Consider the following 55,713-nt stretch of genomic DNA (forward strand, 5'->3'; position numbering starts at 1 on the left):
CAACCGCGCACTAACCCGCGACCCGGACAACGCAGAAGCCTTGCTGGAACGGGGCATTCTGTATCGATTGGCCGGAAATCTGGATGCGGCGCGGCAGGATTGGGTTCATCTGATTGAAAAGCATGACGGTCGCCCGGCGGCTGAAGATGCAAGGCGTAATCTGGAGCTTCTGGATGTCAAAGAACCGCCGGCCCCTGCCCAATAGGCTCCCATCAGATCGTTAAAGCTGGTTTACAATAGGCGTCTTAATTTACCACGCGGGGCTTTGCGGGTCCGGCAACACTGACACCGGTTGATTTCGTCAGATGGGCCCCCAGCGCCCATTGCGCCTTTTCCGCTGTCTGACTGAGCATATGAACCACCGCATGGAGTTCCTTTTCCCCCAAATTCAACCGCACCCCATCCGGGCCGTTTCCTGTCAGGGTCAGTTGAACACCGCCGGTTTTCAAGGCAGCAACGTTTAGTTTCTTAACCAGCATGGGGCCATCCGCTGGAAACGGAACCAGGCCCTCTTCCTCATAGGGTTGATTGAAATTGGCCGTGCTCATCGCGGATTCACGGCGGAATTCGTTGACCGCCTGTCGCTGTTCCGTTGGCTGCGCTTCCGTCCCGGTCAGATGATCGAATATCTTGCCGATGGAGGCGAGGAATTGCAGCGTCATCCGCCGCGTCATCCACATGCGCGCATCCTTATCCTGCAGGCGCGCCCGCATCAGGATGCGGTCTTCCTCTACTTGATAGCTGCACGATATCTGTACGTTTTTTGCCATGAGGAGAACTTAGCGCAGTCGGGATTTCCTGTCACCTGTGACGAAAGCAGGTCTATTTCCCCAATTCTGTAAATACCTCTTCTTCATCATCGGTCTCCAGCGCATAAACAGATTGCGATGATTTCGGAACCGGCGCGAAGGGAGTGCGCGTTTCCGCCGCAGCAACGCGATGTTTGGTGATGCGATACAGCGAAAACAGGGCCAGGCTGGCAAATATGATCGCCACCATGACAAACAGGCTGCCCGCCCCAAAACCATCCATCAGCGGCCCCAGCGCAACAGGACCCAAGGCGGCGCCAACGCCATAGATCAATAACAGCCCACTGGACACTTCCACCATTTCCTCATTGGGCGCGAAATCGTTGGAATGGGCGATGCACAGGGCATAGATTGGCGTCATTACCCCGCCATGGACAAGCGCCAGAGCAAATCCCATCCAAGGAACCGGCGGATACCAGAATGCCAGGGCCAACCCGGTTCCAATGGTCGCGGTCGCGCAAAGCCCAATCACGATACGCCGGTCGATGCGGTCTGACAGCCACCCCAAGGGCCATTGCAAAATGGTCCCCCCCACCATGAACGCCCCCATGAAAAGGGCAATTTCCGACACCGGCAATCCACGGGTTTGCGCAAAGACGGGACCGAATGTCCAGAATGCCCCATCCGCGACCCCAACCAGCACACATCCCACAAAGCCGGTGGGAGACAGGTTATACAGGCGCGCAAAGCGCAGTTTGGCTGTTGGAATCTGATCAGGTTCCCGAACAGGGGCCAAAGAAACCGGCACCAGTGAAATCGCCACCAGGATCGCAACCAGGGAGAACAGCACATAGGACCGGGTATCGGACAGCGCCACCATCTGCTGACCACCGATTGTCGCCAGATTTCCGATAATAATGTACAGCGACAAGACGGTGCCGCGAATACGGTTAGTGGCCTGTTCGTTCAGCCAGCTCTCAATCACCATGTAGACGACAGCCAGACAAATGCCACTAATGCCGCGCAGGATCGTCCAGGTCCACGGATCAACGACCATAGGAAAAATCAGTGTCAAGGCGGCCACAAGGGCGGCAAATCCGGCAAATGCGCGGGTATGCCCGACCGCCTGAACGACTTTTGGGCCGACGATACAGCCAATTACAAAGCCAACGAAATACGCCGATCCCATCAACCCGATGGCAGAACTGCCGAACCCTTCCATCTGGGCACGGATCGGCACCAGGGTGACCATAAGGCCATAACCCAGAAACACGATTGCGGATCCCAGCAGGATTGTCCCAATGGATCGATATTGCGAATTCATAGCGCCCCGCACCAAAGGTAAGAGCATCATGCGCTCACATGAGCACAGACATCGCTCCATGAGGCGCAGACTAGACCGAGCGAAGCAGAAAGACGATCACAAAGACGGCATAAATCACAACAACGGAGTCAAGAGCGATTACCCCGCCAGATCCAGCCGCAACCCCTGACCCGAACGTTCAAAACCCATCATTGCCACCTTGCGCGGCAGCCCCCATCGATAGCCCCCCAGCATGCCCGAACTGCGCACCACACGATGACAAGGGATCAGCCAACTTATCGGATTGGCACCCACTGCCGTGCCAATGGCGCGCGATGCGCCTTTCGGCAATCCTATAAACTCTGCCAGACTGCCATAGGTCGTGTAATCGCCAGGCTGGATGCGCATCAAAGCTTCCCAGACCTTCACCTGGAATTCCGTTCCTTTCAACAATAACCGGATACCTTCATCGTGAGGGCGCTGTCCCGGCTCCGCAAAAATACGATCCATATAGGTCTTGGTGAAAACAGGGTCTTCAACCAACCGGGCCTGTGGCCAACGGGACGCCATATCGTCAAAACAACCCTGATGCCCGCGGGAATCAAGAAAGGCGAGACCACATAATCCCCGTTCCGTCGCCAAAACCAAAGTGGGACCAAAGATACCCTCATGCCAGGCCCAGCGAATGGTCAACCCTTCGGCCGCGCGCTTATACTCACCGGGCGTCATCGCCTCAAAAGTCACAAACAGATCGTGCAATCGGCCAGGACCAGACAGGCCCGCATCAAAGCTGGCATTCAACAGATCGGCCTGACCATCCAGCGCCTGTTTGGCCTGTTCCAAACTGACCACACTGAGAAATTTCTTGGGGCTGAGACCGACCCAACGCTGAAACACGCGCTGAAAATGAAACTCGCTCATCTCACATTCCTGTGCCAGGTCGGCAAGACTTGGACGATGCTGACCCCACGTATCGGCGATATGGGCCAGGGCCTTTCCGATGCGGATGTAGTCCCGCTGTTGTTCCAGATCATCGCTCATCTTCATTCCTCACCGGATTCTTCATTTGTTGGGGTGTTGATGCCTGTGTTCTAACGTTTTGAGTTTCATCGCCCCACCCGCTTCTTGCGATTATGTGAAGAAAATCCGCTCCACTGTCCACCAACTCGCAACCGCCCCGATCGCCAAAGAGGCGGGAATGGTGACCACCTGACGATACCAAGGATACCGCATGACGCCATAGACCGCGACAAAACAAGCCGCAACGATACTCAACTGGCCTGCCTCGACACCCAGATTAAAGGCGATCAGACCGGTGATAAAATCACCCTCCCCCAGGCCAATTTCCTTCAATACCCCCGCAAAGCCCAATCCATGCAACAGCCCGAAACAGAATACGATGACGGGACGCCAAGGATGCAGGCGGCTGGTCATCAGATTTTCGATGCAGACAAAGACAATACTGGCGGCGATCAGGGGTTCGACAATCTTGGGCGACAGGGTCAATATGCCCAGCATGCCCAATGCCAGTGTGACCGAATGGGCGACCGTAAAGGCCGTAATCTGCCACAACAGCGGTCGCACTGTGGGGCTGAGCAGGAACAGGCCTACGACAAAAAGGATATGGTCCAGTCCCTTAGGCAGGATATGGGTATACCCAACCGCGAAAAAATCCCAGGCGGCCCGCCAGAATGTGCGCACCGGCGGGCCTTCTACCGGAATGACTGCGCTTTCCTGACCATTCTGCAGCCAGGCCGCATAGATATCTTTGGAGTCGGATGGCGCGCGAATAACACTGGACCCGAAATCAGCACTCCACTGCCAGGTCATGCCTGTGGCCCCGGCCGGAATTTTACCAGACAGGACGATGATGCTTTCGCGAGGAAGGTCCATATCCCCAACAGGGGGAATATTCAGGAACACTGTTTCGGGCCGGGTCACAACACCGTCAAACCGTAACACCGCGTTGCCAAGGAAGCGTTCCTTGAAGGGTTGAAAGGCCGCTTCCAAGGCTTCAGGCGCCAGGGTTCTTAAATGATCGTACTGATCTGCCTGGGGCGCATCATTTGTATTGCTGTGGGCGCTACTGACGCCGGCGATCAATACTTCCAGATTGGTGATGACAACGACGCGATATGTACCATCCTGATCCAGCGTCACCGTCGCCAGGCTGGGCTTTATCTCATGGGCATGCGCGGACAGAGGGCAGAGCAGACATAACAGAACGAACAGCACCGCATTGCCTTTCCCCCAGGCACCTATCAAGTTGCCTGTTAAGCGAAACAATGTGCGTTGTGAGGACATAATAGTGCCTATCCGTTGGAACCCCAGAATTCTGCTGTCGATCCTAAGCGCAGTGTTGCTTCTGGCAAGCCCCGCCCATAGCCATGAATTCTGGATCGAAGCCGACGCCTATCGCGTCGACCCAGATCAGGCAATCATCGGGCACACCAAAACCGGCACGAATTTCAAGGGCATTCGGGATTACTACCTGCCCCATCTGTTCGACAGGTTTGAAATGATTGATGCGGATGGCATGCGCCCTGTACAGGGCCTGCCGGGTGACATTCCACCGCTGAACATGACGCCCCGTCGGGTCGGTCTGCATCGCGTGATCTATCAATCCAAAACCAAGACGGTTCATTTCGAAGAATGGCAGAAATTTGCCGACTATCTGATCGATATGGGTCTGAATCCCCCCTTGTCCCGTCATCAGGAAATGGGATTCGCGCCGAATGATGTGACCGAATCCTATATTCGGTGCGCAAAGGCCCTGATCGCTGTGGGGGACGGGGTGGGCCAGGATGCACCCAGCGGCATGCCCTTCGAACTGGTCGCCCTGACAAACCCCTATACGACCCCCGAAGAACAAGGCATCAGGGTGCGATTGCTGTGGAACGGGGACCCTGCGCCCAACACGCAGATCACAATGTTCTATGGTCAGAATGAGACACTGCAAATCGTTAAGGTTCACACGGATTCAACGGGACAGGTCCAACTGCCCTATCTGGGGACGGGTCGCTATCTGGCGAATGCCGTACATTTCATGGAAGCGCCTGCGTCTTATGAAACACCCTGGCTGAGCCATTGGGCATCCCTGACCTATGCCCATCCTTGACCAGACCAGCCTCAACAGACATACGTCTTAAGAGATTTGCGGCCCTCCGATTACCACCTTGGCCTTGCCGGATTTCGGCAGGGGCGTGGTTGCCTTCAAATCATTCATCACCCGGAAATATGCCTGACTGTAGGTTCCCTCTGGATAGCCACTGGCAAGCGATGCGATCGTATCCTGGGGGGTGATGGGTACAACAATCATGCGATAGGGATCAATCCGCGCGGCCTCCTGCGCTGACAGGAAGCGGAAGGAATAGGTCGTCTCTCGAAAGACTGTATTCAGAGACGCCGTGACAGATGGGTCCGATATAAACCGGAATCGGTAAATCTGGTTGCCGTCGCCCTGAATGGCGATGATGCGATAATCCTGTCCCTGCAGGCGCAGGGCCCCCGTGGCGGCTGGATTTCCGTTAATGTCGATGCGGGCCAAGTCCCCGATATTGGCCCCCTTGCCCCATTCCTGGGTCAGGTAGCTGTAGACATCCCCAGTCTTACGTTTGGCCCCATCGAATACAATTGCGGCCTTCACATTCGGTTTTTCTGCGATAACGGCGTCGGGTGTGTTGGTAATGTTAAACCCATCGGGCACCCGGAACCGAACTCTGAGCGTCGGGTGCAGGAATTCAGTCCCACGCACCAATCCCTGTTCCGGGTCGTCGCCATACAATATGCCATTGACCTGATCCAAATAAGCATCGCGGTTGGCGACCTGTCCGGGTTGGGCATATTGGCCGGCCAGTGCTTCCGCTTTCTGCACGCGCTCAATCGTTCGGGGATGGGTCGCATTGATATTTGATTCATCGACCGTGCTGGCTGGAAGGCCCTTCTGTTCCGCCTGAACAATTGAATGGTCGCGCAAGGTATCCAGGAACCCGACCATTGCCTCAGGATCATAGCCGCTTGCTGACATATAGCGGATGCCCAAGGAATCCGCTTCCAGCTCTTGTTCTCGCGAGAAGCTCTTCAGGACTGAATTTGCGACCTGCCCACCGACATCGCCGATGGCGCTTTGGCCCGTCAGCAAGACAGCGCCCAGCAACAGACCCTGTGCAAGTTGCGATTGCGCGATGCGTTGGGCGGTATGGCGCGCATTCACATGGCCGATTTCATGCGCCATGACGCCTGCCAGTTCCGCCTCGCTAGACGCCAGGGCCACCAGACCTCTTGAGACATAGCAATACCCGCCGGGAAGAGCGAAGGCATTGATAATCCATGAATTTACGATGGTAAACCGATAGGTGAATTCCTGATATTCAGCATGCTGAGCCAGGCGTTCCCCGAGATTCTGAACATAGGCATTCAAGGGCGGGTCGATATATTCACCGCCAAAGGATTTCACCAGCTCTGGATGCTGTTGCGCGCCAATCTTCTCATCATCTTCCAGCGAACTGAACCCGGTCAATGTGCTCTGCCCGGTCGCGCGATTGGTCGAACACCCCGCCAATCCAGCCGCTGCCGCGCCTGACAATCCCAGCCGTAAAACCCCACGGCGCGTGGCCGCCAACCCGGACTCCGCCTTGGCTGAAGAATGATGTGCGCATCCAAAGCCACACATCCCCCCTGCGACGGCACCATGCGATCTGAATCGATGCCCATCAATCCGACTTGTTTGATTGAATGTTTTCACCAGCGCGCTCCCTAATCAGCCATCCATCACCCAGGTCACCCTAGAGCATCATATAGGGATTGAGATGAAAATCCCCCAATGAAGAAAATGCGCCGGGTAAGATTTTGCAATTTCAAAAATAATTCGCAATTTGCAACGCATTTCGAGAACAACAAAAGCGACCGCTTCTCATTACCAGTCAGAACACATTTTCGTGATCACAACACATCTTTTTTATAGTTATTTATCAATTGTTTAGGCCGTTCTTCAAAAACCCTGATCACGGTAGCGAGAGTGGCACGCATCTTGGAATAACTTTGGTAACTTAACGTGGGTCAGTCACCTGATCGCAAATCAAGCCCCGTTAGGTTCTTTGCTTGGTTTCGACCAATCAAATGGAATTACCAGGTCCCCTGCCGACCCTCCCCACCCTCAGGCAGGGGACTTGGTTTTTCATCGCCAGTCACCGCAAATCCCGAACACGCAGACCCCGAACACGCAGACCCCGAACACGCAAACCCCGGGGCAGTCGCATTAGCGTTTTGCGGCAAAGAATGTCCGCAATAAAGTGGCCGCACGGGATTCCTGCACGCCCCCGACAATCTCACACTGATGATGACAGGTTTCCCGCTGAAATATGCGCGCGCCATGTTCGATTCCACCGCCCTTGGGATCATAGGCCCCAAAGATAATGCGCCGCAGCCGCGCATGGGCAGCCGCCGTCGCACACATCGCACAAGGTTCCAGCGTCACATACAAATCACAATCCGGCAGCCGGGCGTCCCCCCGGACCTGACAGGCCGCCCGTATCGCCAGAATTTCCGCATGACCTGACGGGTCCTTATCCATCTCAACCCGATTGCCCGCGCGGGCCAGAATGCGGCCTGACTGCGCCTCGACCACAACGGCCCCGACTGGCACCTCGCCCCGGGCGGCGGCGGCCTCTGCCTCTTCAAAGGCAAGAGACATTGGATCGTCTTGGACTTCCGGGGTCATTTTGTGCATCCTATCTGAAGGCCAGCAAACGGCGCGGCTTGCCGCAACCCGCTGTGGGGGGTATGGCTGGGCCACAATCCTGATTAGTCTGTAACACGGGCAGCAAGCGCAACGCTATGAGCGATCCACACAATCCCCTTGAAAATGAAATGCCCGATCTCACCGCAGATCAGGTGGGTGGCGAAACCCAGCGTCTGGCCAAACGAATTGCCCGGGCCGGCTTGTGTTCCAGGCGAGACGCAGAGCGCTGGATCGAAGACGGGCGCGTCTCCGTCAATGGCACGCAAATAGACAGCCCTGCGCTGAATGTCGGGCCTGACGACATCGTGGTCGTCGATGGAAAACCCCTGCCCGAAGCTCAGGCTGCGCGCCTGTGGCGCTATAACAAGCCGCCCGGCCTGGTCGTCACCGCCAAGGATGAGAAAGGCCGCGCCAATATCTTTGAACGGCTGCCCCCGGAAATGCCACGCGTCGTCAGCATCGGACGGCTGGATTTGAATTCAGAAGGCCTGCTGCTGTTGACCAATGATGGCGACCTCGCACGTCGGCTGGAATTGCCCGCGACAGGGTGGATCCGGCGCTATCGTGTGCGGGTCCACGGTTATGTCAGTCAGGAAAAGCTGGACACTGTGGCCAATGGCGTCACAGTCGAAGGCATCCGCTATGGCGAAATCCGGGCGGAATTGGAAAGCCAGAAAGGTGCTAATGCCTGGGTTTCCGTATCCTTGACCGAAGGCAAGAACCGCGAAATCCGCAAGGTCATGGAATATCTGGATTACCCGGTCAATCGTCTGATCCGCGTCGCTTATGGTCCCTTCCAGTTAAGCACCCTGGCGCGCGGCGGCGTGGAAGAAGTCTCTGCCAAGATGCTGCGCGATACCGTCGGTGGCGAAAGCCGCAAGGGCCAGGCCAAATGGGCAAAGGCCAAAGCCAAACCAAAGCCGCATAAGAAACCGCTGCACAAATCCCGAAATCGTCGCGCGGAGATTCCAGCGGATACTGATGCGAAAGCCGTGGCTGATACGCCAAAGCCATCAAACAAGGCCGTCAGACCGGCCAAACCGACAGGCACCCGCATTACCCGATACGCCAAACCAGAAGGGAATGCGAAACAAGGCCCAAATCGCGGCGCCAGCCCAAAACCGTCTGGCATCAAACCAGCAGCCACAAAATCAATAGATCAAAGACATTCTGCAGATACTGTCGGTGAGGGAAAGAAACCTGGTGCCCGCATAGGCCCGAAACGAGGGAAGCCGAATGCGGATCGTCGCCGGTAGCCGCCGTGGATTGAACCTGAATGCACCAGAAGGCACAACAACCCGTCCCACATCGGAACGGGCGCGGGAATCCTTGTTCAACATCCTTGCCACACCCAAACACGCCAAAAAGTGGCACGATCGTCCCGTGGCTGATTTCTTTGCGGGGACCGGGGCTTTGGGCCTGGAAGCGTTAAGCCGCGGGGCGCGCCACTGCAGTTTCCTGGAAAACGATCCGGCAGCGTCAAAAGTTCTAAGCGCCAACATCAATAAGGCCCGCTTCCGCGACATCACCACCATCCTGAACAAGGACGCCACCAAGCCCCCCACGGCCAAGGTGCCTTGTGGCCTGATCTTCTTCGACCCGCCCTATCGAGATCTGGTGGCAGAAAACAGTCTGGTCGCCGCCCAACGGCACGGTTGGCTGGCCAAGGACGGATTGGCCGTGTTGCAACTGCATCCCAAGGCCCCATTTGAGTGTCCGCCCGGGTTTGATGTCATTGATGACCGTCGCTATGGCGCGACACGGTTTCTCTTTCTGGAACCTGCACAGGGATGACCATGCCGAGTTTCGACGCCGAGTTTCGCACAAAACTGCAGGAACTTTTCACCTGGCGGCGGGATGTGCGGCATTTCAAAACCGACCCGCTGCCTCCCGATGCGCTGGATAGATTACTGGCGATTGCCGACCAAGCCCCCTCTGTCGGACTCAGCCAGCCCTGGCGGTTCGTGTTGGTTGAAAAAGACGCGCCCCGTGCGGCGATCCGGTCTTCATTTGAGGTCCATAACAAGGCGGCGCTGGACGGGCTGGATGGGGACCGCGCGGAACTTTATGCGACATTAAAGCTGGCCGGACTGGATCAGGCGCCAGTCCATCTGGCAGTTTTCTGCGATCCCGATCCAGATCAGGGCGGCGGCCTGGGCCGACAGACCATGCCGGAAACACTGGATTTCTCAGCCGTCGGTGCGATCCAAACTTTATGGCTGGCAGCACGGGCGGAAGGGATCGGATTGGGGTGGCTGTCGATCCTGAATCCCGATGACGTATCAAACGCCCTGGATGTCCCAATAGACTGGCGCTTTATCGCCTATCTGTGCATCGGTTATCCGCAGCAGGAAACCGACACGCCGGAATTGGAACGGGCGGGCTGGGAGCACCGCTCGCCCCTGTCACAGCGCATTTTTCGTCGCTGACCGCGCATGTCGGACCTTGTCGCCTATTCCGGTCTGTTCCTGTCGGCGCTGATCGCCGCAACCATCCTTCCCATGCAATCCGAAGCCGTGCTGACCGCCTTGCTGGTGGCAGGCAATCAATCGGCATTCCTGCTGTTGGCCGTCGCCAGTGTCGGAAATGTGCTGGGGGCCGTGATCAATTGGGCGATCGGGCGCAGCCTGGACAAATTGCGCGGGCGATTCTGGACCAAACAGGACCCCAAAGCCCTGATCCGCGCCACGGAATGGTACCATCGCTGGGGCAAGTGGTCGCTGCTGCTCAGCTGGGCCCCCTTTATCGGCGACCCGTTGACGGCGGTCGCAGGCGTCCTGCGAGAACCCATCCTGCCCTTTCTGATCATCGTAACGATCGCAAAGACGGGACGCTATATCGCGCTGTATCTGTTGCTTCTGGGCCTGATCTGACACTCTGTACAGTTATGTCTAGACTCTGAAAAAGAAGCTGCTAAGGTTTTTTGAAACAATCTTTGGCACAAAGGGAGTCGTCAGATGAAATCGCAGTATCGGGTCGTGGTCATTGGCGGGGGCGTCGTTGGGGCGTCGGTTCTGTATCATCTGGCGAAATTCGGCTGGACCGATGTGGCGCTGGTCGAACGCTCAATCCTGACGGCAGGATCCTCCTGGCACGCAGCGGGGGGCATTCACGCGCTGAACGCCGATCCGAACATGGCGGCCTTGCAGGCCTATACCATCGACCTGCTGGCAGAGATTGAAAAGGAAAGCGGTCAGGATATCGGGCTGCATATGACAGGCGGTATCACCGTCGCCTCCGCCCCCGCGCGCTGGGAATGGCTGCAATCGGCCTATCGCATTTTCCAGACCATTGGCATCGAAGATTGCCACCTGATGACCCCTGAAGAGATCAAGGCCCGTTGCCCCATCATGGATGTGACAGGGGTCATCGGGGGCCTATGGGCGGACCGGGAAGGTTACATCGACACGACCGGCACAGTGCATGCCTATGCCAAGGCGGCAAAGATGCGCGGGGCGGAAGTGATCGAAAACAATAAGGTCGAGGAATTGATCCAGCGCCCCGATGGCAGTTGGGATGTTGTGACCCAGAAGGGCACAATCCATGCCGAGCATGTTGTGAATGCCGGTGGCCTGTGGGCCAAACAGGTGGGCCGGATGGTTGGCCTGGACCTGCCCCTGTCCCCGTTGGAACATCACTATCTGGTCACCGATTCCGTCCCGGAAATTGAAGCCCTGGATTTCGAAGTTCCCATGACCGTTGACCTGGAAGGCTTCACCTATCTGCGCCAGGATCAGAAGGGGGTGCTGTTGGGAATCTACGAAGTTGAACACAAACATTGGAACATGGACGGCGCACCCTGGGACTATGGGTTCGAGCTGATCCAGGAAGACTTCGACCGGATTGAAAACGAACTGACGCTGGGATTCAAACGTTATCCATGCCTTCAAGAAGTCGGTGTAAAACGTTGGGTTAATGGTGCTTTTACATTTTCTCCAGACGGAAACCCACTCGTAGGCCCCGTCCCCGGCAAGCGGAATTACTGGCTGGCCTGTGGTGTCATGGCAGGCTTCCTGCAGGGCGGCGGTGTTGGCAAATCACTGGCCGAATGGATGATCCATGGAGAGCCTGAGGCCGATGCCTGGCCGATGGATATTGCACGCTATGGGGCCTTTGCGTCGAACCGCGAATACATCAAACAGACGACCGGGCAGTTCTATTCCCGCCGCTTCGTCATGACCTATCCCAATGAACAATTGCCAGCAGGTCGTCCGCTGAAGAAGGCCCCTGCCTATGACGCCATGACTGCCGCCGGGGCGAAATGGGGATGCAGCTGGGGGTTGGAAGTCCCCTTGATGTTTGGCCCACCAGGATTTGAAGAAACACCGACCCTGAAACGCTCAAACGCCTTCGATGTGGTTACCGAAGAATGCAAGGCTGTGCGGGAAACAGTGGGGCTGTTGGATATATCCGGCTTCTCCCGTTTTGAGGTGTCCGGCCCTGAGGCTGAGACCTGGTTGAACACCATCATGGCAAGCCGCCTGCCCAAACCGGGCCGCGCCAAGCTGGCCCCGATGCTGTCCCCGGAAGGCCGCCTGAAAGGCGACCTGACCGTCTTTAATTGGGGAGATGGGACCTGGTGGATCATGGGGTCCTATTATCTGCGGGCCTGGCATATGCGCTGGTTCCAGGACCATCGGTCCGGCGACGTTACCGTGCGGGATATTTCCGATGCCATGGTTGGCTTCTCTCTGGCTGGTCCGAACTCCCGCAAAGTACTGGAAGGTCTGACCCATCAGGATATCAGCCATGCTGCCCTGCCCTTTATGGGCTGTATGGAACTGGATATCGGTCTGATCCGGGCCAAGGTCGCACGCCTGTCCGTTTGCGGCGAATTAGGGTACGAGATCAATGTCCCCGCCGTTGAACATATTGCGCTCCGCGAGATGCTGCTGAAGGCTGGTGCTGATCATGGCATGCGGGAATATGGCTTCTATGCGATGAATTCATTGCGCCTGGAAAAGAGTTTTGGCATCTGGTCGCGCGAATTCACCCAGGGCTATACACCAGGCCAGACCGGCATGGATCGTTGGATCGACTGGCAGAAGCCGGACTTCATCGGACGCAAGGCCGCACTGGCGGAGCGGGATGCAGGCGGGGCGGCGACCTGTCTGGTAACGCTTGCCATCGACAGCCCGGATGCAGAGGTCAGCGGATATGAACCAGTCTGGCAGGATGGTGTTCGGGTTGGCTTTATTACATCGGGCGGCTATGGGCATACCATCGGGACCAGCCTTGCAATGGCCCTGGTTGAGCGCCCCTTCACACAGCCGGGCACAGAATTAACCGTCCATGTCGTCGGGGTAGAGCGTAAGGCAAAGGTGATTGCGCCGTCCCCTTATGATCCAGACGGCGCGCGGATGCGGCTGTGAGCCCGGAAGGACAAGCGCCCGCCGCCCATACAAAGGCAACGCGGCAGGATTGGATCGACCTGGCCCTGAAGACGCTGATTTCCGATGGCGTTGAACAGGTCAAAATCCTGCCGTTGAGCCAATCCCTGAAGGTGTCCCGCTCCAGCTTCTATTGGTATTTTCAAAGCCGGGAAGATCTTCTGGCGGCACTGCTGGAGATTTGGGCGGGCACCAACACCCCCGCCATTGTATCGCGCGCACAACGGCCCTGCCCCAACATAACAGACGCTGTTCTGGCAGTTTTTGAGTGCTTTTTGGATTCCACTTTGTTTGATCCAAAACTGGATTTTGCGGTCCGGGAATGGTCCAGGCGAGATCCTGAAATCCGCCGCATTGTCGATCAATCCGACGATACCCGCATGCAGGCCCTGACGAAGATGTTTGCGCGCCATGGCTTTGCGCCCAATGAATCCTTCATTCGCGCCCGCATCCTGTACTATATGCAGATCGGCTATTACGCGCTGGATATTGCCGAAACGCTGGACGAACGATTAGCCCACAGCCGCGACTACCTTATCGGCTTTACCGGCGAAATTCCCAGTCAGGAAACCCTGGACAGATTTATTTCCTTTGCAAAATCTAATACCCACCCCACCTCGTAAAGACTTTCGAGGAGGAGATAATTGATGATCACGTTATTTTATGCCTGCCTGCTTGCCCTGCTTATGGCCGCTCTGGGCTTGCGCATTCCAGGACAGCGCGGTCGCACGCGGGTCAGCCTGGGCGATGGCGGAGATCCTGAATTAACCGCGCGTATCCGCACCTTCGGCAATTTTGTCGAATGGGTGCCGATGATCCTGATTTTGATGCTGATGATCGAAACCCTTTCCGGATCAATCTATTTTCTGCATCTTGCGGGCATCGTTTTGGTCCTGGCGCGAATACTCCATTCCCAATCGCTGCGCGTTACGGGCACGACCAAGCTACAAATGCGGATGCGGGTTGTCTCAACAGTCATGACCGTCGCCACCCTGATCCTCAGCGCCGTGTATGGCCTGATCCTGACAATACCAGCGTTGCTGATTTAAGGGTGCCAGCGCCGCAACAGCAGGGAACTGGTGACAACGCTGACAGAACTCATGGCCATGGCGGCACCTGCAATCTCGGGACTCAGATAGCCCAAAGCCGCCAAGGGCAGGCCCACGACATTGTAGAAAAACGCCCAGAACAGATTGTGATGGATTTTTCTGACAGTACGGCGACAGATATCCAGGGCCGCCGGAACCAGATTTAAATCTGCCCGCATCAAGGTTACAGGGGCCGCATCCAGGGCGATATCCGTCCCCGTCCCCATTGCCAGCCCAAGATCGGCCTGAACCAGGGCTGGCGCATCATTGATACCATCGCCCACCATGGCAACCTGTTGTCCCGACACCTGCAAGGCCTTCACAGCCTTCACCTTGCGATCAGGCTTCACCCCGGCGGTAACATCGGAAATGCCAACCATGGCCGCGATGCGCTGGGCTACCGCCTGGCTGTCGCCTGACAACAGGCCAACGCGGATGCCCTGGGCCGTCAATTTTGCGATGGCATCCTTCGCCTCCGGCCGCGGGGCATCGATCAGGCCAAACCACGCGATCAACTTGCCATCCTTCGCCAGGAAGGCAACGGTCTCCCCCTCTTCCTCCATTGCGGCGGCACTGGTTTCTATCGCTTGTGTGATTGCAATATCGGAGCGTGCCATTGCCGCCCGGTTACCCAGAACCAGGGCATGACCGTCCAGTCTTCCAGAAACCCCCTCACCCGGATGATTGCGGAACTTTTCTGGGGACTTCAGGCGGGACGCCTGCCCGTCATAGGCTGCCCGGAAGGCGTCTGCCAGGGGATGGTCACTGCCACGTTGCAAGGCAACGGCAAGCGCCAGAACTGCGCTCTCTTCGCCTTCATCCCCGTCTTCCGCCAATTGTGTTTGGATCAGACGCGGCTGCCCCACGGTCACGGTACCGGTCTTATCAAACAGGACGGTATCGATATGGGCGGCACGCTCCATCGCCTCGACATCTTTGATCAGGATACCGGCTTTTGCCGCAGCCCCAGTCCCGGCCACAATTGCCGTTGGCGTTGCAAGCCCCAGGGCACACGGGCACGCGATGACCAGAACCGAAACCGCCGCAATCAGGGCGGTTTCAAACCTGCCGCCAGCGACCATCCAACCGATAAAGGTGACAGCAGCAATCCCCAGAACGATCGGCACAAAGATCGCGCTGACACGATCGACCAGCCGTTGCATTGGGGCCTTGCCGCTTTGCGCGCGCTCTACCAGCCGCACAATTTTCGACAGGGTCGTGTCCTTGCCAACCGCCGTCGCCTCTATCCTCAGCAGGCCATCGCCATTGATCGCGCCGCCGACAACAGGGTCGCCTTGCGATTTCGCAACGGCAACACTTTCCCCGGTGATCAGCGATTCATCGATGCTGGTTGTACCGTCCAGAATGCGGCCATCCACGGGAATGCGCTCCCCTGGGCGCACCCGCAGGACATCACCAACCGCAATATCGCTCAGCGCCACGATTTCTTCATCGCCAGACTGTGTGATGCGACAGACTTCATCAGGGGTCAGCGCCATCAGGCCCCGGATCGCCTCGCTGGTGCTCTGCTTTGCGCGGGATTCCAGGCGCTTGCCAAACAGAACGAGCGTCACGATCACGGCGGCAGCCTCAAAATAAAGGTGACCCTGTGCCGCGATCCCCTGGCTGAAAACCAGCCACAGGCTGAAAAAGAACGCAGCCCCCGTCCCCATGGCGACCAGCAGATCCATCGTGCCCGTGCGGGTCAGAATCGCATGCCACGCCCCCTTATAGAATGTCCAACCTGCCCCGAACACTACCGGCGCGGCCAGGACGGGTTCCAGCCAATAGGGCAGCATCCAATGCTGGCCTGCGGCCATACCGATCATTTGAATCAGAAAAGGGAGGGTCAGAACGACCGCAACGACCAGCCACAGCCAGGCCTGACGCTCTGTTGCGCGCTGCGAGGCTTCCCTGACGTCTGGATCGACATCGTTCAGGTACCAGGCGGTATAGCCCGCCCGTTCCACCGCCTTAATCAGCGCCGTCGGAGTGGCGCTTCCTTCAACCGAGGCCTTTTCCAGCGCCAGATTAACCTGTGCAGTCGAAACACCGTCCACAGATTTCAGCGCCTTTTCTACCCGTCCGGCACAGCCAGCACAGGTCATCCCATCAATATCCAGACTGATCGCAGTCATCATTCATCTCCTTTGGCCTGCACCAAATGTGGGGGTTCCAGTAACAGGAAGGTCAAGGGGTCATTTATGATCTTGAATGCTTGACCTTCCAGTCAGGGGAACCTTTATAGGAGTGATTGGAACAGGAGCCACACAGATGAATATCTCAGACGCCGCCCAACAAACCGGCCTGCCCGCCAAGACGCTGCGCTATTATGAAGAGATTGCTCTGCTGGTGCCGGATCGGGCTGATAATGGCTATCGTGATTTTAGCAATGATCACATCGCGACCTTACAATTCCTGAAGCGGGCGAGGGATTTGGGCTTTTCAATTGAGGAATGCCGAACCCTGCTGAGCCTGTATTCCGATGCCAATCGCACCAGTGCAGAGGTAAAGGCTATCGCCAGCAAACATCTCGATGAAATCGATGAAAAAATTAATGTTCTGAAAGACATGCGCGAAACTCTTGCGCATTTGATTCACTGTTGTGATGGCGATCATCGCCCGTCCTGTCCTATTCTCAATTCTCTCGCTGGAGATTCTCTATGAAATCAGCCCTGCCCTTGATTGTCTTAATAATGACTGCCGCCAACTTCGCCCGCGCTGAGACAATCCTTCTGCCCGACGATCCAACCTTTGTGAAGCTGGGGAAGGTGATCTATGATTCGGAATGTGCAGCCTGTCACGGTCCAAACTTGGAAGGACAACCGAATTGGAATGTGCGCAAAGCTGATGGAAAATTGCCCGCCCCGCCCCAAGATGAGACAGGGCATACCTGGCATCATTCCGAAACACAGATTTTTGAGATGACCAAATACGGGATTCAAAAATTCGCCGGGCCCGATTACAAAACAGATATGCCTGCCTTTGAGAAAAAACTTACAGACGCTGAAATCATTGCCGTGCTGTCCTATATAAAAAGCAGATGGCCGTCTGACGTTCGCGCCCGTAATACAAAAATGTCTGGCGGCTAACCTCCCTCGCCTTTAAGGAACTTATATGAAAGCCGCTGAACTGTTTGTAAAATGCCTGGAAGAAGAAGGCGTCGAACGTATTTATGGTGTGCCTGGCGAAGAAAACGCCGATCTGATGATCGCCCTGATGGATTCGAAGATCGATTTTATTCTGTGCCGACATGAACAGGCGGCGGCCTTTATGGCCGACAGTTATGGGCGCCTGACGGGCAAGGCCGGGGTCTGCCTGTCCACGCTGGGTCCGGGTGCGACCAATCTGGTGACCGGTCTGGCGGATGCCAATATGGATCGCGCCCCCGTCGTCGCGATCATTGGTCAGGGATCCACCAAGCGTCTGCACAAGGAAAGCCATCAGAATATGGATTCCGTGGCGATGATGCGTCCCATTTCCAAATGGGCGCAATCCATCACGTCTGCTGGCAATATTACGGAAGTGGTGCGCAAGGCCTTCAAAGTGGCGGAAACCGAAAAGCCGGGCGTCTGCGTCATCGAATTACCGGAAGATATTGCAAAGCAGGAGGTTGACGATTCCCCCATGCCCGCCCGCAAGGTCCGTCGCCCCGGCGCAGACTATAAGGCAATTGCAGAGGCCGCGCGCCTGATCGGCGAAGCGAAGAACCCGATCATTCTGGCGGGCAATGGCGCGATCCGAAAGCGGGCCGCGAAGCAACTTTTCCGGCTTGCAACGAAAACCGGGATTGGCGTTGTGAACACCTTCATGGGCAAGGGCGCGGTCCCCATGGATGATCCCCATTGCCTGTTCACCATGGGCCTGGGATCGGGGGATTATAACAATCTGGCCTTCGATGATGCGGATCTGGTGATTTCCTGTGGCTATGACCTGGTTGAATATGCGCCCTCCGCCTGGAATCGCAGCAACAAGGATACCAAGAAAATAATTCATATCGACTTCAGCCCTGCCGAGGTCGACCGCGACTATCAGGCAACGGTGGAGGTTGTGGGCGATCTGGCCGATGCCCTGTGGCAGTTGAACGAGGCTGTGAACGATATGTATGCGGACCGCATGCCCTTGTTCAACATCGCCGACCGTCAGGCCTTGCGCAACATCATGTCCGAAGAATTCGCCGCCCAGAAGGACGACACGGCCGTTCCGGTCAAACCACAGAAGATCCTGTGGGATGTGCGCGACTTCATGGGGCCGGAGGATATCCTGCTGTCTGATGTCGGTGCTCATAAAATGTGGATTGCGCGCCATTATCAATGCATGGAACCCAATACCTGCTTGATTTCCAACGGGTTCTGCACGATGGGCTTTGCCATGCCAGGCTCCATCGGGGCGAAAATGGCCTTTCCGGATAAAAAGGTCCTTTCGATTTCTGGTGATGCTGGCTTTATGATGAATGTGCAGGAACTGGAGACCGCCGTTCGCCTGAAGCTGAATGTTGTCGCCATGATCTGGTGCGACGGGGAATATGGCCTGATCAAATGGAAGCAACAGACGGGCTTCCAGGGACGGCATTCTCCATTGGCCTTTAACAATCCAGATTTCGTACAACTGGCCTACAGCTTTGGCATGTGGGGTAAGGAGATCACGGCGACCGATCAGATCATCCCGACGCTGAAGGAAGCCTTTGCCCAGGAAGGCCCGGCATTGATTGCCATTCCCGTCGACTATTCCGAAAATATGAAATTGTCCGAACGCTTGGGCAATGTCAGCGTCGCACTGTAACGAAGGAAGGACGTATTTTACGTATGTTTGGAGTCCGAATGGACCGCACCGTACCGTTTTTGCTGGCGATCAGCATGGCTTTTCTGTGCCTGCCCCGTACAGACGTCAGGGCACAGGAGACGACACCGTTTTTTACCGAAAGCTGCGAAGCCCTGTTCCAACAGGAAGAACCGGCCTTTCGGCGCCCCATGACCGAAATGCCAATGGTGGTTACCTTTATGCTGGGGTTCTATACCGCTAAGGGTGAGGACAACGGTCTAAAATTGCTGGAAATCGCCAATCGTTCCGACATTATCCCAGGATTGATTGAGCATTGTCGCAATACTCCAACAGACAGCTATTTGACCGCCCTGGGCAAGACGGTTCCAACCCCGTTGGAAACGCCACTGGAAAACCCGACACCAATGCTGTTTGACGCTGCCTGTTCAGTGGTATTCGGCCCGCCTCCTAAGACCTTCCTGCGCTCGCCCCTGGAATTCTCCCTGATTCAGCATTTTGCAATGGGCTACTACACCGCCGCAGATGAAGAGTTAGACCCCACAGTCATGGCAAAACGCAGGGATCTGATGGTCGTTCTGTATGATCAGTGCATGGAAGATCTGGACCAACCGCTGATCAAAGCCATTGCAGAAACCGTCCCGGATTCCTGAAACGGCCGATAAAAACTCCTGAACTGGCCTGACTCTTGCTTGTCTGACCCTGATGAAATTCGAATGATTCGGGGCAATCAATGACATCAATTTCAACAGGTCAGTACATCCACAGAAACGATACGGGCTTGTTTGCGCCCGCTATGGACTCGTCCACGTCGCCCTCAGACAAGACGGGCACTGCCACACCATTTGGTGCCAGCAATCAGGGCTTATCTGCGGAAAATGTGGCCACACCCGTCTCCGCAAACCCCAGTGGCTTGCTGTCATCGGACACACAATCCACCTTGCTGGCCGCTCAGGAAAGCAGCACCAGCCAACCGAAACAGCAACCCACAGACCCCAATGCGTATCAACCCACCGATACGGAAAAAGCATTTCTGGAATATATGGAAAAGACACCCGCGGAGCGCATTCGCGATGCCATCCTAAAGGAAATGGGAATAACGGAAGAGGACCTGGCCCAGATGACACCTGAACGGCGCCAGGGAATAGAAGAAGAAATTGCCCAGCGCATGCAAGATAAGGCGATCAAGACTGCAGAGGATCGCGAAAACCGCAACGCTTAGGCTTTATGCCTTAACTACCTTTGGGTCATCATCCATGGAAATCGCGCGCTCTGTTGGTGCACGCGCCATTGTTGCCAGCCCCGTCCCCTTGCGGAAATCATCCAGCAACGCATCAAAATCATCCGCAGCAATACGCCCCCCAATGCGGCTACCCGAAAAGTAACGCCAATAGCTGACGCAATGCTTCGTTGACCCGATAACCGTTCCCAGGACGTCAAAAATCTCGCTGGCATTTGTTAATGTCTGCTTCAGGGCCTGCGGATTTTGTTTGCCAACGAATTCTTCAATGTAGTTTTTTTCGTAACTGGCCAGATGCTTGTGGCACAGCTTCCAATCTTCGGTAAAGGATGCGCGGATCGCGCGGATGGTTTTTTGCGTCTCCCCCTTCTGTTCGATAGAGGAATAGCCGTAAATGCGAGCGGATTCTATCTCTTTGAGCATCTTAACCAGATCAGCATGGGAATCCTGTGCCTGATACTTGTAATACAACAACCCCTTCCAGGAGAAGATGATCTCACTGGCTTTTTCCTGCGGGATATCCAGCGTCTTCAAAATCGGTTTCAGCAATTGGGTTTGCTTGGGGTCCCAGATTTTATCAGCAAGAGAGCGCGCCGCATCATTCTTTCCCTTCTCGCCAAAGGCCATCTGAGCCAAGGGCACGAAGTCAGAAATAATACGCTCTTTAATCCGGCTCCATTCCATCTCATCGATCTGAAAATAGGACTTATCGACCGTAACCCCCAATTCCGACATTTTCTCGCGCAACAGAAACGGATCCAGTGACGGGATGCGATCCAGCTCTTTCAGGATCGCCATGTCCCGATCGTTATTCTCATTATCCTCTGGCTGAAACCCAAAATACTCCTGCAGGGCCTTCATGAGGTTTGGCTGTCCAATGAACGCAAACAAGCCTCCTTGGGCAAGATCATTGCGGTCAAAGGGCTTAAACAATTTGGTCGCATTATCCTGGGTGATGCTGAAAGCAATTTTGTCTGGAGGCTGAACAATTGATTTTAAGATCAATGTGTTATTCAGTGATTTATTTCTAAAGAAAGTCTCGTGCTCACCTTCTGTTTTCAACAACCTTTGAGTCAAAAGATTCAAATTCAAAACACGGGACGTCGATGTGATATTCGACAAATTTCCCATATTGCGAAACTCTTTACTCGTCTTTTTCATAGGACGCCTACTTTTCACTCTAAAGTTTTTGACTGCGACACCATCTAGCTCTTTAAGGCACTTACAGAAAACTGTATTCGAAACCTTAGATTCACTCAATCCTTATGATGTGCATTAACCATACTTTCGATGTCTAGCGCCATCCATCCGCAACAATACGACAATTATCGGCCCATAAGTTTTATTTATTCCCGCCGTGTGAACATTCAACGGTACAGACCTGTATCTAATATTACTAGCAATTCCATTCAAATTAATGTCACCGCCTCCCGGAAAGAAACAAATCCCCACGCCTATGCGCAGGGACTTGTTCCATACTCAAATCAACGCTGTCAGTCCGACCCAATGGCGCTGCTGGGGCCTGATTACGCCTTTTCGCCAGTCTTGCCCTTTTTCTTGGACTTTGGCTTCTTCGCCTTACCCGCATCGGGAAACGCGAAACGCAGCTTGTCTTCGGCCTTGTCGACATCGACCAGAACGGTCCCGCCATTGGCCAGCTTGCCGAATAACAGTTCTTCTGCCAGCGGCCGCTTGATGCTTTCCTGAATGACGCGGGCCAGCGGACGGGCCCCGTATTTGTCGCTGTAGCCTTTCTCGCCCAACCACAAACGCGCCTCGTCGGTCAAATCGATGGTGACGTCGCGGTCGGCCAATTGCGCTTCCAACTGGATGACAAACTTGTCCACCACGCGCCCAATGACGTCTTTAGGCAGGGAAGCAAACGGGATGATCGCATCCAGACGATTGCGGAATTCCGGTGTGAACATCCGCTCAATGGCGGCGGTATCCTCACCTTCCCGCACGCTGCGCCCAAAGCCAATCGCGGGCTTGGCCATATCGGCGGCCCCGGCATTGGTCGTCATGATCAGCACGACATTGCGGAAATCAACGGTCTTACCGTTATTGTCGGTCAATTTGCCGTAATCCATTACCTGCAACAGCACGTTGAACAGATCCGGGTGTGCCTTTTCGATTTCATCCAGCAACAGGACGCAATGGGGCGTCTGGTCAATGGCATCGGTCAACAGGCCACCCTGATCGAACCCGACATACCCCGGAGGTGCACCAATCAACCGGGAGATTGAGTGACGTTCCATATATTCCGACATGTCGAAGCGTTTGAGCTCCACACCCAGCGTACGGGCCAATTGTTTGGCAACCTCGGTCTTCCCAACGCCCGTCGGACCAGAGAAGAGATAGCTGCCAATCGGCTTATCCTGTTCGCGCAACCCTGCACGGGACAGCTTGATTGCAGACGACAAGGCCTCGATCGCGGCATCCTGACCATAAACCATGGTGCGCAGATCACTGTCCAGCGTCGACAGGGCATCGCGGTCGTCGCGGCTGACCTGTTTCGGGGGGATACGGGCGATCTTGGCCACGACGGCTTCAACATCTCTTGTGCCGATCTGCTTCTTGCGGCGGCTTTCCGACAACAGCATCTGGGCCGCGCCAACTTCATCAATCACATCAATCGCCTTATCCGGCAGTTTGCGGTCATTGATATAGCGTGACGACAGTTCCACTGCTGTCTTGATCGCATCCAGCGTATATTTCACGCCGTGATGTTCCTCATAATAGGGTTTCAGCCCCATCAGGATCTTAATCGCATCTTCAACTGTCGGTTCGGCCACATCAATTTTCTGGAAGCGACGCGCCAGTGCCCGGTCCTTCTCAAAATGACCGCGATATTCCTTATAGGTGGTCGACCCGATGCAACGCAGCGACCCATTCTGCAAGGCGGGTTTCAACAGGTTGGAGGCATCCATCGCCCCGCCTGTGGTTGCGCCGGCCCCGATCACAGTGTGGATCTCGTCAATGAACAGGATCGCACCGGGGGTCGCTTCGATTTCTTTCATGACCGCCTTCAGGCGTTCTTCGAAATCACCGCGATAGCGGGTTCCCGCCAACAGTGCACCCATATCGAGCGAAAAGATCGTGCAGGTCGCCAGGACGTCCGGCACATCCAGATCGACAATGCGCTTGGCCAGTCCTTCTGCAATCGCGGTCTTGCCCACGCCCGGATCCCCGACCAACAGCGGGTTATTCTTCGTGCGGCGGCATAGCACCTGGATAACCCGCTCAACCTCCTGAACACGCCCAATCAAAGGATCAATCTTGCCCAGACCCGCTTTCTTATTCAGGTCAACGCAATAGGTGTCCAGCGCTTCATGGCCGCTTTTATTGACTTCTTCAGCCTTGGCATCCTCGTCAGTACCAGACGGGCCGGGCTTCGCCGTCGAATCTGTTTCCTGGCCTGGCACTTTCGCAATACCGTGAGAGATGTAATTCACTGCGTCAAAGCGCGTCATATCCTGCAACTGCAGGAAATAAACGGCATGGCTTTCCCGCTCTGAGAAGATCGCAACCAGCACATTGGCGCCCGTCACTTCTTCACGGCCAGAGGATTGCACGTGAATGGCAGCGCGTTGCAGGACACGTTGAAAACCAGCCGTCGGCTTAGGGTCTTCGCTGAGCAGCGTGACCAGATTGCTGAGGTCGTTATCAATGTAATCCGCCAGATTGCCGACCAGTTTTTCGACATCAACACCACAGGCGCGCATGACGGCCAGGCCGTCTTGATCTTCCGTCAGGGCGAGCAGCAGATGTTCCAGTGTCGCGTATTCGTGGCTGCGCTCCCCCGCCATTGAAAGAGCCCGGTGCAACGTTTGTTCCAGTGATTTTGACAACATGCGATGCGGTCTCCTTCCAACCAGGGTATATTTCCCAAACAGGGTACATTTCGGCGGCAAATAAACAGATATTCACCGATACTGACTTTAAACTGAGTCGGCTTAACAGAACTTTAAAGATGCCGACCTATTCTTTTTTTGACCAAGTCTTTTGCTAGACGCCCTCTTGATCCGCCCTTCCAAACTTTTGCTTATTCTTTCTCCCCTATTCTTTCTCCAGGGTGCATTGCAGCGGATGCCCTTCCTTGCGGGCTGCATCCATCACCTGCGTCGCCTTGGTTTCCGCGACTTCATAGGTGAATACCCCGCATATCCCGACGCCACGGTTATGGACGTGCAACATAACCTGTGTCGCCTCTTCGCGCGATTTACCAAAGAACCGCTCCAGCACATAGATCACAAATTCCATGGGCGTATAGTCATCGTTCAGCATCAGGACTTTGTACATGGATGGCTTTTTGGTTTTTGCGCGGGTCTTGGTGACAACACCAGTCCCCGGCCCACCCATGCCGCCATCGTCATTGTCCTGATCGTCTTCGCCTGGACCGGATCGCACCGGCCATACTTGCGCCAGTTCTGATCGCATTTGAAATGCCACGTTTTCCCTGTCCCAAACCGTCATGATAGTCCCGTTGCGGGTCGCTCCATCGTCATCGTGAGAAGATAAAGACTGTCGTCTCATTCACACTCTCCACTGCACATGATTATATTGTTCGTTTCAAGTGCATTCAAAGGGGTTTAAAAGGATTTCCGCCGAGAACCCCAAGATTTTCTTTAGGTCCAAAGTCCGAAAAGCGAGGAACCGAAATGACCTTTTCGCCAAAAAATCCGCCCCGCAGGTTTCATGTAGGCCAGGATGGGGAGATCGAACTGCAGGATTGCGGCTCGGTTCATCTGGCCCCGAACCAGCAGGTTACCTTCCGGACCGAGGGTCAGAAACAAACAGCCTTCGACGTGACGCGAAAAGATTTCGGCTATTATGCCAGCAATTCGCTGAATGGCACCCTGCCTCGCCAGGGTCTGCGCCCGGCGTTGTGCAAGAACACAAATCACGCCCTGCTGTATCTGCTGTTGGTTGAGACCGGCAAAGAAGCAGAGTTCCTGCACTATCTGGCGCAGACCGGAATGGTGCTGATTGCCTGGATGGACAACCTGAGCGATGAGGCCCTGACCGCCCTGTCCAGAAATCAAGCTTAGCTTGCGCTGGTGACCTGCGCCCGGGCGACAGACAACAGGGCGGTCATTTGTTCCCGCACCAGATGTTCGGTCGTTTCCACGCCCTTGGCCTGCAAATCACCAAAGACCTTGCGCAGAACATCGTCGTCGCCGACTTCTTCAAAATCAGCGATCACGACTTCCTGAGCGTAGGCCTGTGCGGCATCGCCTTCCAGGCCCATCAGTTCCGCAGCCCACAGGCCCAGCAACTTGTTGCGGCGGGCCATTGCCTTAAAATCCAATTCCTTGTCGTGGCTGGCCTTGTTCTCAAAGGCCTTTTCGCGGTCATTAAACTGGCTCATGGGTCTGTTTCCCTAAATCTCTGGTCAAAATCCTTTAAGCGGGGTCGACCCCCTGCACATTGTTCATCGTTTATGTAATCGTTTCGCGCCCCAGGTTCAACGACAGATGCCATGCCCAAAGCAGACCAGCGCTATTTTATTTTTTCTGACTTTGAATCGTCACAGACACCAGACATGCCAAAACGGCGATTGTGAAAGTCGGGGTCGGTTGCTATACGCAGCAGAGAGACATTCCCCAGGCGGTAAGAGGCGGGTCCATAGTCATGGCGCGACGCAGACAAATCTACGAAGGCAAAGCAAAGGTGATTTTCGAGGGGCCGGAACCCGGCACCCTGGTCGCCTATTTCAAAGATGATGCCACGGCATTCAACAATCAGAAAAAAGGCACGATCACCGGCAAGGGCGTGCTGAACAATCGGATTTCCGAATTTCTGATGTTGCGCCTGCAGGATCTGGGCATTCCGACCCATTTCATCCGTCGCCTGAACATGCGCGAACAATTGATCCGCGAAGTTGAGATCATTCCGGTGGAAGTCGTCATCCGCAATGTCGCTGCGGGCTCTATGGCCAAGCGTCTGGGCATTCCGGAAGGGACACCCCTGCCCCGGTCCATCGTTGAATATTGCTATAAGTCTGACGAATTGGGCGATCCGCTGATTTCCGAAGAACATATCACCGCCTTTGGCTGGGCCAGCCCCCAGGACATTGATGATTTCCTGGCGATGTCGCTGCGCGTGAACGATTTCCTGTCGGGCCTGTTTATCGGCATCGGCATCAAGCTGATCGATTTCAAGCTGGAATTCGGGCGTATCTATGACGAAAATGGCGATGTTCGCATCGTTCTGGCCGATGAATTGAGCCCGGACAACATGCGCCTGTGGGACACGCTGACCAACGAGAAGATGGACAAGGACCGCTTCCGTCGTGATCTGGGCAATGTTGAAGACGCCTATCGCGAAGTGGCACGGCGTCTGGGTGTCCTGCCGGAAAGCGGCACCGTTGAAAATATCGACGGCGAACCGACCTAATTCTGCTTTGTGGCATTAGAATCAGCGTAAAGAACCGACCAAGTCAGACGATCAGGAGTATGCTTAGATGAAAGCCAATGTCACCGTCACCCTGAAACGCGGCGTGTTGGATCCTCAGGGCAAGGCCATTGGCCACGCGCTGGAAGGACTGGGCTTTGAGGGCATTGGCGAAGTCCGCCAGGGCAAGCTGATCGAAATTGAACTGGCTGAAACCGACCGCAAGGCCGCCCAGGCCAAGCTGGACGAGATGTGCCGCAAGCTGTTGGCCAATACCGTCATTGAAGACTACGCAATCGAGATTGTGGAGTAATCCAGACCATGAAAACCGCAATCACCGTCTTTCCCGGCACCAACCGCGAACGCGACATGGCGGCTGCGATTGAAAAGGCCAGCGGCAACAAGCCTGACCTGATCTGGCATGGGGAAAGCGATCTGGCCGGTTATGACCTGATCGTTGTGCCCGGTGGTTTTTCCTATGGTGATTATCTGCGCTGTGGCGCGATGGCGGGCAATTCCCCGATCATGCGCGCGGTGAAACAACAGGCAGAACGCGGCGTGGCTGTCCTGGGCGTTTGCAATGGCTTTCAGGTCCTGACCGAAACCGGCATGCTGCCTGGCGTTTTGATGCGCAATGCGGGTCTGAAATTCATCTGCAAAATGACCCATATCCGCTGTGAACGCAGCCATGCCCCCTTCACCGGCAGCCTGAATCAGGGCGATGTGATCAAGGTCGCCGTTGCCCATAACGAGGGTAATTATTTCGCCGATGAAGACACGCTGGATCGTCTGGAAGGCAACGGGCGTGTCGTCTTCCGCTACAGCGATGCCGCCGGTCTGGTCGATGCGACCACCAACCTGAACGGATCCCAACGCAACATCGCCGGCATCCTGAACGAGGCTGGCAATGTCATGGGCATGATGCCCCACCCTGAAAATGCTATCGATGCATTGGCTGGCGGTGTTGAGGGCCTGAAAATGTTTGCCGCGCTGGCTGGCTGATCGGTCTTATTTTCCGACAAAAGGTCTACCGGCAGCACAAGATGCGCCGATAGACCTCTATTGTGCGGCATTAGATTCCAACTGAATGTTTAACTCAGCAGTGGATTGACGATACTGCCACCGTCGATGTTGTATTCCGCACCCGTGATGAAGCCAGCATCGTCAGAGGCAAGAAACGTTACCAGATTGGCAATTTCTTCTGGATTGCCGAACCGTTTCAACGGAATGCGGTTCTGCATCGCCGTTCCGAATTCTGTCATTGCTTCAGCCGGCAAGCCAAGCTTTCCAAAAATCGGAGTACTGACCGGTCCCGGATTGACTGAATTGACGCGGATTTTCCGGGGGGCCAATTCCGTTGAGGCGGTTCGCGTCAGTGAATTCAACGCCGCCTTACTGGCCGCATAGACCACCGTATTGGGCATGCCCGTATAGGCGTTGATGGAAGACAGATTGATGACAGAGGCCCCATCTTTCAAGATCGGCAAGAACTTCTGCAGGGTGAACAAAGCACCCTTAAAATTGATTGCCATCGTGACATCAAAATCTGCCTCTGTTACTTCATTCAAGGGCGCAAAACTAACGACGCCCGCATTGATGAACAGAGTATCCAACGCCTGATGGTCCGCCTTCACTTTTGCGACAAGACCATCAATCGCCGCTAAATCACCCTGATCCGCGACCATCCCAATGACGCCCAGTTCTTTTGCGGCTTTCGCGAGTGCATCCTTGTTGCGCCCCGTGATGATCACGGTCGCGCCTTCTCGTTTGAACGCCTGTGCAGTGGCATAACCGATGCCACTATTGCCGCCGGTAACAACTGCGGTTTTTCCAGTCAACTTGCCCATAGTCTTGATTTCCTTATGTTAGGTTCTAGATTAGATTTCTGTACCGATTGGTACGATACATTAAATGTACCGATCAGTACAGAATACAATAAGAAGAAATGGAGAAATTTTAAAAATGTCCGCGGGACGACAACGCGCATTTGATAAAGAAGAAGCCTTAGATGCGGCGATGACGGTGTTTTGGCAAAATGGATATGCTGGCACGTCGATGGCGGCGCTTACGGGGGCAATGGGCATAAACAAACCCAGCCTTTATGCGGCTTTTGGTAATAAGGAAGACCTCTTCATAGCGGCTTTGCGCCGTTATATTGATAATCATGGAAAGCCGCATACAGACCCCTTGTTTGAGACCGGTCGCCCCATCATGGAACGGCTGCGTAATTTCCTAAAACGGACGGCTGAAACGCAATGCAATCCGAACTTACCTGGCGGGTGCTTGATGGCGTTGAGCACCAGCGAATCAAATGCGGATGGTTTTCCACCCAATGCATTGAAAGCCATCTGTGATACCAATGCCCAAATTTTCGATACCTTAACCAATTTCTTTACGGATGAAATTAAGGCTGGAACGTTAAAGGACAGTCATGATCCAAAAGCACTGGCCCTCTTTGTTATCGCCCTAACGCACGGCATGGCCGTATCAGCAAAAAATGGGGCGAGTCCAGAAGACCTGCAGGCCATTATTGACCAAGCAATGGCGGCTTTTTCTTAATCCGAAATTCCTATGAACAATTGGCCACTTCGCTTCCAGCGTCCCCGGTCAAGAATTCCCCATGTCGTGCTGAATATGTCGCGCTGAATATAAATATCCAATATTGAGTTTCAGCGTGGTGTGACACAATAGCGGCATATTTTCCTTGCCCCTCGGTCCGACGATGTTCCAGGCTGCGATAAATGCCAACCCGTTAAGGAAGCAAACCGCCATGTTAGCCAGAGACACGACCAATGCCGCCCGCAATGTCTTTGGGCAGCCCTTGATGCCCTGTTCCGTTGATCCGGTGACAGGATTTTATCGCGATGGGTGCTGTAATTCGGGGCCGGAAGATATTGGGTCCCATACGGTTTGCGTGCAGATGACCGCCGACTTTCTGGCCTTTTCGCGGGCGCGGGGCAATGACCTGTCGACCCCCGTGCCAGAATATGGTTTCCCTGGTTTGAAACCAGGCGATCAGTGGTGCCTGTGCGCAGCCCGCTGGCAGGAAGCCTATCAGGCGGGATTTGCGCCGAAAGTTGTGCTGCTATCTACCCATGAACGGGCCCTGGAAGTCTGTGACTTCATTGCCCTTAAGGCCCATGCCATCGATCTGGTTTAAGGGGATTACGATGACTCCAGAGTTTTTAATGACAGCCTTGATCGTTGTTATGCTTCCTGGGACAGGGGTTCTCTATACGCTATCAGCCGGTCTGGGACAGGGCGCGCGGGCCAGCGTTATTGCGGCACTTGGCTGTACCTTGGGCATTGTCCCCCATATCGCGGCCAGTATCTTAGGGCTCGCGGCCCTGCTGCACACAAGCGCGGTATTGTTCGAGACAGTGCGCTATCTTGGCGTAGCGTATCTTTTCTATCTGGCTTGGCGCATCCTGCAAAAAGGGGGCACGCTTGCCGTTCCAGATAGCAAGGAACAGGAAAGTTCATTTCGGTTGGTGACAAATGCTATTCTGCTCAATGTCCTAAACCCGAAACTCTCTCTATTCTTCGTCGCCTTCCTGCCGCAATTTGTGCCAGCTGACGCTATTCACCCCAGTCTTACAATGTTGGAGTTAGCAGCCGTTTTCATGGCGATGACCTTAGTAGTTTTCATCCTGTATGGTGCCTGCGCCGCGCTCGCACGCGACTATGTTTTGTCGAGCCCCCGTGTGCTGCAATGGCTTCGACGCTCCTTTGCCGCCGCCTTTGCCATGTTGGGATTGAAGCTGGCATTGGCAGATCGGTAACTCATCGCGGTTCCGCTTTGCATTTCCGGCGGAGTCAGGCTAGGAAATCGCCGCAATTGCCCCCTCTCCGCCGCCGCCAGCCAAAGGGAAGTTCATGTCTCTTGTCGAAGTTGAAATCACCCCGGAAATCGTTGCCGAACATGGCCTGACCAAGGACGAATACCAGATCGTTCTCAACATTCTGGGCCGCGCCCCAAATATCACGGAATTGGGCATATTCTCCGTCATGTGGTCGGAACATTGCTCCTACAAATCCTCGCGCTTCTGGCTGAAGACACTGCCGACCAGCGGCCCGCAGGTGATCCAGGGTCCGGGTGAGAATGCAGGCGTGATCGATATCGGCGATGGCGATACCGCCGTATTTAAGATTGAAAGCCACAACCACCCCAGCTTCATCGAACCCTATCAGGGGGCTGCGACCGGTGTCGGGGGTATTATGCGCGATGTCTTCACCATGGGCGCGCGGCCTATTGCCAATCTGAACGCGCTGCGCTTTGGGGATCCCAGCCATGCCAAGACCCGCCATCTGGTATCGGGTGTGGTGGCAGGTATCGGCGGTTATGGCAATTGCATGGGCATTCCGACCGTGGGCGGAGAAGTGAATTTCGACAAGGCCTATAACGGCAATATTCTGGTCAATGCCATGACGGTCGGCCTGGCTCGCAGCGACAAAATTTTCTATTCAAAGGCCTCCGGGATCGGCAATCCGGTGGTCTATGTCGGTTCCAAAACCGGACGCGACGGTATCCATGGCGCGACCATGGCTTCTGCGGAATTTACTGAGGATTCCGAAGAAAAGCGCCCCACGGTTCAGGTCGGCGACCCCTTCACTGAAAAGCTGCTGCTGGAAGCTTGCCTGGAACTGATGGCGACCGACGCGATTGTATCGATCCAGGATATGGGGGCGGCGGGCCTGACCTCCTCCTCTGTTGAAATGGCAGATAAGGGCGGCGTTGGCATCGAACTGGCGCTGGATAAGGTGCCAATGCGCGAAGAGGGCATGACCCCCTATGAATTAATGCTGTCGGAAAGCCAGGAACGCATGTTGATGGTCCTCAAGCCCGGCCGTGAAGCAGAAGCCAAGGCGATCTTCGACAAATGGGAACTGGATTTCGCCGTCGTTGGGCGCGTGACCGATACCGGCAACCTGACCCTGATGTGGCATGGTGAATTGGCGGGCGAAATTCCCGTAGCGCCTTTGGTTGAAGCCTCCCCCCTGTATGAACGCCCCTGGGAACCGACCCCAAAAGCGGGCGATGTAGACCCTTCAATTCCTGCCGATATGAACATGGGGGATGCCCTGAAACGCCTGATCGGATCACCGGATCTGTGCTCTCGCCGTTGGATTTGGGAACAATATGACCATCTGATCGGGGGGGAGTCTGTAAAGACCCCCGGTGCCGCGGATGCCGCTATCGTGCGCCTGCCGGGCCAGAAGAAGGCCTTGGCGGCGACCACTGACTGCACGCCACGCTATTGTTTCGCCGAACCGGAAACTGGCGGCGCCCAAGCGGTTGCCGAAGCCTGGCGCAATATCACGGCCACCGGCGCAACCCCATTGGCAATCACCAACAATATGAATTTCGGCAATCCGGAGCGGCCCCGCATCATGGGTCAGTTTGTCGGCTGTATCAAAGGCATGACGGCAGCGGCCCTGGCACTGGACTTCCCGGTCGTATCGGGAAATGTGTCGCTGTATAACGAGACAAATGGCGAGGCGATCCTGCCCACCCCCGTCATCGGCGGCGTTGGCATGATTGAGGATGCGGCAAAATCCGTGGGCCTGGCCCTTACGGAAACAGGATTGTCACTGATCCTGATTGGGGAAACAAAGGGTCATCTGGGTCAGTCAATCTTCATGCGCGACCTGATGGATCGAAGCAATGGTGCCCCGCCGCCCGTAGATCTGAATGCAGAGCGTCGTAATGGCGATTGTGTCCGCGCCCTGATCGCGGGCGGACATGTTGTCGCCTGCCACGATCTGTCCGATGGCGGTTTGGCTGTCGCAGTGGCGGATATGGCCATCGCTGGTGGGGTTGGCGTGACGATGGATGTTGCACCATCACACATTGCCCTTCACGCATGGCTGTACGGCGAAGACCAAGCGCGCTATCTTATCGCGACGAAGGACGAAGCCGCTGTCCTGGCGGCGTGCGAAAAAGCGGGCGTACCGGCACAACGAGTCGGTATATCCAGTGGAACCGCGTTGACGCTGCCAGGGGGCGATACCATATCGGTGGAAGACTTGGCCCACACCCATGATGCACCGCTGCCGAACTACATGGCAGGGGCGTCCTGGTCCGCGTGAGCCTTACAGGATCGAAAGGGAGCTTTACCATGCCCATGAGCGCCGGTGACATTGAACGCTTTATCAAAGAAGCCCTGCCGGATGCCGATGTTGTCATCAACGATTTGCGAGGCGATGGTGATCACTATTCCGCCTTCGTGAAATCCGCAGCATTTTCGGGAAAATCCCGCGTGCAGCAGCACCAGATGGTCTATGCCGCGCTGCAGGGACGTATGGGCAATGAATTGCATGCCCTGGCCCTGCAAACCGCTGTGCCCGAAGACGCCTGATCACACACGACAGCCCCCGACACGGGCAGGCCAACGCGCCGCCCCTTTGCCCAATATATTTGAAAGGATCCAATCATGGATGACCAAACCAGAAGCAAGATTTCCAGTGAAGTGAACAGCGGCGATGTTGTCCTGTTCATGAAAGGCACACCCGTATTCCCACAATGTGGCTTCTCTGCCGCCGTCGTGCAGGTGCTTAATCACCTCAACGTACCGTTCAAGGGCGTCAATGTCCTGGATGACATGGCGATCCGCGAAGGCATCAAGGAATATTCCAGCTGGCCGACCATTCCGCAGCTTTATGTCAAAGGCGAATTCGTCGGTGGCTGTGACATCATCCGCGAAATGTTTGAAACGGGCGAATTGACCGAAATGCTCAGCACCCACGGCATCGACGTACAGGTTCAGGCATAACGCCCGTTTCGACTGTAGTCAGACCGCCCCTGGATACCCGCCGTCGCGGATAACACCGTCTTCCATTCTCATCCTGAGGAGGCGCGTTAGCGCCGTCTCGAAGGATGCGCTGGAAGCACAGTGCTTACAGAAAGATCACCCTTCGAGACGCTGCGCTCCTCAGCGTGAGGACGTATTTGATAAGACTACATCGTCACCCCGGACTTGATCCGGGGTCCAGGGCGGCACGCACCATTGATACATGTGGCCCTTCATACCCACCTGCACGGGTATGACGTCTTCTTCCACTCTCATCCTGAGGAGGCGCGTTAGCGCCGTCTCGAAGGACCGGCGGCAAGAGCGGTGCTTACAGAAAGATCACCCTTCGAGACGCTGCGCTCCTCAGGGTGAGGACGTATTTGGTAAGACTACAGTGTCACCCCGGACTTGATCCGGGGTCCAGGGCGGCACGCACCATCGATACATGTGGCCCTTCATACCCACCTGCGCGGGTGACGCCTTCTTTCGTTCTCATCCTGAGGAGGCGCGTTAGTGCCGTCTCGAAGGAGGGGCTGTAAGTCCGGTGCTTGCAGAGGGCTCCCCCTTCGAGACGCTGCGCTCCTCAGTGTGAGGACGTATTTGATAAGACTACAGTGTCACCCCGGACTTGATCCGGGGTCCAGGGCGGCACGCACCATCGATACATGTGGCCCTTCATACCCACCTGCGCGGGTATGACGGACTATGGAGCGGTACCCTCACCCCAGTGCCTGATTAAGATCTGCAATCAGATCATCCGGGGATTCGATGCCAACCGATACCCGGATCAGGTTTTCCGGTGTCTCCGTCTTAATGGACCCTTCCGAGGTCTTGCGATGTTCAATCAGGCTTTCAACCCCGCCTAATGACGTGGCGGGTTTCAGCAGCTTACAGTTCAGGACGGTCTGGATCGCCTCTTTCGCGCCGCCTTTGGGTTGGAATGACAGCATGCCGCCAAATCCACCCTGCATCTGTTTTGCCGCTATCGCATGGCCAGGGTCGCTTTGCAGGCCGGGATAACGGACTGTTTCGACATTTGGGTGATGCGATAGGAACCGCGCCACGGCCATGGCGTTGTGACATTGGCGCTCAACCCGCAGGAACAGCGTGCGCATCCCCCGAACCAGCAGATACGCCTCCATCGCGCCCAGCATGGGACCGGCATATTTCCGATGCAGCAGAATACGCTCCCACAGGGGCGTGATCTCCCGCGGGGCCAACAGGCCAGCCAACACATCAGAATGTCCGCCCAGATATTTTGTCGCAGAATGACAGACCAGATCTGCGCCCAGTTCCAGCGGGCGCGTTAGCACAGGACTGGCGCAGGTGGAATCAACGCCAAGCTGCGCACCTGCGTCATGGGCAATCTCCGCCGCTGCTGCGATATCGATTACTGTCCACATCGGATTTGATGGGGTTTCGATCCAGACCAGCTTGGTTTTCCCGGGCTGAATAGCCGCCTGCAACGCCGCCAGGTCGGTATTTGGGAAAAAGGAATAGGTCAGGCCCCGGGCTTCTGCGAAATCTTCCAGCCAGGCGACGACACCATGATAGACAGTGCGCGCGCAGACAATGTGATCGCCCGGTTCCAGGGCATGAAAGGCCGCCGTACAGGCTGCCATGCCCGACCCGAAACTGGCCGCTGTCGGGGCCCCTTCCAATTCGGCCAGCACAGCCTCTGCATGGGCAGCATTAGGCGAATCAGGGCGAATATAGACAGCCTCACGCGGGCCATAATCCTCCCGGCGGGTGAATGTCGTGGACAGCTGTATCGGGGGAACCACCGCACCCGATGTCGGGTCTTCCCATCCCAAAGCCTGCGCCGCCAATGTCCGGGGATCCAATTTTGATTTCTTCATATGCTGTGCTCCTTCTTCCCTGGCAAAGCCATCCGCAAACTTGTTTACTTGCCCTCTGAACTTGATCGAAACTGAGCCTGAGCAAGTCAGAAGCGTCAAAGAAAATCTGCCCCCTGGATAAGAGGAAAGCCCCATGAAAGCCTATTTCATTGCCAATATCGCGGTTACCGATCCGGAAACCTATAAATCCTATACCGCACAGGCGCCCGCCACGATTGAAGCCCATGGCGGGCGCTATCTGGTACGCGGTGGCGCCCATGAGACAATGGAGGGAGACTGGAAACCTAACCGCATTGTGGTTCTGGAATTCCCGGATATGGCAACCGCCAAGGGCTGGTATAATTCCCCGGAATACCAGGAAATTGTTGGAATCCGTCATGCCAGCACAACGGGGTCATCCATCCTGATCGAAGGATTAGCACCGCCTGTATAAATTTCATCATCCAGTAACAGACTCATTAGCGTATAATAAGCCATGAGAGACGGAGATTCGATTTCAGGGCTCCGTCACACTGTGAGGAGAAATCATCATGGCCTATTACGCCTTTGCTAATCTGAAAGAGCAGGATCTTTCCGCGATCAAAGCACTGGAAAGCAAGTTGGGGCATCCTTTGGTCGCAATGAAGCCGGTCGACCTTAAGCCCGCCACGCTGGACGATACAGATGTCGCCGCGGTGAAAGATCTGGAACATCGCCTGGGCATCGCTCTGATCGCGATAAATCCTTAACGCATCGGCCCCTTGCCCCCGACAGACTCTGAGGTATGATTGCCGACCAGAGCGATTTTAAGGGGATGGACCATGTTTCTGAAAGAACTGTCAGGCGAACAGCGTCGCATGTTCATGGCACTGGCAAAGCGCATGGTCCTGGCTGATTGGAGACTGGAACCCCACGAACAGGCTGCAATAGACCGGGTTGAAGCGGAACTGGGCCAATCCTTGAGCGTTGAGGCAAAAGATCTGTTGTCCAATGACAATCTGGGCGTCTTAACATCACGTAAGGCCCGCCGCATTGTAATGTACGAACTTCTGGTCCTGGCCCAGGCCGACCTGACCATCGATTCGACGGAACGCTATGTCTTCGACGATCTGGCCGAAGAACTGAAGATCGAGCCACAAACCATGGCCAAACTGGAAGAACTCTCCATCACCGGCCATGCCCTGCTAACCGCTGGAAGCAATGATGATCAACATCGAGATCAGGTTAAGGCTGTTCTTGAGGCTTAGAGGGCTTAAACTGAGGCCTTCGTGGTCCAATCGCCACAATTGATCCTAAATTAATCACCTATTTCGTGAATGCGTGGCTGTCACGCGGCTGCAATTATTTCAATTTCGACCAGCCAGTTTGGATCCAAGGTTGATACCACAATCGCCGTCGTAGGCACACGTCGATCCCCTAAGGCACGCAGTCTTGCCTCTTGGTTTTTTGCAGCGAATTCCGCTTTCGTCAGATAGCTAGTGACCCGGATAATGTTACGCGCGGTCATGTGCGCAGACGCCAGAATATGCTGAATATTCTTCCAAATCAGTTCTAATTGTTCATCAACAGTATCCGGCGCAACGCCGAATGAATCCAATCCCATGGTTCCACTCAAATAAACCTGACGGCTCGCCCCCTGTACTTCCAGCGCATGAACATAATCATGTGTGGTGGAATAAATTCCATTTTTAGGATCTATAATAGTTTCTTTCATCTAAATATCCTTCTGATATTTTGTGGATAGCTTAATACTTATCAATTCTTTTTCAAAAAGTGGAAGGAACAATCAGCCTTATGACAATAGAAACAGAAAATATTCAGAACCCGACCAAGCCTGACCGACCATTAGATGGTTTTGACCGAAAGATTTTAAGCGCACTGGCGGCCAATGGACGAGAGACCTATACCAAGATCGGGGATCAAGTCGGTTTATCCGCCCCTGCAGTTTATGAAAGAGTTCGCCGGATGGCCGAGAGCGGTGTTCTTTTGGGAACAGCCGGACGGATTGATGGTCCATTATCTGGAAAACCGTTCCTAGCCTTTGTCCATGTAGATGCGAATGGATGGGGAAAGAGTCAAAGGATGATGACCTTAAGGTCATACCCCGAAATAGAGGAAATGCACTCTGTCGCTGGCGATACATGCGTCATCATGAAGGTCAGAACCGAAAATGCGCATGCCTTGGAAGAGCTATTGTCACAACTCTATGTCTTGCCCGGTGTTAAGGGGACAAAAAGCTTTGTCGTATTGTCCACATACCTAGAAAGGGGCGTTCAGGCAGAGATTACAAAGAAATGGCCACACATACCCTTACCACCGGATTGAAGCGTCTCTCGCTGAGCCGCTACTCCTCCACATGCCGCCTCGTTTCTGCGACGCGGAAGCGTCCGGCGACGAAGGCGGTGTCGACCAGGCTGGCATTCGCCGCCGGGTTGGCACCGCTGGCGTGATAGTCGCTGAAGGCGGCGGTCTGGTTGACGAAGGTGCCGCCGGTCAGATTAACGCTCATCAGCACACCCAGTTCTTCGCCCAGGGCCTCTGCGGCTTCCAGCACGGCGGGGCGGTCGGAATAGACTGAGGATGTGATCGCCCCTTTCGCCGCAACGGTTGAGCGCCACGCCTCCAAGGCGCCATCAATGCCATCACAAGCGATGATGAAAGTGATTGGGCCGAACAGTTCGGTTTCATATTTCTGACGTTCCGCCGCATCAATCGCCAGGATCAGGGGCGTATGAACGCGGGCATCGGGGAAATCGGGATGGTCGATCTTCTGACTGTCCAGCAATACCTTGCCCAGACTGCGCGCCGTGTCGATCCTCGCGGCGGTATCCGGCGACTGGATCGCGCCCAGCACATGAACCGCGCGAGCGGGGTCGCTGTTGAATTTACCCACCGCGCCTGCAATTGCCTCTGCAACCGCCTCGAAGCTCATCTTCTCCCCCGCGACCGTTATGCCGTCCTTGGGGATAAATATATTCTGGGGCGTCGTACACATCTGCCCGGAAAACAGGGACAGGGTGAAGGCAAGGTTGCGACACAGGCCCTTCAGATTGTCGAAATCATCAATCACGACAGCGTTCACACCGGCCTTTTCCGTATAGACCTGCGCCTGCTTTGCCTTCTGTTCCAACCATTCGCCAAAGAAGTTGGAGCCCGTGAAATCAATCAGCTTTACCTCGGGTCGTGTGCAAAGGTCCTGCCCTACGGGCGCCGCACGGGTGTCCGTCTGTAACAGCACCAGATTCGGGTCAAAGCCTGCGTCTTGCAACACATCGCGCATGATCCGTACAGAAATTGCCAGCGGCAGAACCGCGGTGGGATGCGGTTTTACGATCACAGGATTTCCCGTGACCAGTGACGCCATGATGCCGGGATACCCGTTCCAGGTCGGGAAGGTCGAAACCCCCACGGTGACCGCGACACCCTTTGGCATGATGCGATAGCGCTTTTCCAGGATCAGAGACGGATTCTTACCCTGGGGCTTCTCCCAACGGACCTGCTCCGGGATGGCCGATTGCAGCGCATAGGCCTGAGTTATTGCCTCAAGGCCGCGATCCTGCGCATGGGGGCCGCCTGCCTGAAACGCCATCATGAACGCCTGACCCGTTGTATGCATCACGGCATGGGCCATTTCAAAACTGCGTTGGTTGATGCGATGCAGGATCTCCAGACACACACCGGTTCGCATATCAGGTCCGGCATCACGCCACGCCTTCATGCCTGCTTTTGCTGCTGCCAGTGCTGTATCGGTATCCAGCGCCGTGTAAGACAGGTCCATCGCAATACCATAGGGGGACGTCTCGTCAGAGGCGATCACCCCATCGCCTGGATGTCCAGGCAGATCAAAGGCTTTTCCCAGATATGCTTTAAAGGCAGCTTCCCCGTCCTCTGCGGCGGTTTCGCCATAGATCGACCCGCTGGCCCGTTCTGAATAGGGAGTCCAATAGTCGCGATCCCGCAGGGCCGCGAGGGCCTGGCTCAGGGTTTCGCGATGCGCATCGAAATAGTTGGTCGCCATGGGAAACTCCTCCAGTTAGGGTCATCTGGCGCAGCATTGTCCAGATGGCGGCAGTCTTTTTGTCGGCGCGACGTGATACCAAATTCCTTGCAGTCTGTCTAATCTTGTATCATTTTGAACGCAAAGACAGACACAACAAACTAATAGTCCTGGGAAGGAAGCAGACGACAATGACCTACGAAACCATTCTCTTTGAGGTTTCTGATAATATTGGGACGATCACGCTCAATCGTCCGGACAAGCTGAATTCCTTCAATAGCCAAATGCATGCTGAAATGGCCGATGTGCTGCAACGCGCCATCGCCGAAGACGGCATTCGCTGTCTTGTCCTGACCGGTGCGGGGCGGGGCTTCTGTGCGGGTCAGGACCTATCAGACCGGCGCATGGATCCAAATAACCCCAATGCTGAACCACCGGATTTAGGTGAAACTCTGGAACATCTCTATAATCCGTTGATCCGTGCCATTTCCGGGATGGATATCCCCGTCGTCTGCGCCGTGAATGGTGTAGCCGCTGGTGCTGGCGCGAATGTCGCTCTGGCTTGCGATATCGTTGTGGCTGCGAAATCAGCCAGTTTTATTCAGGCATTCTGCAAGCTGGGTCTGGTGCCCGATGCGGGCGGGACCTGGTCCCTGACCCATCGTGTCGGGGTCGCCCGGGCGAAAGGCCTGGCGCTGCTGGGAGAGAAACTGCCCGCAGAGACCGCCGCCGATTGGGGACTGATCTGGAAATGTGTGGAAGATGATGCGTTGTTGAGCACGGCGCGGGATATCGCACTGGGACTGGCAAAAGGACCAACTTTTGGCTATGGCCTAACGAAACGCGCCATCCTCGCGGCCGCCCATAACAGCCTGGAAACACAGCTGGACATGGAACGCGACAGCCAGCGCAAAGCCGGTCGCAGCCATGATTACCGCGAGGGTGTTATGGCATTCCTGGAAAAACGCCCACCCGTCTTTACCGGAAAGTGAGGTGTCATGACAAATGCCCTCTCCCCCCAAGAAGTCGCCGAACGCATCGCTGAAGTGATGTTTGCGAATGATACAGCCAGCCAGGCATTGGGCATGGAAATTCAAGCCGTCGCACCGGGCTATGCGAAACTCAGTATGACCGTTCGGGAAGACATGTTGAACGGCCACAAGACGTGCCATGGCGGCATGTTGTTCGCGCTAGCAGACAGTGCATTCGCATTCGGCTGCAACGCCTACAACAAGATCACTGTGGCCCAGGGATGCGAAATCACCTATCTGGCCCCGGGACGATTTGGCGATATTCTTACAGCGGAATGCCAGGAACAGGCCCTCGCCGGGCGCAGCGGCGTCTATGATGTCAAAATCACCAATCAGGCAGGCGTTTCCATCGCCTTGTTTCGCGGCAAATCCCGCCGGATTTCCGGGGATGTTATCCCGGGCCTGACACCGGAAGACCCGCCCCGTCCGTAAAGCCAAGCCTGCTGACTGGTGAAAATCGAGGATCCTATGACAGATCGCATTCAAGGTTTGCATCCTATTGAAACCGCCAGCCTGGACGAAATTCAGGCCCTTCAGTTACAGCGTCTGAAAGCCACGCTGCAACACGCCTATGATCGCATCCCCCACTACAAGAAAAGTTTCGATGCGGTGGGCATTCATCCAGATGATGTAACCAACCTTTCGGATCTGGCTAAGTTTCCCTTTTTGATGAAGGACGACCTGCGTGCCAATTATCCCTTTGGCATGTTTGCCTATCCAACCGATCAATTGGCGCGCATCCATGCCTCTTCCGGCACGACGGGAAAGCCCACCGTGGTGGGCTATACCCAGAATGATGTCTCCATGTGGGCCGATGTCATGGCCCGATCGCTCTATGCCGCTGGCGCACGCAAGGGGATGAAGGTTCATGTGGCCTATGGCTATGGCCTGTTCACCGGCGGTCTGGGTGCACATTACGGGGCCGAACGGCTGGGCTGTCTGGTGATCCCGATGTCTGGTGGACAGACCGAAAAGCAGGTTCAATTGATCGCTGACTTCCAGCCCGAAGTCATCATGGTCACGCCCTCCTATATGCTGGCCCTGGCCGATGAAATGGACCGGCAAGGCATGACCAAGGACACATGCTCCCTGCGCTATGGGATATTCGGGGCTGAGCCATGGACCAATGAGATGCGCAGTTCTATTGAAGCCCGGACCGGACTATCCGCTGTGGATATTTATGGCCTGTCAGAAGTGATAGGACCCGGCGTTTCCTGCGAATGTGTCGAAACCAAAGACGGATTGCATCTGTGGGAAGATCATTTCTATCCGGAAATCATCAATCCGGAAACGGGTGAGGTATTACCAGACGGAGAGTTCGGGGAGTTGGTCTTCACCAGCCTGACAAAAGAGGCGCTGCCCATCATTCGCTATCGTACCCGCGACCTGACGCGCCTGTTACCCGGCACTGCGCGCAGCATGCGCCGAATGGAAAAGGTTACAGGGCGCACCGACAATATGCTGATCATTCGGGGCGTAAATGTTTTCCCGACGCAGATTGAGGAACTGATCCTGAAAGATGCACGATTGGCACCCCACTATGTTCTTGAAATTACTCGCAATGGGGCGATGGACACATTGACCGTGAAGGTTGAGGGAAATCCAAAATCTGACGAAGACGCCCGAACAGGCGCAGCCAGAGACTTAACCCATAAAATCAAAACCTTCATCGGAGTCACTGCCAGTGTGAATGTTCTAACGCAAGGGGCTGTGGAACGCTCGATTGGCAAGGCGAAGCGGGTCATTGATCTGCGAAAGATGTAATCCAGTGCCGACCGATGCACTGACACAATATATCGAACAGGAAAGACCCCGCGCGAAGTCTTTAATCGTCACTGTCTATGGCGATGCGCTTTTGCCCTATGGCGGCGCATGCTGGCTTGGGGAATTGATTGATCTGGTCGCCCCATTGGGCCTGAATGAACGCATGACCCGCACCGCTGTGTTCCGACTGGTGCAGGATGGAACCCTGGAGGCGGAACGAATAGGCCGCCGCAGCCGCTATACCCTGACACGCAGGGGCCGCCGGCAATTTGATTCCGCACAGGCCCGCATTTATGCGTCCGGCCCCCCGGCGCGGGATGGGCGATGGACGTTCATCATCCTGCCGGACGCCCTGGCACCCGGACAACGCGACAGCCTGGATCAACGCCTGGGCTGGCAGGGTTTCGCACGCCTGAGCCCTGGTCTGCTGGGCGCAGCGCGCGGGGATGCTACACAAATCGCTCAGGATACTCTGGATGACCTGTCCCTGACGGATGACTGTGCCGTCTTTAGCGCAGAAGCCACAGCCGCCAATGGATTGCTGTCATTGGCCGCGCGCGCTTGGCCGCTGGAAGAGATCGCCGCAGACTATTCTGCATTCGTGAAGCATTTTCAGCCCGTCCTGCAGGATGCCGATCAATTGGTTGGAGAAAGTGCCTTCGTGGCCCGCATTCTATTGATCCATGCCTATCGGCGGACCCTGTTGCGTGATCCCGCCCTGCCCGACGATCTGCTGCCGGAAGATTGGCCGGGCACGAAAGCCCGCGCGCTGGCACGGGACTTATATCATCACCTTTCCCAGGCGACAGATCAGTATCTTAGGGCCAATCTGGAAATTGAAATGCCTGCGCAGAACAGCATCATCCGCTTTGGCTGATGATGGCGTGGCTGGTTGCGACATTCCGTCCGTGACGGGTTTGTTGCAGAAACTGGAAAAAAGACCATACTACCTGAACAAATCAACGATTCATCCACATCAATAGCATGGGATTAGTGCTAATGAGCGATCATCAAACCACCGCCTGGAAAACGCCGGATGCAGATATTGAACTGTTCGCGACGGGCCTGTATCGCGCCCGTGGGGCATCTGCAAAAGAAATGGCGATGGCCCGGGCCAGGACCTACAAGGAAGTTGGTGATCGCGAAGGCCACCGGGTCTGGCGCGCTGTCGCAGACCGTGTCGACAAAGCGCATAAACGCGCGAATTAGTCACAGTTTTCATCAGATTTTAAACACCGCTGCCGCCTAATTTTGCAGCATCACGTCTGGCTTGCTATGGTCCCGACCATGACAAAGACACAGCCGGAAATCTTCTATACCGACCCCCGTTTAGCGCAGGTTTATGATACTCTGAACCCATGGGCGGCGGATCAGCAATTCTATACGGAATTGGCGGGACATCTACCCAAACGTATCCTTGATATGGGGTGTGGAACAGGACTGCTGGCCGTCGAACTGGCGCGGCGCGGTCATACGGTGATCGGTGCCGATCCGGCCGCCGCAATGCTGGACATCGCCCGGAACCGCCCCGATGGAGACCGTGTGACATGGTATTTGGCGGATGCATCCAGCCTGACCTTGTCAGATCCCGTTGATCTGATCGTCATGTCGGGCCATGCCTTTCAAGTCTTCCTGAATGATGTGGATGTCGAGGCCGCGCTGAACAACTATTTCAAGCTTCTGGCCCCGGATGGCACACTGGCCTTCGAAACACGCAATCCGGCCTATTCAAGTTGGCGCAAATGGACGCCCGATATCAGCTATGAAGAGATCACCGTAGACGGAATCGGGACCGTTGCGGTGCATAACGACATTGTTGAAGGGTCACGCAACCGTGTTTCTTATGAAACCCATTTTGCTTTCCCGGATGGGACAAAGCATGTGGGAATAGGCCATTTGCGCTACTTAGAGGTTGATGAGGTCACTGCGCATTTGAACAAGGCCGGATTTGCCAAAATCGCCCTTTATGGCGACTGGGATGGCAACCCTGTCGCTGATGATCGCCCGGAAATTATTGCGGTTGCCCAGAAAAGCTGACCAAAGTGCGGATCATACCATCATCATTGCCGGGACAAGACTCCTGATATAGTGTCTGCATCAGAAGACGTTCCAACATCTTGCGAGTGGCAGGCAATGGTCGACATACCAATCCTGATCCTGAACGGACCAAACCTGAACATGCTGGGCAAGCGTGAACCGGCAATCTATGGGGCGACCACCCTGGCCAATCTGGAAGCCGACTGCCGGGATGCGGGAGAACGGTTTGGCCTTACGGTCGATTGCCGACAATCAAATTATGAAGGCCAGTTGATTGATTGGTGCCATGAAGCACGTGAATCTCATCGCGGGATAATCATCAATGCCGGTGGGCTGACCCATACATCTGTTGCCTTGCGGGATGCGTTAAGTGTGGCGGAATTGCCAATCATTGAAGTGCATATCTCAAACATTCATGCGCGGGAAGAATTCCGCCATCACAGTATGATCGCACCTATTGCGGTGGGTATGATTTGTGGACTGGGAACAACGGGCTATCGCCTGGCCCTGGAGGCCATGGCGGAGATCGTTGCTGACATTGAGGCGTGATCACGCCTTTTCTGAGCGCCCGAAGCCTAGTACAAGGGTGTTGGACTTACAGTAATTGATAAAGGGATGGGTTGCCCCGATGGCGAAACTCGACGTCGATATTGAACTAATCGAAAAACTGGCGGACCTGATGGCTGACAAAGGCCTGACGGAACTGGTTGTTGAAGAAGATGATACGAAACTGCGGTTGCAGCGCGGAGGTGGCGCGCCGGTTTATGCGGCGGGCCCCGCCCCAATTCCGGCTGCAGCGCCCAGTGCTGCCGTGGCGGCACCCACAGCGGAAACCGCAGGCAATCATCCAGGTGCGATAAAGGCACCGATGGTGGGCACGGCCTATCTGTCGCCCCAGCCAGGCGCAGCAAACTTCGTTTCTGTCGGGGCCAAGGTTGCCGCGGGCGATACAGTCCTGATCATCGAGGCGATGAAGGTGATGAACCAGATTCCCGCCCCAAAGGCCGGTACTGTGACACAGATCCTGGTGGCAGATGGCGAACCGGTGGAATTCGGTGAAGCCCTGTTGGTCATCGAATGACGACCTGGAGCTGACGCCACATGTTTGAAAAGGTACTCATCGCAAATCGCGGCGAAATCGCGCTTAGAATCCATCGCGCCTGTAAGGAAATGGGCATTCAGACGGTGGCGGTGCATTCTACGGCTGATACCGATGCCATGCATGTCCGACTGGCGGATGAAGCGATCTGTATCGGCCCTCCCCCTATTAAGGATAGCTATCTCAACATTCCAGCAATCCTGACCGCCGCAACGCTGACCCGGGCCGATGCAATTCATCCAGGCGTCGGTTTCCTGTCAGAAAACGCCCGTTTCGCGCAGATGGTGGAAGATCACGGCATCACCTTTATCGGCCCGACACCAGAGCATATTAGCATGATGGGCGATAAGGTTGCGGCAAAGGACGCCGCAAAGCGTCTGGGCATTCCAGTAGTTCCAGGATCGGATGGATCGGTCGATACCGAAGAGGATGCCCTGCGACTGGCTCAGGAAATTGGCTTTCCGCTGATTATCAAGGCAGCCTCTGGCGGCGGTGGACGCGGCATGAAAGTCGCCAATAAGCTGGAAGATGTGGCACAAACCTGGGCCATGTGCCGAAGTGAGGCCAAGGCCGCTTTCCTAGATGAAACGGTATACATGGAGCGGTATTTGAGCCGCCCCCGCCATATCGAAGTTCAGGTTCTGGGCGACGGCAAGGGTAACAGCATCAACCTGGGTGAGCGCGATTGCTCCATCCAGCGTCGCCACCAGAAAGTCATTGAAGAAGCCCCCTCACCGGCGCTGAATACCGCACAGCGCAAACAGATCGGCGACATCGTTAATACCGCGATTGCAAAGCTGAGCTACCGCGGCGCGGGCACAATTGAATTCCTGTATGAAGATGGTGAATTCTTTTTCATCGAGATGAACACGCGCATTCAGGTCGAACATCCGATTTCTGAAATGGTCTGTGGCATAGATTTGGTGCGTGAACAGATCAAAGTCGCTGCGGGTATGTCGCTAAGCTATACGCAAGACCAAATTAAAATCAGCGGCCATGCCATAGAATGCCGCATCACGGCGGAAAATCCCGAAACCTTTATGCCAACCCCGGGCCGAATCACCGACTACCATGCCCCCGGTGGCCTGGGCGTTCGCGTCGACAGCCAATTGTATTCCGGATATCACGTCCCCCCCTATTATGACAGCCTGGTATCCAAGCTGATTACGCATGGCGCCAACCGCAATGAATGCCTGATGCGGATGCGCCGGGCCTTGGATGAATATGTCATTGGCGGGATCAGCACGACCATTCCCTTGCATCAGAAAATTATTGCGCAGAAGCGCTTTATTGACGGAGACTATGACATCCATTGGCTGGAAAAATGGATGGGCCTGAAATAAGACGCTGGTCCAGTCCAGCGGCCTGAAAAGCGCGAAACGCGTGTCAAAGGGGCAGTATGGAACCGCTTGACCTAACGCCTGATATGCTGTTGCGCGCCTATGCCATTGGGGTGTTTCCCATGGCCGAAGACAGGGATGATCCAGACCTTTTCTGGATTGATCCCCGCATTCGGGGTGTCATCCCACTGGATGGATTTCACGTCCCCAAGCGCCTTGCAAAGACCCTGCGTTCAAATCGATATCGCGTAACCTTTGATCGAGATTTCGAAGGAGTCATGGATGGTTGTGCAGAAGCGTCGGACCGTCGCCCGCGCACCTGGATCAATGACAAGATTTTAACCCTGTACACCGCGCTGCATCGCATGGATCATGCCCATTCCGTTGAGGTCTGGGATGGCGATCGATTGATTGGTGGATTGTACGGTGTCACCCTGGGCAGCGCCTATTTTGGCGAAAGCATGTTTTCCCGCGAACGCGATGCCAGCAAAATTGCCCTATGCCATCTGGTCGCCCGCCTGACCTTTGCCGGGTTCCGCCTGTTGGACACACAGTTTGTGACAAAGCATCTGGAACGGTTTGGGGCGAAAGAAGTCCCCCGAAGCGATTATCGCACCCTACTATCCGAAGCCTTAAATTACGACGCCGGGTTCTTCGCGCATTACGAAGAGGGTGAAATTTCTAGGTATCTACTGCAGGCCTAAATGATCGGCCACGCCTGCCATGTCCTGGGCCAGATCTGATGCCCCGGCGGCGCGCAATTCATCGGGATCCGTATCGCGGCAAAACCCGATCACCCGCATCCCGGCTGCGACTGCGGCCCGAACGCCGGTTGTTGAATCTTCGATCACAGTGACCTTTTCGACCGGCCACCCCATTGTTGCTGCCGCATGCAGGAACAAATCTGGAAAGGGCTTTGGTCTTTCGACCATATCAGCGGAAAAAATGCGCCCCTCAAACCGATCCCAAAGGCCGCTGCGGCCCATACTGATGCGCATTTTTGCGACCGAGGCCTGGCTGGCGACACAGTATTGAAGTCCCCGCGCGATCAGTTGGTCCACAACATCTGAAACACCGGGGATGGCCTCAGCCTCCTCTTCCAGGGCCGCAAATTGCCGGGCAAAAAACTGATCCAACCAGTCATCGGGTAGTTTCAGATTGAATTCAGCCTCAATCAAAGGCGGCAGGGACCGGATGCGCCCCCCTTTATACCGACGGATCGAGTCTTCTGTCGTCATCGGATACCCAGCACTGGTGATCTGTTCCGCCAGGATCCGGTTGGACAGGCGCTCCGTATCAACCAGAACGCCATCGCAATCAAAGATGATCACAGAATTTTCCGGAACGAATTGGTGATGGGATAACGGCGCTCTCGCCCAAAAGACCGCGCCGTGATCTTAACCCCCGGTGGCGCCTGGCGACGCTTATATTCTGCCAGGTCCAGCATGCGCCAGACCCGTTGCACCAATTCCGGTGCATGCCCCCGTTGGGCTATTTCCGGCACTGACATTTCCTTCTCTATCAGGCAATGCAGGATATCGTCCAACTGATCATAGGGGGGCAGCGTGTCCGCATCCTGTTGATCGGGTTTCAGTTCCGCCGAGGGGGGTTTGGTAATGATCCGCTGGGGCATGACTGGGCCCCTTGGGCCTTTTAGAAGCGTATCATTCCCGCTGGACAGCCCCTTGTTACGCCATTCGCACAGGGCGAATACATCGGTTTTATAGATATCCTTCAGCACCGAAAAGCCACCGCACATATCCCCATACAGCGTTGCGTATCCTGTCGACATTTCTGACTTGTTGCCGGTTGTCAGCACCATTGCGCCCAGCTTGTTGGATATCGCCATCAGGGTCACACCCCGGGATCGGGATTGGATATTCTCCTCTGTCACGCCACTTTCCGTGTTTCCGAAAAGCGGGGTCAGCATCTGCTGAAAGGCATCCATCGCAGGCCCGATATTGACCTGATCCAGACGGGTTCCCAGCAGGGCACAGGCCGCCGCCGCATCATCCAGACTGTCCTGACTGGTATAGGGGGATGGCATCATCACACAATGAACCGCATCGGGACCCAGCGCATCAACGGCAACCGCGGCAGACAAGGCACTGTCGATTCCACCGGACATGCCCAGGACAACGCCAGGAAAACCATTCTTCTGAACATAATCGCGCAGCCCCAGAACCATGGCGCGATAGATCGATTCCAACCGTTCCGGCGGGGCGGTTTGATCCCCTGGCAAACATTTCCAGCCAGTATCCGACCGTTCGAAGGTCGCAATCGACATGCAACTTTCGTAAGCTGGCATCTGAATTGCCAGGCTGAAATCTGCATTCACGACAAAGGACGCCCCGTCATAGACCAGTTCGTCCTGTCCCCCGACCTGATTCAGATAGGCCAGCGGCAAGCCACTTTCCGTGACCCGTTCCATCACCAATTGCAGACGTACATCTTCCTTGGCGTCATCATAGGGGCTGCCATTGGGGACCAGCAGTATTTCTGCACCGGATTCCTCCAGACATTCAATAACATCGGGTGTCCAGATATCCTCACAGATCGGCACGCCAATGCGCACGCCTCTGATATTCATCGGCCCCGGCAAAGGGCCGGACTGAAACACACGCTTTTCGTCGAAAACGCCATAATTTGGCAGGTCATATTTATAGCGTTCTGTCACGATGCGACCGCCAGATAACAATAGGACCGCGTTATACGCCAGTTTACCAGGCGCTTCCCCCCGCCAGGGAGTCGTCAACAGGACATCCGGGCCACCGTCTGCCGTTTCAGCAGCCAAGGCAGCGGTGGCTTCTTCCAGCTTGTCCAGAAAGAATGGCTTCAATACCAGGTCTTCCGGCTGATAACCCGACAGGAATAATTCCGGCAGCAATAATAGATCCGCACCGGCCTGCGCCGCCTGGGCCCGGGCGTCGCGCACCATTTGCGCATTGCCCGCAATATCCCCGACCGTCGGGTTCAATTGCGCCAGGGCGACAACAAAACGATCCGTCATTGAATTCTTTCCTTATATTGAGGGGCTGTTTCACCCACATTCATGGTGACTATCTTGCTCGCACCGCTTGAAATCAACCCCCAGCAAGGCGATACCTATACCGTGACGCAACAAAGGATCTGACATGGCCAAGGACGACCAGACAAAAGGGACCGCCCCACACAGCGCATCCCACAGTGCGGGGGCTGAGAAACTGGGAGAATTTGCCCAGACCATCAGTCAGTTGCTGGCCGATCGCTTGGCTGCACAGGCGACCAAGGGGGACGGTAAACTGGCGTCCCGTGACATCAATGCCGTCCTGAATTCCTACACATACGACAATGACAGTATCTTACGCGGGCTGTGCGATTCGACCTGGATCGGTCTGCAGCATCACTTTGAAGACGCGTTCTATGCCCAAATGCGAAAGTTCCCGCTGGAACGGTTGATTGTTGCGCGCTTCGTGCATTTGCTACCCGAACGCGGCGAAGCGCCTGTGCCAGGCCGAACACTATCGCGACGCATGATCCCCGCCTTTATTCAGGCCCTGCATCAAATGGTCGGCCCTGAACTGTTTGAAGAATATGAAGAACGCGCCCGTACCATGGTTGAAACCCTGCGCGCGCAAGAAGGCCAATCGCTGGATTGGGACAGCCTGCACGAACGCCCGATGGCCAAGATATTGGTCAATGACATCCTGATCTATATCACGCGCTATTTTATGGATATCAGCAAACGCCGAACCTGGATGGTCAGTTATTTTGATCGGGTAATGCCGCCGGGCAAGAGTAACGAGGAGCGGGCCTGGAGTTTCGGCGATCTGGAATTCCACAAGCTGATGGCCGCCCTGTATAGGGAACTGGCCGAAACCCTGTTCGACAAAAAGGGGCGACAACATCTGGAAGAGCGCTATGACGCCGCCAGCCTGTCGCAACTGGAACAGGTTCTGGCCGGGCTGGCGCAGGATCAGAAGCGCGTCCTGCACGGAAACTGAACCTGGCGCATTGAACAAGGCTTTCGGGTTATTGCGCCATGAAAGCGTGAAACATCTTCTCAACCGGATCTTTATTCAAATCCCGTGCGATGATCACCAGACGCGATGATGGCGTCTCTCCCTCTGCCCAGCCCGCCAGCAGGGCCGGTGGATGAAAAACATGCTGAACGCCATGGACCGCAACGGGCCCATCGACCTCCGCCACATATAAAATCCCCTTCATGCGCAACAGGTTTGCGCCATGGGTGGCAATCAGCGCCTCAATCCAGTCAACGAAAGCATCCCAGGCAATGGGGGCATCATATCGGATGACGAAGGATCGGATACGGTCGTCATGACGGTTCCTGTCATGGTCATGATGATGGCCATGAGTATGATCGTGGGGATGGCCGTGCTGCGATGCCTGGTCATAGGCTTCTTCCGCCAGCCATTGGGCAACATCGGGTGTCTTGGTACCCGGATCATAAAGGCCCGTGCCAAACAGCGCATCGGGCGCAATATCCCCCTGGATCACCGACAAGACGGGGGCCGCCGGATTGATAACCCGCAGCCTTTCCATCAGATCGGATTCCTGTTCCATCAAATCCGTCTTGGTCAACAGGATACGATCGGCGACGGCGGCCTGTTTCACGGCTTCCGGCTGCGCATCCAGGGTCGCGGACCCATTCACGGCGTCCACCGTGGTAATGACCCCATCCAGCCGATATCGGGTGGAAATAACCGGATCAGTCATCAGGGTATGCAGGATGGGTGCTGGATCAGCCAGACCCGTGGTTTCAATCACGACCCGATTAAAGGCAGGAATTTCGTTGTTCCAGCGCCGCTTGATCAGGCTCCTCAATGTTTCGATCAAGTCCCCCCGAATGGTGCAGCACAAACAGCCGGACTCCATCACAACCATATCTTCGCTGGCAGTTTCAACCAGCAGGTTGTCGATCCCGACCTCCCCGAATTCATTAATGATCACAGCCGTCTGGCCCATGTCCGGATGCTTCAACAGGGCGTTTAGAACCGTGGTCTTACCCGACCCCAGAAACCCCGTCAGTACACTGACCGGCAGGCGTTCTGGCCCGGCAGAAGAATCTGGTGAATTGGCCGTATCGTTCTGCATCACACTCTCCAAGGAAGCGGGCTGGATTTACGCTGGAGTTACCGTGTAGGGTCTCCGCATCACAATTTCAATCGAAAGCCCATATCATGACCGACCTGATCCATCTGACCGCCTGCGCCGCCGTTGACATGCTGAAGGCGGGAGACGTCACGCCACAGGAAATGCTGGACGCAGCCTTTGACCGGATAGAGGCGGTGGATGGTGCCGTTAATGCGACGCCCATTCTGTGCAGAGAGCGGGCACAACAGCAGGCGAAAACCGCATCCCGCAATACTTTGTTGGCGGGTCTGCCCGTTGGGATCAAGGACCTCAGTGAGGTGGAAGGCGTTCGCTGTACCTATGGCTCCCCCATCTTCAAGGATTACATCCCCAATTTCTCAGACATTCCCGTCGTTAATTTGGAACGGCATGGCGCCGTCCTGATTGGGAAAACCAACACGCCGGAATTTGGGGCTGGGGCAAACACGTTCAATGCCGTCTTTGGGATCACGCGAAACCCCTGGGATCTTTCCAAAAGCTGCGCCGGGTCATCGGGCGGATCTGCTGTTGCCCTGGCGACAGGGCAATGCTGGCTGGCCAGTGGGTCCGACCTAGGGGGCAGCCTGCGCACGCCTGCCAGCTTTTGTGGCATCGTTGGGCTGCGTCCCAGTCCGGGCCGCGTGCCCCGTCTTAATCCGGGTGACCCGTTTGGCACCATGAGCGTTGAGGGACCCATGGGGCGCACCGTGGAAGACACCGCGCTGATGCTGGACGCCATGGCGGGTCAGGACCCCCGCGATCCGATCAGCCAGCCGCTGCCTCATACCAGCTTTCGCCAAACCTGTCGCACAGGCGCCCCGCCCCGCCGGATCGCCTACAGTCTGGATCTGGGCGGAATCATTCCCGTCGATCCAGCCGTGGAACAAGTCTTTAACAACGCGCTGAAACAATTGGAAGATATGGGTGTAGAACTGGTCGAAACCTGCCCGGATTTCAGCAATGCGATTGAGGCTTTCAAGATATTGCGCGGCCTGGGATTCGTGAACGGACAGCGTGAAAATTACGAAAAGCACCGCAATCTATTGAAAGACGATGTGATCTGGAATTATGAATACGGGCGCAGCCTGACCGCCGAAGACATTGCCCAGGCACAGCGCTGGCGTGGGGCCATTCATGCCGATGCGGTGCGTCTGTTCACCCAACAGGATTTCGACGCCTTCCTGTGCCCGACAGCCATCGTGCCCCCCTACCCGGCAGAGCAGTTATGGGTCGATCAGGTGAATGGCCAGACATTCGATAACTATATCCATTGGCTGGCCATGGTCTCTGCCATCACCCTGACTGGCTTGCCTGCGATCTCCGTTCCTGCGGGATTTACAGAAGACGGCCTGCCCGTTGGCGTGCAACTGGTTGGTGCCCCCTTCAGTGAGGGACGCTTGCTGGCCCATGCACGGCATTTCGAATCAGCAACCGGTCTAGCAACCGCTGTTCCCATTGATCCAAAGGGAGTCCTTGCTGTCACGTCTTCCTGACTTGCCGCGTTGCACAACAACGTTTAGGTTTGCGATGCAATAAAGCCGCTTTGTGAAGACTTTCAGTGACGCCCAGACCCTATTTTGAGGAGCTTTCCATGGACAGCCCGCGTTTGCACACCGATCTGAATGGTTTCTTTATCGAAGACCTTTACGTTGGCATGACGGCGATCTTTGCCAAGACGATCACAGAAGCGGACATTGTGCTGTTTTCCGGGGTGACGGGTGATATGAACCCCGTCCATGTGAATGAGGAATTCGCCGCCGACACAATGTTCAAGGGCCGCATCGCCCATGGGATGCTAACTGCCAGCCTGATCTCCACCGTTCTGGGTATGAAAATGCCAGGGCCGGGCTGTATCTATCTGAGCCAGGACCTGAAATTCCTGGCCCCTGTGCGCGCTGGCGATACCGTGACGGCAAAGGCGGTAATCCTGGAAATCATCCCGGAAAAAAAGCGGATCGTGTGCAAGACCACCGCCTCCGTCGGGGAGAAGCTGGTTTGCGACGGACAAGCCAAGATGATGGTGCGCAGCCGCGTCGAGGAAGAGGCTAAGGCCGCAAAAGCCTAAGACATCATGTGCAGGCGCATGATGACCTAATTTGCCTGACGCGCTTCTATCGTTGGCACTGCGAAATCCAGAATGACTTTTGTCGGGACTTTCCAGGCATCCGGTTTGTTATAGTTCCCAGCATAAATGACAACCACCATATCCCTGTCAGGATTGACCGTCAGGCGCTGCCCGCCATTGCCAAAGCCAGCGAACCAATCCGGTGGCGTGCCATCGTCAGCCAACCACCACAGGAAACCGTATCGCAAATTCAACGACGTCTCGATGCTGGGGGTCAGCGATTGCTCAATCCATTCCGCCTGAACGATCTGGTTTCCCTGCCAGATCCCCTTATCAATCATCAGGCGCCCGATCTTTGCCAGATCATGGGTCGTCAGACGCAGCCCGGACGAGGCCCCCGTTTTTCCGTTCGACAGTTTCTGCCACTCAAAATCGGTAATGCCTAAAGGATCAAACAGCTTCTGTTTTGCGTAAACATCCAACGGCACTCCCGTCCCTCTGACGATTAAGGCACCGACAAGGGAAGCCGCCCCGCCGCTATATGTCCAATGTGTACCAGGGGAATACAGAACTGGCTGTTCCAGGGCATAGCGTTCGCGGTCCGGCGCATAAGCCATTGCAATTTCACTATTCCGCGTACTGGTATAGGGCGCTGTTTCATCCCATTCCAATCCCATCGTCATGGTCAGGGCATGGCGCACCAGAATGTCCTTTCGGGCGGGATCTGCGATCAAATCCGGATAGTCCGGGAATTGCGCCATCAATGGCTCATCCAATCCCGGCACCAGACCTTCCGACAGGGCGATGCCATACAGCAAACCGGTAACGCTTTTTGTAATGCTGCGCACATCATGCAGGCTGGTTTGGCTATGATCGACACGGCCAATATCCAACCCTTGTCGCTGGTCAAAACCGGTAAAGTAAACTTCCGCAAGGGTCTCACCCCGATGCAAAATCAGGACGCTATGCAGCCCCTTTAACGTGCCTTGAGCAAACGAGTCTCTTATTTTCTGTGCCAGGTCGTTGTCTTGCGCAAGGGCCGCAGAAATGTTCAACGCTCCAAAACTGACTGCCACTGCCAGAAACTGCCGAACTCGCCCCATTTCATACTCCCATTCACAAAATAAAGCGCCGCTACCACACGCAGGAAGGTTTCACGCCTGCGCTTCAACCGCTATCTTCTGAGAATACTATAGCAGTCAGGAACGGTTTGCCTTCATGCAGATTTTTAGAGAACCCAAAGATTATCCATCAGAGCGTTTCGGCGCCGTGATTGTTCTGGGAAATTTTGATGGGGTGCATCGCGGCCATCAGTCCGTCATTGGCCAAGCCGCTGAATTCGCAGAGGCGCAGGGCCGTGACCTTGCTGTTCTAACTTTCGAGCCACATCCGCGTGAATTCTTTCGACCTGACGATCCTCCATTCCGGCTGACCCCGTTCTGGAACAAGGCGCATCTGCTGCAAGCCATTGGGATCGATTCGCTGATCTGCCTGAATTTCGACACGCCGCTGGCCAATCTGGATGCACAGGCCTTTATTGACGAAATTCTGGTGAAGGCCTTGGGAACCGGTGTTCTGGTGGTGGGCTATGATTTCAAATTCGGGAAGGGCCGCACCGGCGATACCGACACCTTGCGTGCCGACACACGCTTTGAAACCCGTATCATTGACCCTGCGGCGGCGGCAACGGGGGAAGTCTATTCTTCAACCCGCATTCGCGATTATCTGAAAAGTGGCGAACCGGGCCAGGCCGCTGCCTTGCTGGGTCGCCCTTTCGAGGTCGAGGGCGAGGTGCTGCACGGCGCTCAGATTGGCCGCACGATTGGTTTTCCAACCGCCAATTTGGATATGAGTGACTATATCCGCCCCGCCTATGGCGTCTATGCGGTTCGGGTCGGGGTAGAGACCGGGCGGGTTGGAGAGACCGTCTGGTGCGATGGTGTCGCCAATTTGG

At 55.5% G+C, this 55,713-nt stretch carries 61 protein-coding genes (2 of these 61 running past the window's edge); 42 read left to right on the plus strand and 19 right to left on the minus strand.

The genetic code is table 11. The features are described from left to right. On the plus strand, positions 1-205 hold the end of the coding sequence (locus tag ACOSDM_RS10350) for a tetratricopeptide repeat protein (RefSeq protein WP_420724435.1). 602 nt of this gene lie to the left of the window's left edge; 205 of the gene's 807 nt are visible here — the last part of the coding sequence; its start codon lies beyond the left edge, outside the window; its stop codon occupies positions 203-205. 40 nt (positions 206-245) lie between these two features. Here the strand turns inward: ACOSDM_RS10350 and ACOSDM_RS10355 are convergent, their stop codons facing one another. From ACOSDM_RS10355 to ACOSDM_RS10370, 4 genes are all read right to left on the minus strand, one after another. After that, positions 246-770 carry a hypothetical protein gene (locus ACOSDM_RS10355; protein WP_420724436.1) on the minus strand — a complete coding sequence of 175 codons (525 nt, stop codon included), beginning with the start codon at positions 768-770 and terminating at the stop codon, positions 246-248. 52 nt (positions 771-822) lie between these two features. Then, positions 823-2,073, minus strand: coding sequence for an MFS transporter (locus ACOSDM_RS10360; RefSeq protein ID WP_420724437.1), 1,251 nt, complete (start codon positions 2,071-2,073; stop codon positions 823-825). Positions 2,074-2,211: 138 nt separating this feature from the next. Next, positions 2,212-3,093, minus strand: coding sequence for a bifunctional helix-turn-helix domain-containing protein/methylated-DNA--[protein]-cysteine S-methyltransferase (locus ACOSDM_RS10365; RefSeq protein WP_420724438.1), 882 nt, complete (start codon positions 3,091-3,093; stop codon positions 2,212-2,214). 90 nt (positions 3,094-3,183) lie between these two features. Next, complete coding sequence (locus ACOSDM_RS10370) at positions 3,184-4,356, minus strand: HupE/UreJ family protein (protein ID WP_420724439.1); 1,173 nt, start codon at positions 4,354-4,356, stop codon at positions 3,184-3,186. 4 nt (positions 4,357-4,360) lie between these two features. On the opposite strand from ACOSDM_RS10370, the gene ACOSDM_RS10375 reads away from it, so the two are divergent. Continuing rightward, positions 4,361-5,170, plus strand: coding sequence for a DUF4198 domain-containing protein (locus ACOSDM_RS10375; protein WP_420724440.1), 810 nt, complete (start codon positions 4,361-4,363; stop codon positions 5,168-5,170). 27 nt (positions 5,171-5,197) lie between these two features. Here ACOSDM_RS10375 and ACOSDM_RS10380 read toward each other — a convergent pair whose 3' ends face one another. Continuing rightward, complete coding sequence (locus tag ACOSDM_RS10380; protein WP_420724441.1) at positions 5,198-6,796, minus strand: M48 family metalloprotease; 1,599 nt, start codon at positions 6,794-6,796, stop codon at positions 5,198-5,200. A gap of 513 nt (positions 6,797-7,309) precedes the next feature. Next, positions 7,310-7,771 carry a nucleoside deaminase gene (locus ACOSDM_RS10385; protein ID WP_420724442.1) on the minus strand — a complete coding sequence of 154 codons (462 nt, stop codon included), beginning with the start codon at positions 7,769-7,771 and terminating at the stop codon, positions 7,310-7,312. Between the two features lie 116 nt (positions 7,772-7,887). Here ACOSDM_RS10385 and ACOSDM_RS10390 point away from each other — a divergent pair, with 116 nt between their 5' ends. The 7 genes from ACOSDM_RS10390 to ACOSDM_RS10420 all read left to right on the plus strand — a co-directional run bounded on the left by ACOSDM_RS10390 (position 7,888) and on the right by ACOSDM_RS10420 (position 14,231). Beyond that, positions 7,888-9,048 carry a pseudouridine synthase gene (locus ACOSDM_RS10390; RefSeq protein ID WP_420724443.1) on the plus strand — a complete coding sequence of 387 codons (1,161 nt, stop codon included), beginning with the start codon at positions 7,888-7,890 and terminating at the stop codon, positions 9,046-9,048. Continuing rightward, the gene (rsmD, locus tag ACOSDM_RS10395) at positions 9,029-9,586 is read left to right on the plus strand and encodes a 16S rRNA (guanine(966)-N(2))-methyltransferase RsmD (RefSeq protein ID WP_420724444.1); all 558 of its coding nucleotides are present in this window, start codon (positions 9,029-9,031) and stop codon (positions 9,584-9,586) included. Before ACOSDM_RS10390 ends, rsmD begins: the two co-directional genes overlap by 20 nt. Before the next feature lie 2 nt (positions 9,587-9,588). Beyond that, positions 9,589-10,221: a 5,6-dimethylbenzimidazole synthase gene (gene bluB, locus ACOSDM_RS10400; RefSeq protein ID WP_420724445.1), complete on the plus strand. Its 633-nt coding sequence runs from the start codon at positions 9,589-9,591 to the stop codon at positions 10,219-10,221. A gap of 6 nt (positions 10,222-10,227) precedes the next feature. Next, the gene (locus tag ACOSDM_RS10405) at positions 10,228-10,665 is read left to right on the plus strand and encodes a YqaA family protein (RefSeq protein ID WP_420724446.1); all 438 of its coding nucleotides are present in this window, start codon (positions 10,228-10,230) and stop codon (positions 10,663-10,665) included. Positions 10,666-10,749: 84 nt separating this feature from the next. Further along, the gene (locus tag ACOSDM_RS10410; protein WP_420724447.1) at positions 10,750-13,164 is read left to right on the plus strand and encodes a GcvT family protein; all 2,415 of its coding nucleotides are present in this window, start codon (positions 10,750-10,752) and stop codon (positions 13,162-13,164) included. Next, entirely contained in the window at positions 13,161-13,805 is a 645-nt protein-coding gene (locus ACOSDM_RS10415) for a TetR/AcrR family transcriptional regulator (RefSeq protein ID WP_420724448.1), read from the plus strand. The genes ACOSDM_RS10410 and ACOSDM_RS10415 overlap by 4 nt, the downstream gene beginning before the upstream one ends. Positions 13,806-13,829: 24 nt before the next feature. Continuing rightward, positions 13,830-14,231, plus strand: a complete 402-nt coding sequence (locus ACOSDM_RS10420) for an MAPEG family protein (protein WP_420724449.1) — start codon at positions 13,830-13,832, stop codon at positions 14,229-14,231. Here the strand turns inward: ACOSDM_RS10420 and ACOSDM_RS10425 are convergent. Continuing rightward, complete coding sequence (locus ACOSDM_RS10425; RefSeq protein WP_420724450.1) at positions 14,228-16,411, minus strand: heavy metal translocating P-type ATPase; 2,184 nt, start codon at positions 16,409-16,411, stop codon at positions 14,228-14,230. The two genes, ACOSDM_RS10420 and ACOSDM_RS10425, sit on opposite strands and share 4 nt — an antisense overlap. 133 nt (positions 16,412-16,544) lie before the next feature. Between ACOSDM_RS10425 and cueR the strand changes: the two genes are divergently transcribed. The 5 genes from cueR to ACOSDM_RS10450 all read left to right on the plus strand — a co-directional run bounded on the left by cueR (position 16,545) and on the right by ACOSDM_RS10450 (position 20,271). Continuing rightward, positions 16,545-16,937 carry a Cu(I)-responsive transcriptional regulator gene (gene cueR, locus ACOSDM_RS10430; protein WP_420724451.1) on the plus strand — a complete coding sequence of 131 codons (393 nt, stop codon included), beginning with the start codon at positions 16,545-16,547 and terminating at the stop codon, positions 16,935-16,937. Next, a complete protein-coding gene (locus ACOSDM_RS10435; protein ID WP_420724452.1) occupies positions 16,934-17,362 on the plus strand; it encodes a c-type cytochrome in 429 nt (142 codons plus the stop codon). Before cueR ends, ACOSDM_RS10435 begins: the two co-directional genes overlap by 4 nt. A 25-nt stretch (positions 17,363-17,387) precedes the next feature. Further along, positions 17,388-19,052, plus strand: a complete 1,665-nt coding sequence (locus tag ACOSDM_RS10440) for an acetolactate synthase large subunit (protein ID WP_420724453.1) — start codon at positions 17,388-17,390, stop codon at positions 19,050-19,052. 38 nt (positions 19,053-19,090) lie between these two features. Beyond that, positions 19,091-19,702, plus strand: a complete 612-nt coding sequence (locus ACOSDM_RS10445) for a hypothetical protein (RefSeq protein ID WP_420724454.1) — start codon at positions 19,091-19,093, stop codon at positions 19,700-19,702. Between the two features lie 80 nt (positions 19,703-19,782). Beyond that, positions 19,783-20,271: a hypothetical protein gene (locus ACOSDM_RS10450; RefSeq protein WP_420724455.1), complete on the plus strand. Its 489-nt coding sequence runs from the start codon at positions 19,783-19,785 to the stop codon at positions 20,269-20,271. 3 nt (positions 20,272-20,274) lie between these two features. On the opposite strand, the gene ACOSDM_RS10455 is transcribed toward ACOSDM_RS10450, so the two are convergent. The 3 genes from ACOSDM_RS10455 to clpS all read right to left on the minus strand — a co-directional run bounded on the left by ACOSDM_RS10455 (position 20,275) and on the right by clpS (position 24,651). After that, the gene (locus ACOSDM_RS10455) at positions 20,275-21,150 is read right to left on the minus strand and encodes a hypothetical protein (protein WP_420724456.1); all 876 of its coding nucleotides are present in this window, start codon (positions 21,148-21,150) and stop codon (positions 20,275-20,277) included. A gap of 665 nt (positions 21,151-21,815) precedes the next feature. Continuing rightward, positions 21,816-24,143 (minus strand): ATP-dependent Clp protease ATP-binding subunit ClpA, encoded by a 2,328-nt coding sequence (clpA, locus tag ACOSDM_RS10460; protein WP_420724457.1) that lies wholly within the window; start codon positions 24,141-24,143, stop codon positions 21,816-21,818. A gap of 205 nt (positions 24,144-24,348) precedes the next feature. Then, the gene (gene clpS / locus ACOSDM_RS10465) at positions 24,349-24,651 is read right to left on the minus strand and encodes an ATP-dependent Clp protease adapter ClpS (protein WP_420724609.1); all 303 of its coding nucleotides are present in this window, start codon (positions 24,649-24,651) and stop codon (positions 24,349-24,351) included. 299 nt (positions 24,652-24,950) lie between these two features. Here clpS and ACOSDM_RS10470 point away from each other — a divergent pair, with 299 nt between their 5' ends. Further along, positions 24,951-25,340, plus strand: a complete 390-nt coding sequence (locus ACOSDM_RS10470) for a hypothetical protein (protein WP_420724458.1) — start codon at positions 24,951-24,953, stop codon at positions 25,338-25,340. On the opposite strand, the gene ACOSDM_RS10475 is transcribed toward ACOSDM_RS10470, so the two are convergent. Continuing rightward, the gene (locus ACOSDM_RS10475) at positions 25,337-25,660 is read right to left on the minus strand and encodes a DUF1476 domain-containing protein (RefSeq protein ID WP_420724459.1); all 324 of its coding nucleotides are present in this window, start codon (positions 25,658-25,660) and stop codon (positions 25,337-25,339) included. The two genes, ACOSDM_RS10470 and ACOSDM_RS10475, sit on opposite strands and share 4 nt — an antisense overlap. A gap of 263 nt (positions 25,661-25,923) precedes the next feature. Between ACOSDM_RS10475 and purC the strand changes: the two genes are divergently transcribed. The 3 genes from purC to purQ all read left to right on the plus strand — a co-directional run bounded on the left by purC (position 25,924) and on the right by purQ (position 27,687). Beyond that, a complete protein-coding gene (purC, locus tag ACOSDM_RS10480; RefSeq protein ID WP_420724460.1) occupies positions 25,924-26,688 on the plus strand; it encodes a phosphoribosylaminoimidazolesuccinocarboxamide synthase in 765 nt (254 codons plus the stop codon). Between the two features lie 67 nt (positions 26,689-26,755). Beyond that, positions 26,756-26,998 (plus strand): phosphoribosylformylglycinamidine synthase subunit PurS, encoded by a 243-nt coding sequence (gene purS, locus ACOSDM_RS10485; RefSeq protein WP_420724461.1) that lies wholly within the window; start codon positions 26,756-26,758, stop codon positions 26,996-26,998. Between the two features lie 8 nt (positions 26,999-27,006). Then, entirely contained in the window at positions 27,007-27,687 is a 681-nt protein-coding gene (purQ, locus tag ACOSDM_RS10490; protein ID WP_420724462.1) for a phosphoribosylformylglycinamidine synthase subunit PurQ, read from the plus strand. An 89-nt stretch (positions 27,688-27,776) separates the two neighbouring features. Here the strand turns inward: purQ and ACOSDM_RS10495 are convergent, their stop codons facing one another. Continuing rightward, the gene (locus ACOSDM_RS10495) at positions 27,777-28,532 is read right to left on the minus strand and encodes an SDR family oxidoreductase (RefSeq protein ID WP_420724463.1); all 756 of its coding nucleotides are present in this window, start codon (positions 28,530-28,532) and stop codon (positions 27,777-27,779) included. A gap of 115 nt (positions 28,533-28,647) precedes the next feature. Here ACOSDM_RS10495 and ACOSDM_RS10500 point away from each other — a divergent pair, with 115 nt between their 5' ends. The 6 genes from ACOSDM_RS10500 (at position 28,648) to grxD (ending at position 33,458) form a co-directional block, all read left to right on the plus strand. Next, positions 28,648-29,244: a TetR/AcrR family transcriptional regulator gene (locus tag ACOSDM_RS10500; protein WP_420724464.1), complete on the plus strand. Its 597-nt coding sequence runs from the start codon at positions 28,648-28,650 to the stop codon at positions 29,242-29,244. 211 nt (positions 29,245-29,455) lie between these two features. Beyond that, positions 29,456-29,845, plus strand: a complete 390-nt coding sequence (locus tag ACOSDM_RS10505; protein WP_420724465.1) for a DUF2237 family protein — start codon at positions 29,456-29,458, stop codon at positions 29,843-29,845. A gap of 10 nt (positions 29,846-29,855) precedes the next feature. Then, a complete protein-coding gene (locus ACOSDM_RS10510; protein WP_420724466.1) occupies positions 29,856-30,467 on the plus strand; it encodes a LysE family translocator in 612 nt (203 codons plus the stop codon). A 94-nt stretch (positions 30,468-30,561) separates the two neighbouring features. Further along, positions 30,562-32,775 carry a phosphoribosylformylglycinamidine synthase subunit PurL gene (gene purL / locus ACOSDM_RS10515; protein ID WP_420724467.1) on the plus strand — a complete coding sequence of 738 codons (2,214 nt, stop codon included), beginning with the start codon at positions 30,562-30,564 and terminating at the stop codon, positions 32,773-32,775. Between the two features lie 29 nt (positions 32,776-32,804). Next, the gene (locus tag ACOSDM_RS10520) at positions 32,805-33,044 is read left to right on the plus strand and encodes a BolA family protein (protein ID WP_420724468.1); all 240 of its coding nucleotides are present in this window, start codon (positions 32,805-32,807) and stop codon (positions 33,042-33,044) included. 75 nt (positions 33,045-33,119) lie between these two features. Further along, positions 33,120-33,458, plus strand: a complete 339-nt coding sequence (gene grxD / locus ACOSDM_RS10525) for a Grx4 family monothiol glutaredoxin (protein WP_420724469.1) — start codon at positions 33,120-33,122, stop codon at positions 33,456-33,458. 737 nt (positions 33,459-34,195) lie between these two features. Here the strand turns inward: grxD and ACOSDM_RS10530 are convergent. Next, the gene (locus ACOSDM_RS10530) at positions 34,196-35,335 is read right to left on the minus strand and encodes a trans-sulfuration enzyme family protein (protein WP_420724470.1); all 1,140 of its coding nucleotides are present in this window, start codon (positions 35,333-35,335) and stop codon (positions 34,196-34,198) included. Positions 35,336-35,468: 133 nt separating this feature from the next. Between ACOSDM_RS10530 and ACOSDM_RS10535 the strand changes: the two genes are divergently transcribed. The 3 genes from ACOSDM_RS10535 to ACOSDM_RS10545 all read left to right on the plus strand — a co-directional run bounded on the left by ACOSDM_RS10535 (position 35,469) and on the right by ACOSDM_RS10545 (position 36,561). After that, entirely contained in the window at positions 35,469-35,768 is a 300-nt protein-coding gene (locus tag ACOSDM_RS10535; RefSeq protein ID WP_420724471.1) for a DUF1330 domain-containing protein, read from the plus strand. Positions 35,769-35,865: 97 nt separating this feature from the next. Then, a complete protein-coding gene (locus ACOSDM_RS10540) occupies positions 35,866-36,063 on the plus strand; it encodes a hypothetical protein (RefSeq protein WP_420724472.1) in 198 nt (65 codons plus the stop codon). Between the two features lie 72 nt (positions 36,064-36,135). Further along, complete coding sequence (locus ACOSDM_RS10545; RefSeq protein WP_420724473.1) at positions 36,136-36,561, plus strand: hypothetical protein; 426 nt, start codon at positions 36,136-36,138, stop codon at positions 36,559-36,561. Positions 36,562-36,641: 80 nt separating this feature from the next. Here ACOSDM_RS10545 and ACOSDM_RS10550 read toward each other — a convergent pair whose 3' ends face one another. Further along, complete coding sequence (locus tag ACOSDM_RS10550; protein ID WP_420724474.1) at positions 36,642-37,028, minus strand: RidA family protein; 387 nt, start codon at positions 37,026-37,028, stop codon at positions 36,642-36,644. Between the two features lie 80 nt (positions 37,029-37,108). On the opposite strand from ACOSDM_RS10550, the gene ACOSDM_RS10555 reads away from it, so the two are divergent. Beyond that, positions 37,109-37,639, plus strand: coding sequence for an Lrp/AsnC family transcriptional regulator (locus ACOSDM_RS10555; protein WP_420724475.1), 531 nt, complete (start codon positions 37,109-37,111; stop codon positions 37,637-37,639). A 19-nt stretch (positions 37,640-37,658) separates the two neighbouring features. On the opposite strand, the gene paaN is transcribed toward ACOSDM_RS10555, so the two are convergent. Beyond that, positions 37,659-39,332 carry a phenylacetic acid degradation protein PaaN gene (gene paaN / locus ACOSDM_RS10560; protein WP_420724476.1) on the minus strand — a complete coding sequence of 558 codons (1,674 nt, stop codon included), beginning with the start codon at positions 39,330-39,332 and terminating at the stop codon, positions 37,659-37,661. Between the two features lie 170 nt (positions 39,333-39,502). Here paaN and paaG point away from each other — a divergent pair, with 170 nt between their 5' ends. The 10 genes from paaG (at position 39,503) to aat (ending at position 47,286) form a co-directional block, all read left to right on the plus strand. After that, positions 39,503-40,303, plus strand: coding sequence for a 2-(1,2-epoxy-1,2-dihydrophenyl)acetyl-CoA isomerase PaaG (paaG, locus tag ACOSDM_RS10565; RefSeq protein ID WP_420724477.1), 801 nt, complete (start codon positions 39,503-39,505; stop codon positions 40,301-40,303). Between the two features lie 6 nt (positions 40,304-40,309). Next, entirely contained in the window at positions 40,310-40,774 is a 465-nt protein-coding gene (gene paaI / locus ACOSDM_RS10570) for a hydroxyphenylacetyl-CoA thioesterase PaaI (RefSeq protein ID WP_420724478.1), read from the plus strand. A gap of 36 nt (positions 40,775-40,810) precedes the next feature. Continuing rightward, entirely contained in the window at positions 40,811-42,106 is a 1,296-nt protein-coding gene (paaK, locus tag ACOSDM_RS10575) for a phenylacetate--CoA ligase PaaK (protein WP_420724479.1), read from the plus strand. 4 nt (positions 42,107-42,110) lie between these two features. Continuing rightward, entirely contained in the window at positions 42,111-42,983 is an 873-nt protein-coding gene (locus ACOSDM_RS10580) for a PaaX family transcriptional regulator C-terminal domain-containing protein (RefSeq protein ID WP_420724480.1), read from the plus strand. 122 nt (positions 42,984-43,105) lie between these two features. Next, positions 43,106-43,315 (plus strand): hypothetical protein, encoded by a 210-nt coding sequence (locus tag ACOSDM_RS10585; RefSeq protein ID WP_420724481.1) that lies wholly within the window; start codon positions 43,106-43,108, stop codon positions 43,313-43,315. A gap of 78 nt (positions 43,316-43,393) precedes the next feature. Further along, on the plus strand, positions 43,394-44,143 hold the full coding sequence (locus tag ACOSDM_RS10590) for a class I SAM-dependent methyltransferase (protein WP_420724482.1): 750 nt from the start codon (positions 43,394-43,396) through the stop codon (positions 44,141-44,143). Positions 44,144-44,239: 96 nt separating this feature from the next. Beyond that, positions 44,240-44,692, plus strand: a complete 453-nt coding sequence (aroQ, locus tag ACOSDM_RS10595) for a type II 3-dehydroquinate dehydratase (RefSeq protein ID WP_420724483.1) — start codon at positions 44,240-44,242, stop codon at positions 44,690-44,692. Between the two features lie 79 nt (positions 44,693-44,771). Next, positions 44,772-45,224: an acetyl-CoA carboxylase biotin carboxyl carrier protein gene (gene accB / locus ACOSDM_RS10600; RefSeq protein WP_420724484.1), complete on the plus strand. Its 453-nt coding sequence runs from the start codon at positions 44,772-44,774 to the stop codon at positions 45,222-45,224. 20 nt (positions 45,225-45,244) lie between these two features. Continuing rightward, complete coding sequence (accC, locus tag ACOSDM_RS10605) at positions 45,245-46,585, plus strand: acetyl-CoA carboxylase biotin carboxylase subunit (RefSeq protein WP_420724485.1); 1,341 nt, start codon at positions 45,245-45,247, stop codon at positions 46,583-46,585. Positions 46,586-46,641: 56 nt separating this feature from the next. Next, a complete protein-coding gene (aat, locus tag ACOSDM_RS10610) occupies positions 46,642-47,286 on the plus strand; it encodes a leucyl/phenylalanyl-tRNA--protein transferase (protein WP_420724486.1) in 645 nt (214 codons plus the stop codon). On the opposite strand, the gene ACOSDM_RS10615 is transcribed toward aat, so the two are convergent. Together ACOSDM_RS10615 and ACOSDM_RS10620 are read right to left on the minus strand one after the other, a co-directional pair. Then, a complete protein-coding gene (locus ACOSDM_RS10615; RefSeq protein ID WP_420724487.1) occupies positions 47,272-47,913 on the minus strand; it encodes an HAD family hydrolase in 642 nt (213 codons plus the stop codon). The genes aat and ACOSDM_RS10615 overlap by 15 nt on opposite strands. Beyond that, the gene (locus ACOSDM_RS10620) at positions 47,910-49,592 is read right to left on the minus strand and encodes an NAD+ synthase (RefSeq protein ID WP_420724488.1); all 1,683 of its coding nucleotides are present in this window, start codon (positions 49,590-49,592) and stop codon (positions 47,910-47,912) included. The genes ACOSDM_RS10615 and ACOSDM_RS10620 overlap by 4 nt, the downstream gene beginning before the upstream one ends. Before the next feature lie 124 nt (positions 49,593-49,716). Between ACOSDM_RS10620 and ACOSDM_RS10625 the strand changes: the two genes are divergently transcribed. Continuing rightward, positions 49,717-50,565 (plus strand): hypothetical protein, encoded by an 849-nt coding sequence (locus tag ACOSDM_RS10625; protein WP_420724489.1) that lies wholly within the window; start codon positions 49,717-49,719, stop codon positions 50,563-50,565. A 28-nt stretch (positions 50,566-50,593) separates the two neighbouring features. On the opposite strand, the gene ACOSDM_RS10630 is transcribed toward ACOSDM_RS10625, so the two are convergent. Next, a complete protein-coding gene (locus ACOSDM_RS10630; RefSeq protein ID WP_420724490.1) occupies positions 50,594-51,676 on the minus strand; it encodes a CobW family GTP-binding protein in 1,083 nt (360 codons plus the stop codon). Positions 51,677-51,762: 86 nt separating this feature from the next. On the opposite strand from ACOSDM_RS10630, the gene ACOSDM_RS10635 reads away from it, so the two are divergent. Both ACOSDM_RS10635 and ACOSDM_RS10640 read left to right on the plus strand, forming a co-directional pair. Continuing rightward, positions 51,763-53,187: an amidase gene (locus ACOSDM_RS10635; protein ID WP_420724491.1), complete on the plus strand. Its 1,425-nt coding sequence runs from the start codon at positions 51,763-51,765 to the stop codon at positions 53,185-53,187. Positions 53,188-53,285: 98 nt separating this feature from the next. Next, entirely contained in the window at positions 53,286-53,759 is a 474-nt protein-coding gene (locus ACOSDM_RS10640) for a MaoC family dehydratase (protein ID WP_420724492.1), read from the plus strand. Positions 53,760-53,785: 26 nt separating this feature from the next. On the opposite strand, the gene ACOSDM_RS10645 is transcribed toward ACOSDM_RS10640, so the two are convergent. Continuing rightward, positions 53,786-54,862 (minus strand): serine hydrolase domain-containing protein, encoded by a 1,077-nt coding sequence (locus ACOSDM_RS10645; protein WP_420724493.1) that lies wholly within the window; start codon positions 54,860-54,862, stop codon positions 53,786-53,788. 115 nt (positions 54,863-54,977) lie between these two features. Here ACOSDM_RS10645 and ACOSDM_RS10650 point away from each other — a divergent pair, with 115 nt between their 5' ends. Next, positions 54,978-55,713: the 5' portion of a bifunctional riboflavin kinase/FAD synthetase gene (locus ACOSDM_RS10650; protein WP_420724494.1), read on the plus strand. Its footprint extends 215 nt past the window's final position; only the first 736 of its 951 coding nucleotides appear in the window; it begins with the start codon at positions 54,978-54,980; its stop codon lies beyond the right edge, outside the window.

The organism is Hwanghaeella sp. LZ110 (assembly GCF_048892525.1).
Classification (GTDB): domain Bacteria; phylum Pseudomonadota; class Alphaproteobacteria; order UBA8366; family Aestuariispiraceae; genus Pacificispira.

Coding starts and splice junctions, on each gene's coding strand:
- ACOSDM_RS10355 (WP_420724436.1), bottom strand. CDS start 770: ATGGCAAAAAACGTACAGATATCGTGCAGCTATCAAGTAGAGGAAGAC.
- ACOSDM_RS10360 (WP_420724437.1), bottom strand. CDS start 2,073: ATGAATTCGCAATATCGATCCATTGGGACAATCCTGCTGGGATCCGCA.
- ACOSDM_RS10365 (WP_420724438.1), bottom strand. CDS start 3,093: ATGAGCGATGATCTGGAACAACAGCGGGACTACATCCGCATCGGAAAG.
- ACOSDM_RS10370 (WP_420724439.1), bottom strand. CDS start 4,356: ATGTCCTCACAACGCACATTGTTTCGCTTAACAGGCAACTTGATAGGT.
- ACOSDM_RS10385 (WP_420724442.1), bottom strand. CDS start 7,771: ATGACCCCGGAAGTCCAAGACGATCCAATGTCTCTTGCCTTTGAAGAG.
- ACOSDM_RS10390 (WP_420724443.1), top strand. CDS start 7,888: ATGAGCGATCCACACAATCCCCTTGAAAATGAAATGCCCGATCTCACC.
- rsmD (WP_420724444.1), top strand. CDS start 9,029: ATGCGGATCGTCGCCGGTAGCCGCCGTGGATTGAACCTGAATGCACCA.
- bluB (WP_420724445.1), top strand. CDS start 9,589: ATGCCGAGTTTCGACGCCGAGTTTCGCACAAAACTGCAGGAACTTTTC.
- ACOSDM_RS10405 (WP_420724446.1), top strand. CDS start 10,228: ATGTCGGACCTTGTCGCCTATTCCGGTCTGTTCCTGTCGGCGCTGATC.
- ACOSDM_RS10410 (WP_420724447.1), top strand. CDS start 10,750: ATGAAATCGCAGTATCGGGTCGTGGTCATTGGCGGGGGCGTCGTTGGG.
- ACOSDM_RS10420 (WP_420724449.1), top strand. CDS start 13,830: ATGATCACGTTATTTTATGCCTGCCTGCTTGCCCTGCTTATGGCCGCT.
- ACOSDM_RS10425 (WP_420724450.1), bottom strand. CDS start 16,411: ATGATGACTGCGATCAGTCTGGATATTGATGGGATGACCTGTGCTGGC.
- cueR (WP_420724451.1), top strand. CDS start 16,545: ATGAATATCTCAGACGCCGCCCAACAAACCGGCCTGCCCGCCAAGACG.
- ACOSDM_RS10435 (WP_420724452.1), top strand. CDS start 16,934: ATGAAATCAGCCCTGCCCTTGATTGTCTTAATAATGACTGCCGCCAAC.
- ACOSDM_RS10440 (WP_420724453.1), top strand. CDS start 17,388: ATGAAAGCCGCTGAACTGTTTGTAAAATGCCTGGAAGAAGAAGGCGTC.
- ACOSDM_RS10445 (WP_420724454.1), top strand. CDS start 19,091: ATGGACCGCACCGTACCGTTTTTGCTGGCGATCAGCATGGCTTTTCTG.
- ACOSDM_RS10450 (WP_420724455.1), top strand. CDS start 19,783: ATGACATCAATTTCAACAGGTCAGTACATCCACAGAAACGATACGGGC.
- ACOSDM_RS10455 (WP_420724456.1), bottom strand. CDS start 21,150: ATGAAGGCCCTGCAGGAGTATTTTGGGTTTCAGCCAGAGGATAATGAG.
- clpA (WP_420724457.1), bottom strand. CDS start 24,143: ATGTTGTCAAAATCACTGGAACAAACGTTGCACCGGGCTCTTTCAATG.
- clpS (WP_420724609.1), bottom strand. CDS start 24,651: ATGGGTGGGCCGGGGACTGGTGTTGTCACCAAGACCCGCGCAAAAACC.
- ACOSDM_RS10470 (WP_420724458.1), top strand. CDS start 24,951: ATGACCTTTTCGCCAAAAAATCCGCCCCGCAGGTTTCATGTAGGCCAG.
- ACOSDM_RS10475 (WP_420724459.1), bottom strand. CDS start 25,660: ATGAGCCAGTTTAATGACCGCGAAAAGGCCTTTGAGAACAAGGCCAGC.
- purC (WP_420724460.1), top strand. CDS start 25,924: ATGGCGCGACGCAGACAAATCTACGAAGGCAAAGCAAAGGTGATTTTC.
- purS (WP_420724461.1), top strand. CDS start 26,756: ATGAAAGCCAATGTCACCGTCACCCTGAAACGCGGCGTGTTGGATCCT.
- purQ (WP_420724462.1), top strand. CDS start 27,007: ATGAAAACCGCAATCACCGTCTTTCCCGGCACCAACCGCGAACGCGAC.
- ACOSDM_RS10495 (WP_420724463.1), bottom strand. CDS start 28,532: ATGGGCAAGTTGACTGGAAAAACCGCAGTTGTTACCGGCGGCAATAGT.
- ACOSDM_RS10500 (WP_420724464.1), top strand. CDS start 28,648: ATGTCCGCGGGACGACAACGCGCATTTGATAAAGAAGAAGCCTTAGAT.
- ACOSDM_RS10505 (WP_420724465.1), top strand. CDS start 29,456: ATGTTAGCCAGAGACACGACCAATGCCGCCCGCAATGTCTTTGGGCAG.
- ACOSDM_RS10510 (WP_420724466.1), top strand. CDS start 29,856: ATGACTCCAGAGTTTTTAATGACAGCCTTGATCGTTGTTATGCTTCCT.
- purL (WP_420724467.1), top strand. CDS start 30,562: ATGTCTCTTGTCGAAGTTGAAATCACCCCGGAAATCGTTGCCGAACAT.
- ACOSDM_RS10520 (WP_420724468.1), top strand. CDS start 32,805: ATGCCCATGAGCGCCGGTGACATTGAACGCTTTATCAAAGAAGCCCTG.
- grxD (WP_420724469.1), top strand. CDS start 33,120: ATGGATGACCAAACCAGAAGCAAGATTTCCAGTGAAGTGAACAGCGGC.
- ACOSDM_RS10530 (WP_420724470.1), bottom strand. CDS start 35,335: ATGAAGAAATCAAAATTGGATCCCCGGACATTGGCGGCGCAGGCTTTG.
- ACOSDM_RS10535 (WP_420724471.1), top strand. CDS start 35,469: ATGAAAGCCTATTTCATTGCCAATATCGCGGTTACCGATCCGGAAACC.
- ACOSDM_RS10540 (WP_420724472.1), top strand. CDS start 35,866: ATGGCCTATTACGCCTTTGCTAATCTGAAAGAGCAGGATCTTTCCGCG.
- ACOSDM_RS10545 (WP_420724473.1), top strand. CDS start 36,136: ATGTTTCTGAAAGAACTGTCAGGCGAACAGCGTCGCATGTTCATGGCA.
- ACOSDM_RS10550 (WP_420724474.1), bottom strand. CDS start 37,028: ATGAAAGAAACTATTATAGATCCTAAAAATGGAATTTATTCCACCACA.
- ACOSDM_RS10555 (WP_420724475.1), top strand. CDS start 37,109: ATGACAATAGAAACAGAAAATATTCAGAACCCGACCAAGCCTGACCGA.
- paaN (WP_420724476.1), bottom strand. CDS start 39,332: ATGGCGACCAACTATTTCGATGCGCATCGCGAAACCCTGAGCCAGGCC.
- paaG (WP_420724477.1), top strand. CDS start 39,503: ATGACCTACGAAACCATTCTCTTTGAGGTTTCTGATAATATTGGGACG.
- paaI (WP_420724478.1), top strand. CDS start 40,310: ATGACAAATGCCCTCTCCCCCCAAGAAGTCGCCGAACGCATCGCTGAA.
- paaK (WP_420724479.1), top strand. CDS start 40,811: ATGACAGATCGCATTCAAGGTTTGCATCCTATTGAAACCGCCAGCCTG.
- ACOSDM_RS10585 (WP_420724481.1), top strand. CDS start 43,106: ATGAGCGATCATCAAACCACCGCCTGGAAAACGCCGGATGCAGATATT.
- ACOSDM_RS10590 (WP_420724482.1), top strand. CDS start 43,394: ATGACAAAGACACAGCCGGAAATCTTCTATACCGACCCCCGTTTAGCG.
- aroQ (WP_420724483.1), top strand. CDS start 44,240: ATGGTCGACATACCAATCCTGATCCTGAACGGACCAAACCTGAACATG.
- accB (WP_420724484.1), top strand. CDS start 44,772: ATGGCGAAACTCGACGTCGATATTGAACTAATCGAAAAACTGGCGGAC.
- accC (WP_420724485.1), top strand. CDS start 45,245: ATGTTTGAAAAGGTACTCATCGCAAATCGCGGCGAAATCGCGCTTAGA.
- aat (WP_420724486.1), top strand. CDS start 46,642: ATGGAACCGCTTGACCTAACGCCTGATATGCTGTTGCGCGCCTATGCC.
- ACOSDM_RS10620 (WP_420724488.1), bottom strand. CDS start 49,592: ATGACGGATCGTTTTGTTGTCGCCCTGGCGCAATTGAACCCGACGGTC.
- ACOSDM_RS10625 (WP_420724489.1), top strand. CDS start 49,717: ATGGCCAAGGACGACCAGACAAAAGGGACCGCCCCACACAGCGCATCC.
- ACOSDM_RS10630 (WP_420724490.1), bottom strand. CDS start 51,676: ATGCAGAACGATACGGCCAATTCACCAGATTCTTCTGCCGGGCCAGAA.
- ACOSDM_RS10635 (WP_420724491.1), top strand. CDS start 51,763: ATGACCGACCTGATCCATCTGACCGCCTGCGCCGCCGTTGACATGCTG.
- ACOSDM_RS10640 (WP_420724492.1), top strand. CDS start 53,286: ATGGACAGCCCGCGTTTGCACACCGATCTGAATGGTTTCTTTATCGAA.
- ACOSDM_RS10645 (WP_420724493.1), bottom strand. CDS start 54,862: ATGGGGCGAGTTCGGCAGTTTCTGGCAGTGGCAGTCAGTTTTGGAGCG.